Annotated in this window: 53 protein-coding genes and 1 pseudogene (2 of these 54 only partly in view); 26 read left to right on the top strand and 28 right to left on the bottom strand. The window is 68.7% G+C overall.

Annotated elements, in window-relative coordinates:
• Positions 1-78, top strand: the 3' end of a protein-coding gene (locus SBI80_RS24015) for an FAD-binding oxidoreductase (RefSeq protein ID WP_318977349.1). The gene continues 1,281 nt to the left of window position 1, outside the view; 78 of the gene's 1,359 nt are visible here — the last part of the coding sequence; its start codon lies off the left edge, out of view; it ends in the stop codon at positions 76-78.
• On the opposite strand, the gene SBI80_RS24010 is transcribed toward SBI80_RS24015, so the two are convergent.
• On the bottom strand, positions 79-1,968 hold the full coding sequence (locus SBI80_RS24010) for a DHA2 family efflux MFS transporter permease subunit (protein WP_318977397.1): 1,890 nt from the start codon (positions 1,966-1,968) through the stop codon (positions 79-81).
• A gap of 204 nt (positions 1,969-2,172) precedes the next feature.
• Positions 2,173-3,456 (bottom strand): multidrug effflux MFS transporter, encoded by a 1,284-nt coding sequence (locus SBI80_RS24005; RefSeq protein ID WP_413232798.1) that lies wholly within the window; start codon positions 3,454-3,456, stop codon positions 2,173-2,175.
• A 151-nt stretch (positions 3,457-3,607) separates the two neighbouring features.
• Between SBI80_RS24005 and SBI80_RS24000 the strand changes: the two genes are divergently transcribed.
• The 3 genes from SBI80_RS24000 (at position 3,608) to SBI80_RS23990 (ending at position 9,408) form a co-directional block, all read left to right on the top strand.
• Complete coding sequence (locus SBI80_RS24000) at positions 3,608-4,360, top strand: hypothetical protein (protein ID WP_318977348.1); 753 nt, start codon at positions 3,608-3,610, stop codon at positions 4,358-4,360.
• 161 nt (positions 4,361-4,521) lie between these two features.
• Entirely contained in the window at positions 4,522-8,307 is a 3,786-nt protein-coding gene (locus SBI80_RS23995) for a multifunctional oxoglutarate decarboxylase/oxoglutarate dehydrogenase thiamine pyrophosphate-binding subunit/dihydrolipoyllysine-residue succinyltransferase subunit (RefSeq protein WP_318977347.1), read from the top strand.
• A 270-nt stretch (positions 8,308-8,577) separates the two neighbouring features.
• A complete protein-coding gene (locus tag SBI80_RS23990; RefSeq protein ID WP_318977346.1) occupies positions 8,578-9,408 on the top strand; it encodes an SDR family NAD(P)-dependent oxidoreductase in 831 nt (276 codons plus the stop codon).
• A 25-nt stretch (positions 9,409-9,433) separates the two neighbouring features.
• Here SBI80_RS23990 and SBI80_RS23985 read toward each other — a convergent pair whose 3' ends face one another.
• Positions 9,434-10,270: a glycine betaine ABC transporter substrate-binding protein gene (locus SBI80_RS23985; RefSeq protein ID WP_318977345.1), complete on the bottom strand. Its 837-nt coding sequence runs from the start codon at positions 10,268-10,270 to the stop codon at positions 9,434-9,436.
• A gap of 8 nt (positions 10,271-10,278) precedes the next feature.
• Positions 10,279-11,439 carry an NAD(P)-dependent malic enzyme gene (locus SBI80_RS23980; RefSeq protein ID WP_318977395.1) on the bottom strand — a complete coding sequence of 387 codons (1,161 nt, stop codon included), beginning with the start codon at positions 11,437-11,439 and terminating at the stop codon, positions 10,279-10,281.
• Positions 11,440-11,597: 158 nt separating this feature from the next.
• Here SBI80_RS23980 and corA point away from each other — a divergent pair, with 158 nt between their 5' ends.
• On the top strand, positions 11,598-12,701 hold the full coding sequence (corA, locus tag SBI80_RS23975; RefSeq protein WP_318977344.1) for a magnesium/cobalt transporter CorA: 1,104 nt from the start codon (positions 11,598-11,600) through the stop codon (positions 12,699-12,701).
• 84 nt (positions 12,702-12,785) lie between these two features.
• Here the strand turns inward: corA and SBI80_RS23970 are convergent, their stop codons facing one another.
• From SBI80_RS23970 to SBI80_RS23945, 6 genes are all read right to left on the bottom strand, one after another.
• The gene (locus SBI80_RS23970) at positions 12,786-13,379 is read right to left on the bottom strand and encodes a suppressor of fused domain protein (RefSeq protein WP_318977342.1); all 594 of its coding nucleotides are present in this window, start codon (positions 13,377-13,379) and stop codon (positions 12,786-12,788) included.
• On the bottom strand, positions 13,376-14,548 hold the full coding sequence (locus SBI80_RS23965) for an ABC transporter ATP-binding protein (RefSeq protein ID WP_318977341.1): 1,173 nt from the start codon (positions 14,546-14,548) through the stop codon (positions 13,376-13,378). The genes SBI80_RS23970 and SBI80_RS23965 overlap by 4 nt, the downstream gene beginning before the upstream one ends.
• A gap of 3 nt (positions 14,549-14,551) precedes the next feature.
• Complete coding sequence (locus tag SBI80_RS23960) at positions 14,552-15,391, bottom strand: carbohydrate ABC transporter permease (RefSeq protein WP_318977340.1); 840 nt, start codon at positions 15,389-15,391, stop codon at positions 14,552-14,554.
• Positions 15,392-15,452: 61 nt separating this feature from the next.
• The gene (locus SBI80_RS23955; RefSeq protein ID WP_318977339.1) at positions 15,453-16,370 is read right to left on the bottom strand and encodes a carbohydrate ABC transporter permease; all 918 of its coding nucleotides are present in this window, start codon (positions 16,368-16,370) and stop codon (positions 15,453-15,455) included.
• Entirely contained in the window at positions 16,367-17,764 is a 1,398-nt protein-coding gene (locus tag SBI80_RS23950) for an ABC transporter substrate-binding protein (RefSeq protein WP_318977338.1), read from the bottom strand. Before SBI80_RS23950 ends, SBI80_RS23955 begins: the two co-directional genes overlap by 4 nt.
• A 229-nt stretch (positions 17,765-17,993) precedes the next feature.
• Positions 17,994-18,506: a YflT domain-containing protein gene (locus SBI80_RS23945; RefSeq protein WP_318977337.1), complete on the bottom strand. Its 513-nt coding sequence runs from the start codon at positions 18,504-18,506 to the stop codon at positions 17,994-17,996.
• Between the two features lie 219 nt (positions 18,507-18,725).
• Between SBI80_RS23945 and SBI80_RS23940 the strand changes: the two genes are divergently transcribed.
• A complete protein-coding gene (locus SBI80_RS23940) occupies positions 18,726-19,016 on the top strand; it encodes a DUF4190 domain-containing protein (RefSeq protein ID WP_318977336.1) in 291 nt (96 codons plus the stop codon).
• Positions 19,013-19,615, top strand: a complete 603-nt coding sequence (locus tag SBI80_RS23935) for a DUF4190 domain-containing protein (RefSeq protein WP_318977335.1) — start codon at positions 19,013-19,015, stop codon at positions 19,613-19,615. The genes SBI80_RS23940 and SBI80_RS23935 overlap by 4 nt, the downstream gene beginning before the upstream one ends.
• Here SBI80_RS23935 and SBI80_RS23930 read toward each other — a convergent pair.
• A complete protein-coding gene (locus tag SBI80_RS23930) occupies positions 19,612-20,571 on the bottom strand; it encodes an HpcH/HpaI aldolase/citrate lyase family protein (RefSeq protein ID WP_318977394.1) in 960 nt (319 codons plus the stop codon). The genes SBI80_RS23935 and SBI80_RS23930 overlap by 4 nt on opposite strands.
• Positions 20,572-20,602: 31 nt before the next feature.
• Between SBI80_RS23930 and SBI80_RS23925 the strand changes: the two genes are divergently transcribed.
• From SBI80_RS23925 to SBI80_RS23910, 4 genes are all read left to right on the top strand, one after another.
• Entirely contained in the window at positions 20,603-21,928 is a 1,326-nt protein-coding gene (locus tag SBI80_RS23925) for a magnesium transporter MgtE N-terminal domain-containing protein (RefSeq protein ID WP_318977334.1), read from the top strand.
• Entirely contained in the window at positions 21,925-22,464 is a 540-nt protein-coding gene (locus SBI80_RS23920; RefSeq protein WP_318977333.1) for a DUF1003 domain-containing protein, read from the top strand. Before SBI80_RS23925 ends, SBI80_RS23920 begins: the two co-directional genes overlap by 4 nt.
• Positions 22,465-22,572: 108 nt before the next feature.
• Positions 22,573-23,832, top strand: a complete 1,260-nt coding sequence (locus SBI80_RS23915) for a lytic transglycosylase domain-containing protein (protein ID WP_318977332.1) — start codon at positions 22,573-22,575, stop codon at positions 23,830-23,832.
• Positions 23,833-23,857: 25 nt separating this feature from the next.
• Entirely contained in the window at positions 23,858-25,015 is a 1,158-nt protein-coding gene (locus tag SBI80_RS23910; RefSeq protein WP_318977331.1) for an Mrp/NBP35 family ATP-binding protein, read from the top strand.
• Here SBI80_RS23910 and tatB read toward each other — a convergent pair.
• The 4 genes from tatB to sigE form a co-directional block, all read right to left on the bottom strand.
• Complete coding sequence (tatB, locus tag SBI80_RS23905) at positions 25,012-25,422, bottom strand: Sec-independent protein translocase protein TatB (protein ID WP_318977330.1); 411 nt, start codon at positions 25,420-25,422, stop codon at positions 25,012-25,014. The two genes, SBI80_RS23910 and tatB, sit on opposite strands and share 4 nt — an antisense overlap.
• Positions 25,423-25,424: 2 nt before the next feature.
• Positions 25,425-26,927: a serine protease HtrA gene (htrA, locus tag SBI80_RS23900; RefSeq protein WP_318977329.1), complete on the bottom strand. Its 1,503-nt coding sequence runs from the start codon at positions 26,925-26,927 to the stop codon at positions 25,425-25,427.
• A gap of 70 nt (positions 26,928-26,997) precedes the next feature.
• Positions 26,998-27,393 (bottom strand): anti-sigma E factor RseA, encoded by a 396-nt coding sequence (gene rseA, locus SBI80_RS23895; RefSeq protein WP_318977393.1) that lies wholly within the window; start codon positions 27,391-27,393, stop codon positions 26,998-27,000.
• A 124-nt stretch (positions 27,394-27,517) separates the two neighbouring features.
• Entirely contained in the window at positions 27,518-28,288 is a 771-nt protein-coding gene (gene sigE / locus SBI80_RS23890; protein ID WP_318977328.1) for an RNA polymerase sigma factor SigE, read from the bottom strand.
• Positions 28,289-28,465: 177 nt separating this feature from the next.
• On the opposite strand from sigE, the gene SBI80_RS23885 reads away from it, so the two are divergent.
• The 6 genes from SBI80_RS23885 to SBI80_RS23860 all read left to right on the top strand — a co-directional run bounded on the left by SBI80_RS23885 (position 28,466) and on the right by SBI80_RS23860 (position 33,384).
• The gene (locus tag SBI80_RS23885; protein ID WP_318977327.1) at positions 28,466-29,146 is read left to right on the top strand and encodes an O-methyltransferase; all 681 of its coding nucleotides are present in this window, start codon (positions 28,466-28,468) and stop codon (positions 29,144-29,146) included.
• Positions 29,147-29,263: 117 nt separating this feature from the next.
• Positions 29,264-29,917 (top strand): TetR/AcrR family transcriptional regulator, encoded by a 654-nt coding sequence (locus SBI80_RS23880; RefSeq protein WP_318977326.1) that lies wholly within the window; start codon positions 29,264-29,266, stop codon positions 29,915-29,917.
• 4 nt (positions 29,918-29,921) lie between these two features.
• Positions 29,922-30,833 carry an ABC transporter ATP-binding protein gene (locus SBI80_RS23875; protein WP_318977324.1) on the top strand — a complete coding sequence of 304 codons (912 nt, stop codon included), beginning with the start codon at positions 29,922-29,924 and terminating at the stop codon, positions 30,831-30,833.
• On the top strand, positions 30,830-32,473 hold the full coding sequence (locus SBI80_RS23870) for an ABC transporter permease (protein WP_318977323.1): 1,644 nt from the start codon (positions 30,830-30,832) through the stop codon (positions 32,471-32,473). Before SBI80_RS23875 ends, SBI80_RS23870 begins: the two co-directional genes overlap by 4 nt.
• A gap of 10 nt (positions 32,474-32,483) precedes the next feature.
• Entirely contained in the window at positions 32,484-33,158 is a 675-nt protein-coding gene (locus SBI80_RS23865) for a methyltransferase family protein (protein ID WP_318977322.1), read from the top strand.
• Between the two features lie 25 nt (positions 33,159-33,183).
• Entirely contained in the window at positions 33,184-33,384 is a 201-nt protein-coding gene (locus SBI80_RS23860) for a hypothetical protein (protein WP_318977321.1), read from the top strand.
• Here the strand turns inward: SBI80_RS23860 and glgC are convergent, their stop codons facing one another.
• Positions 33,385-34,599, bottom strand: coding sequence for a glucose-1-phosphate adenylyltransferase (gene glgC / locus SBI80_RS23855; protein ID WP_318977320.1), 1,215 nt, complete (start codon positions 34,597-34,599; stop codon positions 33,385-33,387). It abuts the gene before it with no gap.
• A gap of 135 nt (positions 34,600-34,734) precedes the next feature.
• Between glgC and glgA the strand changes: the two genes are divergently transcribed.
• Positions 34,735-35,898 (top strand): glycogen synthase, encoded by a 1,164-nt coding sequence (gene glgA / locus SBI80_RS23850; protein WP_318977319.1) that lies wholly within the window; start codon positions 34,735-34,737, stop codon positions 35,896-35,898.
• 18 nt (positions 35,899-35,916) lie between these two features.
• On the opposite strand, the gene SBI80_RS23845 is transcribed toward glgA, so the two are convergent.
• The 7 genes from SBI80_RS23845 to log form a co-directional block, all read right to left on the bottom strand.
• Positions 35,917-36,084, bottom strand: coding sequence for a DUF3117 domain-containing protein (locus SBI80_RS23845; RefSeq protein WP_069392118.1), 168 nt, complete (start codon positions 36,082-36,084; stop codon positions 35,917-35,919).
• A 155-nt stretch (positions 36,085-36,239) separates the two neighbouring features.
• On the bottom strand, positions 36,240-36,842 hold the full coding sequence (locus SBI80_RS23840; RefSeq protein ID WP_318977318.1) for a DNA-3-methyladenine glycosylase I: 603 nt from the start codon (positions 36,840-36,842) through the stop codon (positions 36,240-36,242).
• Positions 36,839-37,255: a DivIVA domain-containing protein gene (locus tag SBI80_RS23835; RefSeq protein ID WP_318977317.1), complete on the bottom strand. Its 417-nt coding sequence runs from the start codon at positions 37,253-37,255 to the stop codon at positions 36,839-36,841. Before SBI80_RS23835 ends, SBI80_RS23840 begins: the two co-directional genes overlap by 4 nt.
• A 46-nt stretch (positions 37,256-37,301) precedes the next feature.
• Complete coding sequence (locus tag SBI80_RS23830; RefSeq protein ID WP_318977316.1) at positions 37,302-38,252, bottom strand: glucosyl-3-phosphoglycerate synthase; 951 nt, start codon at positions 38,250-38,252, stop codon at positions 37,302-37,304.
• Positions 38,249-39,124, bottom strand: a complete 876-nt coding sequence (folP, locus tag SBI80_RS23825; protein ID WP_318977315.1) for a dihydropteroate synthase — start codon at positions 39,122-39,124, stop codon at positions 38,249-38,251. Before folP ends, SBI80_RS23830 begins: the two co-directional genes overlap by 4 nt.
• A 71-nt stretch (positions 39,125-39,195) precedes the next feature.
• Positions 39,196-41,007: a long-chain-acyl-CoA synthetase FadD6 gene (gene fadD6 / locus SBI80_RS23820; protein ID WP_318977314.1), complete on the bottom strand. Its 1,812-nt coding sequence runs from the start codon at positions 41,005-41,007 to the stop codon at positions 39,196-39,198.
• A gap of 30 nt (positions 41,008-41,037) precedes the next feature.
• The gene (gene log / locus SBI80_RS23815) at positions 41,038-41,616 is read right to left on the bottom strand and encodes a cytokinin riboside 5'-monophosphate phosphoribohydrolase (RefSeq protein ID WP_318977313.1); all 579 of its coding nucleotides are present in this window, start codon (positions 41,614-41,616) and stop codon (positions 41,038-41,040) included.
• 111 nt (positions 41,617-41,727) lie between these two features.
• On the opposite strand from log, the pseudogene SBI80_RS23810 reads away from it, so the two are divergent.
• The 5 genes and pseudogenes from SBI80_RS23810 to SBI80_RS23790 all read left to right on the top strand — a co-directional run.
• Positions 41,728-42,954, top strand: a pseudogene (locus tag SBI80_RS23810) (AAA family ATPase); the annotation flags it as partial.
• An 81-nt stretch (positions 42,955-43,035) separates the two neighbouring features.
• Positions 43,036-45,375, top strand: coding sequence for a TPR repeat domain-containing protein (locus tag SBI80_RS23805; RefSeq protein WP_318977312.1), 2,340 nt, complete (start codon positions 43,036-43,038; stop codon positions 45,373-45,375).
• Positions 45,336-46,283 (top strand): hypothetical protein, encoded by a 948-nt coding sequence (locus tag SBI80_RS23800; RefSeq protein ID WP_318977311.1) that lies wholly within the window; start codon positions 45,336-45,338, stop codon positions 46,281-46,283. The genes SBI80_RS23805 and SBI80_RS23800 overlap by 40 nt, the downstream gene beginning before the upstream one ends.
• Positions 46,284-46,377: 94 nt before the next feature.
• Positions 46,378-46,899 carry a type VII secretion target gene (locus SBI80_RS23795; protein WP_318977310.1) on the top strand — a complete coding sequence of 174 codons (522 nt, stop codon included), beginning with the start codon at positions 46,378-46,380 and terminating at the stop codon, positions 46,897-46,899.
• Positions 46,899-47,207: a hypothetical protein gene (locus SBI80_RS23790; RefSeq protein ID WP_318977309.1), complete on the top strand. Its 309-nt coding sequence runs from the start codon at positions 46,899-46,901 to the stop codon at positions 47,205-47,207. The genes SBI80_RS23795 and SBI80_RS23790 overlap by 1 nt, the downstream gene beginning before the upstream one ends.
• On the opposite strand, the gene SBI80_RS23785 is transcribed toward SBI80_RS23790, so the two are convergent.
• Together SBI80_RS23785 and dapE are read right to left on the bottom strand one after the other, a co-directional pair.
• Positions 47,196-48,812 carry an ABC-F family ATP-binding cassette domain-containing protein gene (locus tag SBI80_RS23785; protein ID WP_318977308.1) on the bottom strand — a complete coding sequence of 539 codons (1,617 nt, stop codon included), beginning with the start codon at positions 48,810-48,812 and terminating at the stop codon, positions 47,196-47,198. The genes SBI80_RS23790 and SBI80_RS23785 overlap by 12 nt on opposite strands.
• Positions 48,813-48,971: 159 nt before the next feature.
• Positions 48,972-50,039, bottom strand: coding sequence for a succinyl-diaminopimelate desuccinylase (gene dapE / locus SBI80_RS23780; protein WP_318977307.1), 1,068 nt, complete (start codon positions 50,037-50,039; stop codon positions 48,972-48,974).
• 34 nt (positions 50,040-50,073) lie between these two features.
• Between dapE and dapD the strand changes: the two genes are divergently transcribed.
• Positions 50,074-51,018: a 2,3,4,5-tetrahydropyridine-2,6-dicarboxylate N-succinyltransferase gene (gene dapD / locus SBI80_RS23775; protein ID WP_318977306.1), complete on the top strand. Its 945-nt coding sequence runs from the start codon at positions 50,074-50,076 to the stop codon at positions 51,016-51,018.
• Positions 51,019-51,021: 3 nt separating this feature from the next.
• Here the strand turns inward: dapD and SBI80_RS23770 are convergent, their stop codons facing one another.
• Positions 51,022-52,275: a glycoside hydrolase family 27 protein gene (locus SBI80_RS23770; protein WP_318977305.1), complete on the bottom strand. Its 1,254-nt coding sequence runs from the start codon at positions 52,273-52,275 to the stop codon at positions 51,022-51,024.
• A gap of 483 nt (positions 52,276-52,758) precedes the next feature.
• On the opposite strand from SBI80_RS23770, the gene SBI80_RS23765 reads away from it, so the two are divergent.
• Positions 52,759-55,602 carry an Ig-like domain-containing protein gene (locus SBI80_RS23765; protein WP_318977304.1) on the top strand — a complete coding sequence of 948 codons (2,844 nt, stop codon included), beginning with the start codon at positions 52,759-52,761 and terminating at the stop codon, positions 55,600-55,602.
• Positions 55,603-55,608: 6 nt separating this feature from the next.
• Here the strand turns inward: SBI80_RS23765 and SBI80_RS23760 are convergent, their stop codons facing one another.
• Positions 55,609-55,953, bottom strand: coding sequence for a VOC family protein (locus tag SBI80_RS23760; RefSeq protein ID WP_318977303.1), 345 nt, complete (start codon positions 55,951-55,953; stop codon positions 55,609-55,611).
• A 1-nt stretch (position 55,954) separates the two neighbouring features.
• Positions 55,955-57,361 carry an acyl-CoA synthetase gene (locus SBI80_RS23755; protein WP_318977302.1) on the bottom strand — a complete coding sequence of 469 codons (1,407 nt, stop codon included), beginning with the start codon at positions 57,359-57,361 and terminating at the stop codon, positions 55,955-55,957.
• A 37-nt stretch (positions 57,362-57,398) separates the two neighbouring features.
• Here SBI80_RS23755 and SBI80_RS23750 point away from each other — a divergent pair, with 37 nt between their 5' ends.
• Positions 57,399-57,671, top strand: partial view of an NUDIX domain-containing protein gene (locus SBI80_RS23750; RefSeq protein WP_318977301.1) — the beginning only. Its footprint extends 285 nt past the window's final position; only the first 273 of its 558 coding nucleotides appear in the window; its start codon is at positions 57,399-57,401; its stop codon lies off the right edge, out of view.

Raw genomic sequence — 57,671 nt, 5'->3', positions numbered from 1 at the left:
GACATCGCCGCCATGCGGACGCTCAAGGCCGCGTTCGACCCGGAGGGTTACCTCAACCCCGCCGTCCTGTTCGACTGACTAGTCGCGAAACCGCATGGAGTGCTTTCCGTAGGTGCCCGCGTCCTCGGCGGGGTCCGCGGCGCGGGAATGCCTGCCGGCCCGCTGCGGCGCGGGCGGCACCCCGGCGCCGTCATCGACCTCGACCTTGGCCTGGCCGTTGAAACCGTTGTGCGCGTTGACGGGTGGTGCAGGAGCCAGCAGCTCGTCGAGCAGGCTGCGTCGGGGTTCGGCCGCGGTATCCGCCTCGCGCTGGGCCTCGGAGCCGTCGTCGAGGAGGCTGTGCCAGGTCTCGACCGGGCCGCCGTGCCAGGTGTCGGCGGGCGCGGGCAGCGGATGGTCGACCCGCACCGCGAACGGGGTGGTGACGCTGTCGTCGGGAACGACGTCGTCGGCAGCGACGACGTCACCGCGGCGCCGGGCGGCCCGGCTGGGCTCATCCCAGTCCGAGTCCTCCCACTCCACGGTGTACTCGACGTAGTCGTCGTCGTCGGGGAAGTAGTCGGGTTCGGGGGCGCTCACCGCCGCGCGGGGGGCCGGAGCACTGCCGAAGCCGCGCAGGAACAACGCGGACACCACGCCGATCAGAGCCACGAAGGCAGGCAGCAGCAGCGACTGCGACAGCGCGAACGAGAACGGCTCGTGCAGGAACACCGGCAGCCTGGTCACGGCACCTTGGCCGGCCCCGGGATTCTCGGCCGCCGGGAGGGCCGCGTTGATCTGCGACGTCATCAGCGCGGCCATGCCAGCGCTGCCAAGCACGCCGCCGACCTGACGCGTGGTGTTGTAGACGCCGGACCCCGCACCCGCCAGCCGCGGCGGCAGATTGCGGGTGGCGGTGGCGGCCAGCGGCGACCAGATGAACGCCATCCCGACGCCCATCAGGACGAACGGCAGCAGCAGTCGCCAGATCGGCGTCGTTGGCGTCATCTCGATCGACAACCACGTCAACGCCACGGCCACGGCGGAGAAGCCGAACCCGACGATCGGCCGGGGGTGGGCACGGTCGACGAGCTTGCCGACGAACGGCGCCAGCACCCCCGTCGCGATCGCCATCGGCGCCGTCAGCAACGCCGAGCGCGTCGGCGAGAGCCCGCACACGGCTTGGGCGTAGAACATCACCGGCAGGATCATCGCCGTCACGGCGAACCCGATCACGGCGATGCCCAGGTTGGACATGCTGAAGTCGTTGTCGCGGAAGATCTCCAGCGGGATCAACGGGTCCCGGGGATTGACCGCCTGCCAGTAGACGAAGCCCGCCATCGCGGCGACGCCGGCGATCAGCACGCCCCAGATCCACGGCGCCCAGTCATGCGACTGGCCCTCCTGCAGCGCGAACACGATGAGGAACATGCCGACCCCGGAGAGTGCGACGCCGAGGACGTCGAACCCGGGTCGCTCGGTGGGCAGCGACGGCACGAACACGTAGGCCAGCACCAGCCCGACGACGCCGATTGGCACGTTGACGATGAAGATCCACTGCCATCCCAGGCCGTCGACCAGGACCCCACCGGCCAGCGGCCCGACGAGCGTGGCGACACCGGCGGTGGCACCCCAGACGCTCAGCGCCACACCGCGTCGCGCCGCGGGGAAGATCCTGGTGATCGTCGACAAGGTCTGCGGGGTCAGCAGCGCCGCCCCCACGCCCTGGACTGCGCGGGCGGCGACGAGCATCCCGATGCTGCCCGCCAGTCCGCACCACAGCGAGGCGACGGTGAACACGCCCAGCCCGACCAGGTAGAGATTGCGCGGGCCGAAGCGGTCCCCCAGCCGGCCGGCCAGCAGCAGCGGCACCGCATAGGCGAGCAGGTAGGCGCTGGTCACCCAGATGACTGCGTCGTAGTCGACGTGCAGCGCATCCATGATCGACGGGTTCGCGACCGCCACGATCGTGGCGTCGAGCAGGATCATGAAGAAACCGACCAACAGCGCCCACAGCGCGTTCCACGGGTTGTCGGTGCGCGGCCGCAGCAGGCGCGGGACCGGGTGCCCGCCGACGGTCAGCGCCACGCCTCACCGCCTGACTTCATGCGTCGCGAAACCACGCAGCCGAACCTACGGATCAGCCCAATCCGGGACAAGTCAGGTTGCCGAGCACACCGCGGACGGCGCAGCTCACGCCGCCTCGGGGACGGCGCCGGCGTCGTTGGGCACGGTCGACGGGACGCCGACCGCCAGGAGCGCGAGAAGGGCCACGACCGAACCGGTGGTCATCACCGCGGCGAGGGCCAGCTCGTCGTTGCCGAGCACCCCCACCAGCGGGGCCACCGCGGCTCCCAGGCCGAACTGCGCGGCGCCGAGCAGTGCGGCGGCGGTACCGGCGGCGTCGGGGTGGCGAGTCAGCGCCAGCGCAGGAGCGTTGGGAATGACCAAGCCCATCGCCGCCAGGACCGCCCAAACCGGGACGACGAACGCATAGATGCCGCCGACGCCGCTGGCGGCGAGCGCCACGAAGACGGCGCCCGAGAAGACCGAGGCCACCAGCGCCCAAACGGTGATGGTCTGCGGCGTGAACCGGCGAAGCAGCACGACGTTGAACTGCGTCGCACCGATGAGCGCGATGGCACCCGCGCCGAAGACCAGGGCGAACGACTGTTGGTCGAGGCCGTACCGGCCCTGCAGGACGAAGGACGCGCCCGCGACGTAGGCGAACAGGCCCGACATGCCCAGCGCGGCCACCAGCACCAGGATCACGAATCGCTTGTCGCGCAGCAGCTCGCCGTAGGTGCCGAGAATGCCGCCCACCCGCAGCGGGCGCCGGTGCGAGGTCGGCAACGTCTCGGGCAGCGCGAGCGCAGCCAGCAACAGCAGCAGTCCGGCGAGCACCACCAGCACCGCGAACACCCAGTGCCAGGAGAAGCGCAGCAGTACCGCCGCACCCAGCGACGGCGCGACGACCGGAGCCACGCCGAGCACCAGCATCAGGCGCGACATCACCGTCGCCGCCACCGAATCGGCGAAGAGGTCGCCGACGATCGCGATCGCCACCACCATCGCCGCGGCCGCACCCATGCCCTGCAGGCCACGGGCGATGCCGAGCACCACGATGTTGGGTGCGACCAGGCACAGCAGCGAGGCCAGCATGTGCAACACGATCCCCGCCATGAGCGGCCGGCGCCGGCCCAGCGAATCCGACAGCGGACCGACGATCAGCTGGCCGAGGGCCAGGCCAGCGAGCGTGCCGGTCAGCGTCAGCTGCACCACCGACGACGACACCGTGTAGTCCTGCGCGATCCGCGGCAGGGACGGCAGATACATGTCGATGGTCAAGGGGCCGAGCGCCACGAGCAACCCCAGCACCACGACCATCCGGGTCTGGCTGGGCACCTTCGGCGCGCCTGGCACCGACCGTCCCGTGCGTGCAGCGTTGTCGAGGTCCACGTGTCCTGATGCTGCCATGACTGTGTCCAGCAAGCCTTACGAGCGATTTCTTCCCGCAGCGAACGGTGAGCGGAATCACGATCGGGCACTGGGAGGTGTCGCCGCTCGTTGGACGGGCATCACGACGGGATAGCCTTGAACTGCCCGTCCGTCCATGGAGGCCATGAACATGAGTGCTCGTTCCAGTGCCAAGAGCCAACTGCCCGCAACCGGCAGGGAGCGAGCCGACGACCCCAGCATGGCGGCGCGGGCCCTCTCGCAGATCATCGAGCGCGGCGCCCGCGTCCAGGCTCCCGCCGTGCGGGCCTATGTCGAGCGCCTCCGCGAGGCCAGCCCGAATGCCGCTCCCGCCGAGATCGTCGACAGGCTGGAGAAGCACTACCTGGCTGCGGTGATGGCCAGCGGGGCGGCAGTGGGTTCGGCCGCCGCGTTCCCCGGCATCGGCACGCTCGTCGCCATGTCCGCCGTCGCCGGAGAGACCGTGGTGTTCCTGGAGGCGACGGCCGTATTCGTCCTCGCCGTCGCCGAGGTGCACGCCATCCCGGCCAAGGACCGCGAGCGCCGTCAGGCCCTGGTGCTGGCCGTCCTGGTCGGCGACGACGGCAAGCGCGCCGTCGCCGATCTCATCGGCCCGGGCCGCACCAGCGGCGCCTGGCTCGCCGACGGCGCGGCGTCCCTGCCGCTGCCTGCGGTGTCCCAGCTCAATGGCCGACTGCTCAAATTCTTCGTCAAGAAGTACGCACTAAAGCGCGGAGCCATCGCGTTCGGCAAGATGCTCCCGGTCGGCATCGGCGCCGCCATCGGCGGTGTCGGCAACCGGGCGATGGGCAAGAAGATCGTCTCGAACGCGCGCGGCGCATTCGGGGCACCACCAGCGCGGTGGCCGGCGACCCTGCACGTGCTGCCCGCGCTGGAGAAGTAGAACCACGATCGTGGTCGCGCCGCCGCAGCCGCCGGTGCGCCGCACGAGTGGCGTTGGGCGCTACGGGCCGTCGCGAAAGCGCTAGCCTTTATGCGGCAAAGAGGAGCGAGCGGCAGACGGCGCGCCCGCGGAGTTAGAAGGAATCGAGGCGAGTAGCTGCCGTGAGCAGTTCACCTTCACCATTCGGACAGAACGAGTGGCTAGTCGAAGAGATGTACCGCAAGTTCCGAGAGGACCCCTCCTCGGTCGACCCGAGCTGGCACGAGTTCCTCGTCGACTACTCCCCCGAACCCACCAACGAAACCGCGACCACCACCCCCGCCAAGGCCCCCAACCCGGCCCCCAGCACCAACGGCAACGGTTCCGCGCCGAAGGCGGCGGCCGCTCCCGCGAAGACCGAACCAAACACGGCGGCACCGGCCAAGAGCGAACGGGCCAAGCCCGCCCCGGCCACGCCCGCGGCGGCCAAGGTCGCAGCCAAGACCGAGCCAGCCAAGGACGGAGCGGCCGCATCCGAGCCGGCCAAGCCCAAGGCGGCCGCGGCGAACGCGCCCTCGGACGCCGACGAGACCGCCGTGCTGCGCGGTGCGTCGGCCGCCGTGGTGAAGAACATGAACGCCTCGCTGGACGTGCCGACCGCGACCAGCGTGCGCGCCATCCCGGCCAAGCTGATGATCGACAACCGGGTCGTCATCAACAACCACCTCAAGCGCACCCGCGGCGGCAAGATCAGCTTCACCCACCTGCTCGGCTACGCGATCGTCCAAGCCATCAAGAGCTTCCCGAACATGAATCGGCACTTCGCCGAGATCGACGGCAAGCCAAACGTGGTCACGCCGGCGCATACGAATCTCGGGCTGGCCATCGACCTGCAGGGCAAGGACGGCAAGCGCCAGCTGGTCGTCGCAGCCATCAAGCGTTGCGAGACCATGCGTTTCGGGCAGTTCATCGCGGCCTACGAGGACATCGTCCGGCGGGCCCGCGACGGCAAGCTCACCGCCGAGGACTTCTCCGGAGTCACGATCTCGCTGACCAACCCGGGCACGATCGGTACCGTGCACTCGGTGCCGCGCCTGATGAGCGGCCAGGGCACGATCGTCGGCGCCGGCGCGATGGAGTACCCCGCCGAATTCCAGGGCGCCAGCGAGGAGCGGATCGCCGAGATCGGCATCGGCAAGCTGATCACGCTGACCTCCACCTATGACCACCGCATCATCCAGGGCGCGGAATCCGGTGACTTCCTGCGCACCATTCACCAGCTGCTGCTGTCCGACGACTTCTTCGACGAGATCTTCCGTGAGCTCGGCATTCCCTACGAGCCGGTGCGGTGGCGCATCGACAACCCGGACCCGATCGCCGACAAGAATGCCCGCGTGATCGAACTCATTGCGGCATACCGCAATCGGGGTCACCTGATGGCCGACATCGACCCGCTGCGCCTCGACAAGACCCGCTTTCGCAGCCACCCCGATCTCGACGTCTTGACCCACGGCCTGACGCTGTGGGACCTGGACCGGGTCTTCAAGGTCGACGGCTTCGCCGGCAAGGAATACAAGAAGCTGCGCGATGTGCTTTCGGTGCTGCGCGACGCCTACTGCCGCCACGTGGGCGTGGAGTACACCCACATCCTCGAACCCGAGCAGCAGCGTTGGATCCAGGAGCGCGTCGAGGTCAAGCACGACAAGCCCACCGTCGCCGAGCAGAAGTACATCCTCAGCAAGCTCAACGCCGCCGAGGCATTCGAGACGTTCCTGCAGACCAAATACGTTGGGCAGAAGCGTTTCTCGCTGGAGGGCGCGGAGACCGTCATCCCGATGATGGACGCGGTGCTGGACCAGGCCGCCGCACACGAGCTCGACGAGGTCGTCATTGGCATGCCGCACCGCGGCCGGCTCAACGTGCTCGCCAACATCGTCGGAAAGCCGGCGTCACAGATCTTCTCGGAGTTCGAAGGCAACCTCAACCCCAGCCAGGCGCACGGTTCCGGTGACGTCAAGTACCACCTCGGCGCCTCCGGCAACTACCTGCAGATGTTCGGCGACAACGACATCGACGTTTCGCTGGTGGCCAATCCCAGCCACCTCGAGGCCGTCGACCCCGTCCTCGAGGGCCTGGTGCGCGCCAAGCAGGATCTCGTCGACAAGGGAGACGGCCCAGACGGTTTCACCGTCGTGCCGCTGATGTTGCACGGCGACGCCGCCTTCGCGGGCCAGGGCGTCGTGGCCGAGACGTTGAACCTGGCGCTGCTGCGGGGCTACCGCACGGGCGGCACCATCCACATCATCGTCAACAACCAGATCGGCTTCACCACCTCGCCGCAGGACTCCAGATCCTCGGAGTACTGCACCGACGTCGCAAAGATGGTGGGCGCGCCCATCTTCCACGTCAACGGGGACGACCCCGAAGCTGCCTCTTGGGTGGCGCGGCTGGCCGTCGACTTCCGGCAGAAGTTCAAGAAGGACGTCATCATCGACATGCTGTGCTACCGCCGACGCGGGCACAACGAGGGTGACGACCCGTCGATGACGCAGCCGGGCATGTACGACGTCATCGACACCAAGCGCGGCGTTCGCAAGACATACACCGAAGCACTCATCGGCCGTGGCGACATCTCCATCAAGGAGGCCGAGGACGCCCTGCGCGACTACCAGGGCCAACTCGAGCGCGTGTTCAACGAGGTCCGCGACCTCGAGAAGCACGAGATCGAGCCCAGCGAGTCAGTCGAGTCCGACCAGCAGTTGCCGGCCAAACTCAGTACGGCAGTCGACAAGTCACTCCTCGCCCGAATCGGCGACGCGCACTTGGCGGTGCCGGAGGGCTTCACGGTGCACCCCCGCGTCAAGCCGGTGCTGGAGAAGCGCCGCGAGATGGCCTACGAGGGCAAGGTGGACTGGGCGTTCGGCGAACTGCTGGCGCTCGGCACGCTGGTCGCCGAGGGCAAGCTGGTGCGGCTGTCCGGCCAGGACACCCGCCGCGGCACATTCACCCAGCGGCACTCGGTCATCATCGACCGCAAGACCGGCCAGGAGTTCACACCGCTGCAGCTGCTGACGCTCAAGGAGGACGGCACCCCGACCGGCGGCAAGTTCATGGTCTACGACTCCGCACTGTCCGAGTACGCGGCGGTGGGCTTCGAGTACGGCTACTCGGTCGGCAACCCCGACGCAATGGTGTTGTGGGAGGCTCAGTTCGGCGACTTCGTCAACGGCGCCCAGTCGATCATCGACGAGTTCATCAGCTCCGGTGAGGCCAAGTGGGGCCAGCTCTCCGACGTGGTGCTGCTGCTTCCGCACGGCCACGAGGGCCAGGGCCCCGACCACACGTCGGGTCGCATCGAGCGATTCCTGCAGGTGTGCGCCGAGGGCTCGATGACCGTCGCGATGCCGTCGACCCCGGCGAACTACTTCCACCTGTTGCGCCGCCACGGCATGGACGGGATCCACCGCCCGCTGATCGTCTTCACCCCGAAGTCGATGCTGCGCAACAAGGCTGCCGTCAGCGACATCCGGGACTTCACCGAGCAGAAGTTCCGCTCGATCCTCGAGGAGCCCACCTACGCCGACGGCGTCGGGGACCGCTCGAAGGTGAAGCGAATCCTGTTGACCAGCGGCAAGATCTACTACGACCTGGCGGCCCGCAAGGCCAAGGAGGGTCGCGACGACATCGCGATCGTGCGCGTCGAGCAGCTCTACCCGCTGCCCAACAAGCGGCTGCGCCGGACGTTGGACGAATACCCCAACGCCGATCAGTTCTTCTGGGTCCAGGAGGAGCCGGCCAACCAGGGCGCCTGGCCGACGTTCGGTCTGGCGATGCCAGAACAGCTGCCGGACAAGCTGACCGGCATCAAGCGGATCTCCCGGCGCGCCATGTCGGCGCCGTCGTCGGGTTCGTCGAAGGTGCACGCGGTCGAGCAGCAGGAGATCATCGACGAGGCCTTCGCGAAGTAGCCCCGTCGAACCCGCCGCGAACGTGCGTGTCTGCACCTCGACACGCCGTTCGCGGTGACGGACATCGCGCGTTCGCGAGCCCTCTACGAGGGACGTGCTGGGCGTCACCGCTTCGACTCGGCATCGCGATCCTGTCCTTCGGCGATCCCGACGGCGTGCACCTGGAACTGAGCGCGCCGATCTAGGTCGGCCAACCCCCCGAATCCGGGACCCGCGGTATCGGCTAGCCTGTCGGTCAACTCAACACGCGTCGAACAACAGGAGTACGCCATGCAGGGCTTCGCCGGGAAAGTCGCCGTCGTCACCGGGGCCGGGTCGGGCATCGGGCAGGCCTTGGCCCTCGAACTGGCACGCTCCGGTGCCAAGGTCGCCATCAGCGACGTCGACATGGACGGGCTGGCCATCACCGAGGCGCGCCTCAAGGCCCTCGGCGCACAGGTCAAGGCCGACCGCCTCGACGTCACCGAGCGCGAGGCCTTCGAGCTGTACGCCGATGCCGTCAAGGCGCACTTCGGCAAGGTCAACCAGATCTACAACAACGCCGGCATCGCCTACACCGGTGACGTCGAGGTCAGCTCCTACAAGGACATCGAACGCGTGATGGACGTCGACTTCTGGGGCGTCGTCAACGGCACCAAGGCCTTCCTGCCGCACCTCATCGAATCCGGGGACGGGCACGTCGTCAACGTCTCGAGCCTGTTTGGCATCTTCTCGGTGCCCGGCCAGGCCGCCTACAACGCCGCCAAGTTCGCCGTTCGCGGCTTCACCGAGGCGCTGCGCCAGGAGATGATCGCCGGCAAGCGGCCCGTCAAGGTGACCACGGTGCACCCTGGCGGAATCAAGACCGCGATCGCTCGCAACGCCACCGCCGCCGAGGGCATCGACCCGCAGGAGCTGGCCAAGGTCTTCGACAAGAAGCTCGCCTACACCTCCCCGGAAAAGGCGGCGCAGATCATCCTCGACGCGGTGCGCAAGAACAAGGCCCGCGTGCTCGTCGGCGCCGACGCCAAGGTGCTCGACGTCCTCGTCCGGATCACCGGCTCGGGCTACCAGCGCCTGTTCTCCTCGGCGATCTCACGCGCCCTGCCCAACGTGCACTGACGCTGCGCGAAGCGCTCGGGCCTGGTCAATGACCCAGGGGGTGGGCCGTCAGCCACTCGTCGGCGACCGCGCCGGGATCGGCACCCTTGGCGACCTTGCCCAGCATGTCGGCCAGCGACCCGGTGTCCAGTTCACCGGCGATCTCGTTGAGCGCCAATACCTGACGTTCACCGAGCACGTTGCGCCGATACAGCGGCACCACGTTCTCGGCGCGGATCGCCGAGGTCCGATCGCTGAGCACGACCACGCCGTCGGGCGTCTCCGGAAGCGCCGTCGACGTCCATGCCGCGTCGATCCGGCCCGACCGCAGCGCACCGACCAACGCGGCGGCGTTCGGGAACTCCACGGGTGCGGACAGCCGGCAGGTGCCGACGCTGGCCGGGGTGTGCCCACCGGCCACCGCGCCAACCCGGATCCCCTGGCAGTGCTGGATCAGCGCCGTCACGTCGCGCTTGCCCCACTTCTGCGCCGTCGCGTCGGTGACCGCCAACGCGGGCTTGTCTCCCGCGGACTGGGCGTAATCACCCGCGGCGATGCCCTCCGGCAGCGCCGAGATCATCGACCGGTACACCTGCTCGCCGGCGCGGGCCGTCGCGTCGGGGTCGAACCGCATCAGCAGCTGACCGGTGAACCCGGGGGCCACCTGCACCGCGCCACCGTCCAGCTCCGCGACCGGATCCGGTCCCTGCTCGACGTGGGCCGCGCTGCCGTAGGACCGCAGCGCGGCCGCGTAGACGTTGGCCAGCAGCGCCGACTCCGCACCGGGCCCGGCGCCCACCGCCATCGACGCCGGCGGGGGTGCCGCCCCGCAGCCCGCCAGCACGAGGACGGCGAGCAGCACCAGGAACCGCTGGGGCACCATGGCGCCGCTCAGAGCGTCGATGCTGCCGCCACCGCAGCCGCCACGGCGGGGGCGACCCGCGGGTCCAGTGCGCTTGGCACGATGTGGTCGACGGCCAGATCGTCACCGACGACGGAGAAGATCGCCTCGGCGGCGGCGACCTTCATCTTCTCGGTGATGCGACGGGCATGGGCGTCGAGCGCACCCCGGAAGACGCCGGGGAACGCCAGCACGTTGTTGATCTGGTTGGGGAAGTCACTGCGCCCGGTGGCCACGACCGCCGCGTACTTGCGGGCGGCGTCCGGGTGGATCTCCGGATCGGGGTTGGACAGCGCGAACACGATCCCGCCGGGCGCCATCGTCGCGATGATCTCCTCGGGCACCAAGCCCGCCGAGAGACCCAGGAACATGTCGGCGCCGTCGAGCGCCTCGGCGATGCCACCGGTGCGGCCGCCCGGGTTGGTCTTGCTCGCCAGCTCTGCCTTGAACGGGTTGAGGTCACTGCGGCCGCCGTGCACGATGCCCTTGCTGTCGAGCACCGTGACGTCGCGAATGCCGGCCGCCAGCAAGATGTTCGCGCAGGCGACGCCGGCCGCGCCTGCGCCGGAGACGACGACCCGCAGCGTGTGCATGTCACGGTCGAGGACCGTGGCGGCGCCCTGCAGCGCGGCGAGCACCACGATCGCGGTGCCGTGCTGATCGTCGTGCATGACGGGGCAGTCGAGGGCCTCGATGACGCGGCGCTCGATCTCGAAGCACCGCGGCGCCGAGATGTCCTCCAGATTCACCGCGCCGAACGTCGGGCGCAGCCGCACGATCGTCTCGACGATCTCGTCGGGATCCTTGGTGTCGAGCACGATCGGGATGGAGTCCAGCCCGCCAAAGGTCTTGAACAGCGCGCTCTTGCCCTCCATCACCGGCAGCGACGCCGCGGGGCCGATGTCGCCGAGCCCGAGGACGGCGGTGCCGTCGCTGATCACCGCGACGAGGCGGTTGGCCCACGTGTACCGCGCCGCCAGGGTGTGATCGCCGGCGATGGCGCGACTGACCTGCGCGACGCCGGGGGTGTAGGCGATCGACAGGGCGCGCTGGGTGTCCAGGGGCGCCTTCAGCGCCACCGACAGCTTGCCCCCCTCGTGCGCATCGAAGATGTCGGCGTCATCGACGACGACCTGCGGGGTGTGCGCGATTCCGTTGGACACCCAGACACGGTACTGCAACCGGACGGCGCGTCTGGGCGGGTTGGCCGGTTGCCGAAGGGGGTTCTGCCAGGGTTCGGGCGTACCATCCCTACCGGTCGTTTTCGGGGCTCAACGAGGCTGCTCCGCCCATCGAGGGGAGGTCGTCCGTGCCGTCTTTCCGCGCGCTGCAGCCGTCCATGCTGCGTACGGCGAATCGCCGCGTACCCGAGGCCGACGCCCACGCGATCCACGTTCCGGTGGCCCGGGCGATGGTCGACTGCGGCGTCTATGCCGACGGCAAACGCCTGCCCGGGAAGTACACCCATGGCGCCGCGCTGGCCAAGGTCCGCAGCCTGCAACTCGACGGGGTCTCGGCCTTCGTCTGGGTGGGTTTGCACGAGCCCGACGAGCATCAGATGCAAGCCGTGGCCGACGTCTTCGGGCTGCACGAACTGGCCACCGAAGACGCCGTGCATGCGCATCAGCGGCCCAAGCTCGAGCGCTACGACAACACACTGTTCCTGGTGCTCAAGACCATCATGTACGTCGAGCACGAGTCGGTGGCCAAGGTCCGCGAGATCGTCGAGACCGGCGAGATCATGGTCTTCGTTGGGCCGGACTTCGTCGTCACGGTCCGCCACGGTGAGCACGGCGGGCTGGCCGGGGTGCGCAAGCGAATGGACAGCGCACCCGCAAACTGCGCGCTGGGGCCGTACGCCGTGCTGCACGCCATCGCCGACCACGTGGTCGACCACTACCTCGAGGTCACCGACCTGGTCGAGACCGACATCGACGCCATGGAGGAGAACGTCTTCTCCCCCAACAGCGAGACCGACATCGAACACATCTACCTGCTCAAGCGGGAGGTCGTGGAGATGCGCCGGGCGGTCGGCCCGCTGAACCTGGCCCTGCAGCGGCTGGGCAGCGACCACAACGACCTCATCTCCAAGGAGGTCCGGCGCTACATTCGCGACGTCGTCGACCACAACACCCAGGCGTCGGACCGGATCGCCAGCTACGACGAGGTGCTCAGCTCACTGGTGCAGGCGGCCCTCGGCAAGGTCACCATGCAGCAGAACATGGACATGCGCAAGATCTCGGCCTGGGTGGCGATCGCCGCGGTACCGACCGCGCTGGCAGGCATCTACGGCATGAACTTCGAGCACCTGCCGGAACTGGCCTGGACCTACGGCTACCCGATGGTGCTGCTGGTGATGGCGACGGTGTGCTCGGCGCTGTACTTCACCTTCCGCCGCAACCACTGGCTCTAATACCCTCCGCGCCGAGTGTGCACCTTCGTCACGCTGCCGGCCAGAAAGGCGTGGCGAGACTCCACGTTTGGCGGGACGGGGTGGTCAGCTCGGTGAGCTGGCGGGCCGCCGCGGATCCCGGACGTCGACGCCATCGGTTCGCCACGCCTCGCGCATCGCCTCGGCGCCCTTCAACCGCACCCAGGCGGCCTCCGTCGGGGTGATCGGCGTTGCCGTCAGAACGGTCACCGGATCGCTGGGCTCCGGCAGCACGACGTCGTCGATGTCGCTGGGCCCCAACAACATCGCGGTGAACGGGGCGCCCTGCCACAGCGGCGTCTCGAGGTCGACCAACGCGTCGGGCACCAGGACCAGCCCCTCGACGGCGGGCGAAGCGGCCACCACCGCGATCGACCGCACCAAACCGGTCGGCGTGGCCCCGCGCAGCGACACCACGACCTCGGCCCGCGGACCCCGCACCGAATCGACCATCATCGCCGTGGGATCCAGCATCGGATGGCGCGCACACCCCAGCGATACGTAGTGGCGCACGTCGTCGGAATCGGGTCCGAAGCGCAGCACGTCGATCGATTCCGCGCCGAGGAAGGTCACGCTGGCCACCGAAGGCTCACCTGGCACACCGATTCGGTCGAAGTACCCGACCAGCTCGGTGCGAACCTCGGCTAGTACGTCGGTCACTCCGCGGGCGGGATCGAGAGGTTGATGCCGGTGTCCGCGTCGAAGAGCGTGAGGCGCGAGGCGTCGAACGCCAACTCCGCCGTCTGGCCGGCGACGGCCTTGGATTCGGCGGGAACCCTTGCCGTGAACTGGTTTTCACTGGAACCGGATTCGACGGTCAACTCCGCCAGCTGCGCGGCCCGAGCTCCCTCACCCTCGGTGTGGAAGTGAAGGTACTTGTCCGAGCCAAGCGACTCGACCAGGTCGACGGTCACCTCGAACGTCAGCGCCCTGATGCGTGCGTAGGTGTCGATGAGCGACGCGTCGTCGATGTGCTCGGGGCGGATGCCGGCGATCACGTTGGTGGGCTTGGGATGCCGGCCCAGCACCTCCTGCACCTCGTTGGTCAACATGACCTCGCCGAAGGGCAGTCGCACCCCGACGTCGGTCAGCGTCGCCGGGAAGAAGTTCATCGCCGGCGAGCCGATGAAGCCCGCGACGAACAGGTTGGCCGGACGGTGGTAGAGCTCGTCGGGCGTTCCGATCTGCTGCGCGACGCCACCCAGCATCACCACGACCCGATCGCCCAGCGTCATGGCTTCGGTCTGGTCATGCGTGACGTAGACGGTGGTGGTGCCCAGCCGGTCCTGCAGGCGGGCGATCTCGGCACGCATCTGCACCCGCAGCTTCGCGTCGAGGTTGGACAGCGGCTCGTCCATCAGGAAGGCCTTGGGATTGCGGACGATCGCGCGCCCCATGGCGACCCGCTGACGCTGACCTCCGGAGAGCTGACCGGGCTTGCGGTCCAACAGCTCGGTCAGGTCGAGTGCCTTGGCCGTCTCCTCGACCTTGGCGGCGATGTCGGGCTTGCTCATCTTCGCCAGGGTGAGGGGGAACGCGATGTTCTGCCGGACCGTCATGTGGGGGTAGAGCGCATACGACTGGAACACCATCGCGATGTCACGGTCCTTGGCGGCCTTCTCGTTGACCCGCTCACCGCCGATGCGCAACTCCCCGGAGCTGATTTCCTCGAGCCCGGCGATCATGTTCAGCGTCGTCGACTTACCGCACCCCGACGGCCCGACCAGGATGATGAACTCGCCGTCGGCGATTGTCATCGACAGGTCCTTCACGGCCGCTGCGCCACCGGCGTACGTCTTGGTCACGTGGTCCAGCACGATCTCGGCCATGAACTATCCCTTCACCGCACCGGACGTCAGACCGGCGACGATCCGTCGTTGGAAGACTAGTACGAAGATGACGATCGGCACCGTGATGACCATGGCACCGGCGGCGATCGATCCCGTCGGCTCCTCGAATTGCGAACTGCCCGTGAAGTTTGCGATCGCCACGGGCGCCGTGATCGCGCGCTGCGTCGCCGTCAGCGACAGCGCGAGCAGTAGGTCGTTCCAGGCGAAGATGAACACCAGGATTGCGGCGGTGACGATTCCGGGCGCCGCCAGCGGCGCGATCACCTTGCGGAACGCCTGCCCCGGCGTCGCACCGTCCATCCGCGCGGCCTTCTCCAGATCCCAGGGGATCTCCTTGAAGAACGCCGACATCGTGTAGATCGCCAGCGGTAGCGCGAACGTGATGTACGGGATGATCAGGCCCGGCCAGGTATCGAACAGGCCGATCCGGCGCTCGATGTTGAAGATCGGCGTCACCAGCGAGATCTGCGGGAACATCGCGATCAGCAGGGCGACGCCGACCAGGGCGCGCTTGCCGGGGAACGCGAGCCGCGCGATCGCGTAGGCGGCCATGCCACCGATCACCACGGCGATCACCGTGGTGATCAGGCCGATGCCGATCGAGTTGACCAGCGCCGAGCTGAAGATGTTGCCCGCGAAGATGGCCTTGTAGTTGTCGAACGTGACCTGCGACGGAATCAGCTTGCCGTCCTTGACCGTTGACGTCGGCTTGAGCGACAGCGACAGAATCCACAGCACCGGGATCAGGGCGTAGAGCACCACCAGCACGTTGACCACGGCCCAGCCGGTCGCCCGCGCCGGACTCGCCCGCTGCTCGCTCATGCTCGCCCTCTGCTCTTCGCGCAAGCGCTCATGCGCGTCGTACTGCTCTTCGCGCAAGCGCTCATCGCCGACCCCCGTCGTCCGCGCCGGGAGCCGACGCGCCGAAGATCTTGATGTAGACGAACGCGATCACCGCCACCGTCAGGAAGATCAATACGCTGATCGCCGAACCCAATCCGAGGTTGAACGCCTTGAACAAATTGTCGTAACCCAGGATCGAGACCGAACCGGTGTCGTTGGCGCCCCCGGTCAGCACGTAGATGTTGTCGAAGATGCGGAAGGCGTCCAGCGTACGGAACAGCAGGGCCACCAGGATCGCCGGCTTGATGAGCGGCAGGATCACCTTGGTCAACCGCTGCCAGGCGCCGGCGCCGTCGACCTCGGCGGCGTCGAGCAGATCCTGCGGCACCAGCGCCAGCCCCGCCAGCAGCAGCAGCGCCATGAACGGCGTCGTCTTCCAGACCTCGGCGAGCACCACCACGGCAAGCGACGGGAACTGCTCGGTCAGCGGCGCCGTGCCCTCCGGCAGGAGGTTGGCCAGATAGCCGGTACCCGGTGTCCAGGCGTAGTACCAGCTGTAGGAGGCGGCGACGGTGACGATGCCGTACGGGATCAGGACCGCGGTACGCACCACGCCCTTGCCGAAGATGGTGCGGTGCATGACGAGTGCCAGCGCCATGCCGAGGACGAATTCGATGGCGACCGAGACGATGGTGATGCCCAGCGTCACGACGAACGCCGCCCACCAGTACCGGTCGGTCAGGATGGTCGCGTAGTTGTCGAACCAGACGAACTTGGTGTCGTCCGGCGCGGCCAGGTTGTAGCGCTGCAGGCTGAGCCAGACGGCGTAGACGATCGGATAGGCCGTCACGGCCAGCATCAGCAGCACCGCGGGGCTGATCAGCCAGAATGCCAGGCGGCGCTCGGATTTGGTGTCGTCGGTGGCGCCGTCGACGCGGGCCCGAGCTGGTGCGGTCACGGGATGAGGCCCTTGCCGTCGATGGCCTTCTGCACCTGGTCGGCGAGTTCGTCGGCGGTGCGGTCCGGATCGATCGCGTTGATGGGGGCCAACGTCGCCGAGATGCGGGTGGAGACGGCCTGGTACACCGGCGTCGCGGGCCGCACGGCCGCGTTGGTGAGCTGGTCGCGAATGATCGCGTACTGCGGGTACTTCTTCTGGAACGCGGGGTCGTCGTAGAGCGACGCGCGGACGGCGGGCAGGCCACCCTCGACCGAGGTGTAGCGCTGGTTCTCCGCGTTGCGCAGGCAGCGGATCGCCTCGAACGCCTCGGCCTTGCGCTGGGTGTTCTTTCCGACCGCGAGGTTGAGGCCACCGAGGGTGACCTTGGCCGGCTCGCCGGGCAGGACGCCGGGATAGTTGGCGAAGCCGAAGACCGCCTTGCTTGCCTCGTATGCCGTGTCGAACTGCTCGTCGTTCGGTGAGAACGTGCCCGCGTCGTTGATCGAGCCCTTGAGCTCCGGACGCTCGTTGAGCGGTAGGAACCCGACGCCACCCTTGACGGCGTTCTCCAGCATCGACGGCAGCACGAACGGCCAGTTGACCTCGAGCGCGGCGTTGCCCTGCTCGAGCGCCAGGCGCGCCGTGCCCTCGTCGGTCTGGGTGATCGACGGATCCGCACCGGGAGCAGTGGCGACGGCCTTGATGATCTGCAGCGCCTTGACGGTGGCGGCCCGATGTTCTGGCGTGTCGGTCAGCGTGACGGTCTTGCCGTCATCGGAGAGCACCTGTCCGCCCGCACTTTCCAGCAGGGTGTTGAACCACACGACCAGACCCTCGTACTGCTTGGCTTGCAGAGCAATCCAACTCGGCTTGCCCTCGTCGTGCAGCCGGGTCGCCTCGGCGACCATGCCGTCCCACGTGGTTGGCGGTTCGCTCATCAAATCTGCTCGATACCAGAGCAATTGGGTATTGGTGGTGACGGGCGCGGCGTAGAGCTTGCCCTGCCACTCCGCGGTCTTCAACGGACCGGGCAGGGTGTCCTCGCGCGCGTCGGCTTCGGCCTGGCCGGCCGGGTCGTCGGACAGCGGCAGCGCCCAGCCCGCCTCGGCGAACTCGGCGGTCCACACCACGTCGAGGGCCATCACGTCGAGCGTCTTGTCGTTGCCGGTGAGCCGTCGCGCCAACTGCAGCCGTTGATCGTCGGCGGCCTTCGGCAGCGTGACCTGCTTGATGGTGAAGCGCCCACCCAGCTCCTCGTTGCACCGCTTGGCCACCGCGGTGAACGTCGCCATCTCACTGGCGGGGGTATAGAAGTTGATGGTGTCTGCGCCACCCTGGGCTCCACACGCCGACACCATGGACGCCGTCGTCAGCCCAGCCAGCGCGATCGCGCACAGCCGTCTAACGCGCACCACAGCCTCCTGTCCGCGTTCGATGTCGCCGCGGGGGCGGCTCCGGGCGAGAACCTCCCGCGCGCAAACCGTAGAGCGATCCGAGCGTGATATGCAACACCTCTGCACCCGCGCGTCGAAATCGTGATGCGGCAGCAACCTTGGCGGCGTATGCCTCGCGGAGGTACGCAAACCCCCGGCGCGGGCCGGAATGTCGCCGACGGGCCGCCCGATGCGAGCCCGTCTCCCGTCAGATCGTCAAGCGCGCCAGGATGTCCCGGCCCTTCTCCGCGCTCTGCGGATCGCACAGCACGTCGTAGCGTCCGGCAACCAGTTGCATCGTGGAGCTGAAATCTCTTGTGCCCCGAGCCATCGCGTATTGCAGACCCGAGGTGATTAGCCCGAAGAACACGCCGGCGATCACACCGGCGATCAGCGCACCCCACGGGCTGGGGCCGAAGAAGCCGAGCACCAGCCCGATGAAGATGCCGAGCCATGCACCCGTCAGCGCACCGCCGCCGAGCACCCGGGGCCAGGTCAGCCGGCCCGTGACCCGCTCGACCTGCATCAGGTCGACCCCGACGATCGTCACCTGCTCGACGGGGAATTCCTGGTCCGACAGATGGTCGACGGCCCGTTGCGCCTCGGCGTAGGTGGGATAGGAGCCGATCGGCCATCCCTTCGGCGGCGTCGGCAGGGCGGCGAAGCCACCGCGTCCGGGATTCTGTCCCGCCCGTCCCTGATTCTGAAGTGGGTTGCTCATCTTCGTGTTCCCTATCGTCTGAACGTGGTGGCCGAGGACGGTGCGGGTCGGCTCGTGCGTCGGCTGAGCCCGCTTCACCGTCGTCTCATCATTGTCAACGTTCGACGTGCACGATGGGTGCCCTCTGACCGACTCGGCACGGATCGGGAGGTGGCCAGAACGATCCGGCTGCTCAGTGCTGGCAACCATGGCCGCGGCTCGGGCGCTAGGTTGGACGGCATGACACCGCCCGACGGGACGGCCGGAACGGCCTCCGCGACCGAGGCCGTCACGCCGCCCGCGCCGGCGCGACGCACCAACCGGTTGGCGATCGCGTCGTTGGTGGCGTCGGTGCTGACCGTCTTCGGCGTTGGGTCGATCATCGGGATCGGACTCGGCGTCTATGCCCTGAATCAGATCGCCTTCACCGGCGAGAGGGGCCGTGTTCTGGCGATCGGCGGCATCGTCGTCGGCGCCCTCACCCTGCTACTGGCCATGATCGGAATCGTGATGGGACTGAGCACGCTATGACCACCGGCCCCGACGAGTCGGCCCGCGGCCGCGAGTACCCCCCGCTCGAGGACGTTCCGAGCTCGACCAATCCGCCAGAGGCGGTGGACTATCCGGATGCACCGGCGCCGCCATACGCACCGGAGCACCAGCAGCCCGGCTATCCACCGCCGGCCTACCCTCCCCCGGTCTACCCACAGGCTCCGTACCCGCAGCCATATCAGGGTGCACCCGGGTACGGCTACGGCGACCCCACGTACGGACCCGCCTCCTACGGCGCCCCGTCCCATGGCGTCCCGCCCTACGGCACCGCGCCCTACGACCCGTATGCCTACGGCGGTTACCCCCCGCCCCGGCCGCCAGGCACCAACGGCAAGGCGATCGCGTCCCTCGTCACGTCGCTGGCCGGGCTGACGTTCTGCGGGTTGCCGTCGATCGTCGGTCTCGTCCTCGGCATCATCGCGATGCGCGAGTGCAAGCGCACGGGCCAGGAAGGTCACGGCATGGCGTTGGCGGGCGTGATCATCGGCGCCTTGGCGACGCTGTTCTTCGTGGTGGTCGTCATCGTCTACGCCATCGGCATCACGGCCGCCCTCAACGACCCGACGACGTTCAGCTAGTCGTTCGGCAGCGCGAACCGCTGACCCGTGCGGGGCAAACCCGCGGCCCGGCCCTTGGCCGCCACGACCAGCGCCATCTTGCGGCTCGCCTCGTCGATCATCTCGTCGCCGAGCATCACCGCTCCCCTGGCGCCACCGTCGCGCGACGTGTGCCAGTCATAGGCCTCCAGGATCAGCTCGGCATGGTCGTAGTCGGCCTGACGGGGGCTGAAGATCTCGTTGCCCGCCTCGATCTGATCGGGATGCAGCACCCACTTGCCGTCGAACCCGAGCGCCGCCGCCCGTCCGGCGACCCGGCGGAACGCCTCGGTGTCGCGCACCTTGAGGAACGGCCCGTCGATGGCGTTGATCCCGGCGGCGCGGGCGGCGACGAGAATCGTCATGAAGACGTGGTGGTAGGCATCGCCGACGTCGTAGCCCTCCGGCTGCTCGCCCACCACCAGCGTGCGCATGTTCAGGCTCGCCATCATGTCGGCGGGGCCGAGGACCAGCGCCTGGACCCGTGGACCCGCGGCGATCGCGTGGACGTTCGTCAGGCCCGCGGCGTTCTCGATCTGCGCCTCGATGCCGATCCGTCCCACCGGCAGTCCGTGGATGATCTCCAACTGGGTCAGCAGCAGATCCAGCGCCTGCACGTGAGCGACCTCGGTCACCTTGGGCAGCAACACGACGTCCAGGCGCGCCCCCGCGGCCGCCACCACCTCGATGACGTCGGCGTGCGTCCACGGCGTCGTCCAGTCGTTGACGCGCACGCCCAGCAACTGTCCGGACCAGCCGTCCTCGGCAAGACCATGGGCCACTTGAGTACGGGCCTTCGCCTTGGCATCTGGCGCGACGGAGTCCTCCAGATCCAGGAACACCTGATCGGCGGCCAATCCCTTGGCCTTCTGAATCATCTTCGTGCTGCTGCCAGGAACCGACAGGCAGGTTCTACGGGGGCGATACCGGTTGTCCACGTCCACGGCATCACTCTCTACTCTTTGTGTCATGGCGGCGGTCAACAGGGTCTATGCGGCCCGACTATCGGGGATGTTGGTGCTCGGCCCCGATGGGGAGTCGATCGGCCGCGTCCGCGATGTGGTGATCAGCATCGGCATCGGCCGTCAACAACCCCGCGTGCTGGGGCTCGTCGTTGAATTGCTGACCCGCCGAAGGATTTTCGTTGGAATGCTGCGTGTGACGGCGATCGAGCCGAGCGCCGTGACGCTCAACACGGCCAACGTGTCGTTGCGCCGGTTCGCCCAGCGTCCCGGTGAGGTGCTGGTGTTCGGCCAGGTGCTCGACAGCCGCGTCCGCGTGCAGGATCCCGAGCTCACGGAGCTCTCCGGCGTCGACCTCGTCGTCGTCGACCTCGCCATCGAACAGATCCGCACCAGGGACTGGGTGGTGACCAGGGTGGCGGTGCGCAGCCAACGCCGGCTGGGCCGTCGTACGGCGGTGCACATCGTGGACTGGCAGAACGTGACGGGTCTGACGCAGTCGGCAATGTCGTTGCCGGGCCAGGGTGTCGCCCACCTCTTGGCACAGTTCGAGGGACAGCGCCCGATCGTCGTCGCCGACGCCATCCGCGACCTTCCCGCCAAGCGCCGCCACGAGGTCGTCAACGCCCTCGACGACGAACGCCTGGCCGACGTCCTGCAGGAGTTGCCCGAGAGCGAGCAGGCCGACCTGCTGGAACGACTCGACGCCGAACGCGCCGCCGACGTGCTCGAGGCGATGGATCCCGACGACGCCGCCGACCTGCTCGGCGAGCTCGGCGCCTCGGCGGCCGAGGCGTTGCTAGCCCGGATGGACCCCGAGGACTCCGAGCCGGTCCGACGGTTGCTCAAGCACTCGCCGGACACCGCGGGCGGCCTGATGACTCCCGAGCCGGTCATCGTCGGCCCAGGCACCACCGTGGCCGAGGCCCTGGCGCGGGTACGCGACCCCGAGCTGACGCCGGCTCTGGCGTCGTTGGTGTTCGTCGTGCGCCCTCCGACCGCGACACCGACGGGGCGTTACCTGGGTTGCGTGCACCTGCAGCGGCTGCTGCGGGAACCGCCGGCCGCCCTGGTCAGCGGCATCCTCGACTCCGGTCTGCCCAACCTGGACCCCGAGACCTCGCTCGCATCGGTGACCCGCTACTTCGCGGCCTACAACCTGGTCTGCGGCCCCGTGGTGGACGACGAGAACCACCTGCTCGGCGCCGTCACCGTCGACGACGTCCTCGACCACCTGCTGCCCCATGACTGGCGCGCCCGGCCCGACGACCCCGACCTGCCCCACCCCGGTGACCTGGCCGGAGCAACCGCCACGCCCGGCGGTCCGTCGTGAGCGATCTGTCGTCGCGTCAGCGGCTGGAAACCCCCCGTACGTCGCGGCGCCGGTTCGCTCCGCGCGTCGACATCGAGGCCGTCGGCAAGTTCAGCGAATCGATCGCCCGGTTCCTGGGCACCGGCCGCTATCTGGCCATCCAGACCTTCCTCGTGATCGTGTGGATCGGCTTCAATCTCGCGGCCGTGAGCCTTCGCTTCGACCCGTATCCGTTCATCCTGCTGAACCTGGCGTTCTCCACCCAGGCGGCCTACGCCGCACCACTGATCCTGCTGGCGCAGAACCGCCAGGAGAACCGCGACCGGGTGGCGCTCGAGGAAGACCGGCGCCGGGCCGAGCAGACCAAGGCCGACACCGAGTACCTCGCCCGCGAGCTGGCGGCGCTACGCATCGCCGTCGGCGAGGTCGTCACGCGTGACTACCTGCGCCGCGAACTCGAGGAAGTACGCGAGTTGCTCGACGAACTGAAGGCCGCGAAGAAACCCAAGAAGTCGGCGGCGGCGAAGGCCCCTCGAGAATGGGATGAGTCCGTCTAGGGCAATGCCGCAACACCCGCCCCACTAGTCGGTATGGTGACCTGGTTCACTACGTCGGCGAATGTTTGCCGACGCCAAGCTCGGTCATCGCGGATCTAGGACGGTTGAGTGCACATGGCGGGACGGTCCGGTGGGGCCAAGGCCTACTTGGCAGTGCGACGCCAGGCGCGCCGGATCACGGGTACTCCCGCGTTCGGAGTCGCCGTCATCGCCCCCCTGATCCTGCTGCTGGCCGTCGGCGCCTCAGCCCCGTCGCCAAGGCACGCCGTCGCCGATGACGGGATCACTCCGCTGGCAGCCGTCGCGCGCACCGGTGACGCAGCGGGTGTCGTGGTCGTCGCGGCACCGCGCCCACCGACACCGTTCCGCTTCGCGATCGCCAACCTGTCGGCGCCCCCGCCGCCGAGTGTGGTGAGCGCCCCCGGCGGCATGCGCATCCCCGCGGTCGCGCTGAGCGCCTACCGCAACGCCGAGCGGATGATGGCCTCGGCCTATCCGGGCTGCGGTGTCAGCTGGAACCTGCTCGCCGGCATCGGGCGCATCGAGTCCGGGCATGCCGACGGCGGCGCCACAGACGCCAAGGGCACGTCCCTGCGTGGCGTATACGGCCCCGCACTCGATGGCACGCTCGCCGGCAACGAGGTCATCGTCTCCAACGTCCAGGCCGGCCGCGTCACCTACGCCCGCGCGCTCGGGCCGATGCAGTTCCTCCCCGGCACGTGGGCACGGTATGCCTCCGACGGCAACGGTGACGGCAAGGCCGACGTCCAGAACGTCTACGACGCGTCGCTGGGCGCCGCCAGGTACCTGTGCAGCGGCAACCTCAACCTCCGCGACCGGTCTCAGGTGTTGACGGCGATCCTGCGCTACAACAACTCGATGGCCTACGCGCAGAACGTCCTCGGCTGGGCCGCCGCCTACGCCACGGGCGTGGCACCCGTCGACCTGCCGCCCATCGGCGTCGCACCCCCGATCGGCGATGCGCATCTCGACTCCAATCCCGAGGGTCTCGGACCCGGTATCGGCCTGCCCGCCAACGATCCCCTGGCATCGCTGGCCCTGACCGACGTCAGCGGCGCCAACCAACTCGGCGTGCCCCCAGGCCCCGGTGCCGGCGTTCCCCCCGCGCCCCAGCAGAACTGCCAGGTGTTCTGCCTGACCCCGCAGGCTCCCGCACCGCAGCAGAACTGCCAGGTGTTCTGCCTGACCCCGCAGGCCGCCCGGGTTCCCGAGGCGCCGCCGGCCCCCGCGTTCCCGCCGCCGCTGCTGCCGCCGCCGGCCCCGTTGCCCTTCGGAGCACCGCCAGCGGATCCGCCGGCGCCCGCCCCGGTGGCGCCGGCCGGCCCGGTGCCCGGTCCAGTCGGCTGACCGGCTGCGCATACACTCGCGGGTGATGTCATCGCACCCGGCCCACGACGCCGACGGCCTCGAGAAGGCCGTTCGCTCGGCGCTGTCCAAGGTCGTCGATCCCGAACTCCGCAAACCGATCACCGAGGTCGGCATGGTCAAGGACGTCACGGTCGACCCGGCGAGCGGTGGCGTGCACGTCGAGATCTACCTGACCACCGAGGCGTGCCCCAAGAAGACCGAGATCTCCGATCGCGTGAAGCAGGCCGTCGTCGACGTGCCCGGCACCGGCGAAGTCAATGTCACCCTCGACGTGATGAACGACGAGCAGCGCGCCGAGTTGCGCAAGCAACTGCGGGGCGACTCCCGCGAGCCGGTCATCCCCTTCGCGCTGCCCGGATCGCTGACCCGCGTCTACGCGGTGGCCTCGGGCAAGGGTGGCGTCGGAAAGTCGAGTGTGACGGTCAATCTCGCTGCGGCGCTGGCCGCCCGCGGCCTGTCGGTTGGCGTGCTGGACGCCGACATCTACGGACACTCGGTGCCGCGCATGATGGGCACCACCGACCGTCCCACGCAGGTCGACTCGATGATCCTGCCGCCGGTAGCGCACGACGTGAAGGTCATCTCGATCGCGATGTTCACCCAGGGCAACACCCCCGTGGTGTGGCGTGGGCCGATGCTGCACCGCGCGCTGCAGCAGTTCCTGGCCGACGTCTACTGGGGCGACCTCGACGTGCTGCTGCTCGATCTTCCGCCCGGCACGGGTGACATCGCGATCTCGGTGTCGCAGCTGATTCCCGGCGCCGAAATCCTGGTGGTGACCACCCCCCAGCTGGCGGCGGCCGAGGTCGCCGAGAGGGCCGGCGCCATCGCGCTGCAGACCCGTCAGCGCATCGTGGGCGTGGTGGAGAACATGTCCGGGTTGACCCTGCCCGACGGAACCGTGATGAACCTGTTCGGCGAGGGCGGCGGCAAGAAGGTGGCCGAGAGCTTGACCCGGTCGGTCGGCGCCGAAGTACCGCTGCTGGGTCAGGTCCCGATCGACCAGGCGCTGGTCGACGCCGGCGACTCAGGCGTGCCGCTGGTGCTCAGTGCCCCCGATTCCGCCGCGGGCAAGGAGCTGCGCTCGATCGCCGACGCGCTGACGCAGCGCAAGCGCAGCCTGGCGGGGATGTCGCTGGGCGTGAACCCGGTCGGCCGCTAGGTCGCGTCGCTGTCGAACGGCGTGACCCCGGGCGTGCGGGGTTCGGCCGGCGGCGGTGCTGGCGTCGGCGGCTGCGGTTGCGGCCCGCCCGATGACACGGGCTTGTCGGGTGTGTCGAAGTTCCCGGTGAGGAACGAGTCGTCACCGTCGAGAAGGTGCTTGGTCAGCGCGGCCCGCGGGGTCATGCCGCGCAGCTTCTGCAACTCGCTCAGCGGCTGACGCAGGTCTTCGAACTCTGGGCCCAGATCCTCGCGCAGCTGGCTGGTGGCCCCGCTGAGGTACTCCCGCACCTGCTTCATGGTGCTGGTGGTCCAGCGGATGGCGCCGGGCAGCCGCTCCGGGCCGAGGATCACCAGACCGGCCACGACGAGCACCAGCATCTCGCCCCAGCCGACGTTGCCGAACATCGCTACGCGGCGGGGTTGTCGGAGCCGGGGTTCACGGTCAGCGTGACGGGTCGCCCATCGCGGATCACCTGGATGGGCGCGTCCTGACCGATCTTGAGTTGTCGCACGGCGACCACCATCTCGTCGGCGTCGGCGACCTTGCGGTCACCCACCTTGACGACGACGTCGTTCTCCTTTATGCCGGCCCGGTCGGCGGGACCGCCGGCGATGACGTTCTTGACCAGCGCACCGGAGGCGGTGTCGTTGCTCACCGACACGGCGTTGAGGCCCAGTGTCGGGTGCGACATCTTGCCGTCCTTGATCAACCCCTCGACGACTTCCTTCACCTCGTTCACGGGAATCGCGAAGCCCAGGCCGCTGGCGCTGTCGGACAACGACTTTCCGGCGGTGTTGATGCCGATGACCTCGGAGTTCATGTTGATCAGCGGTCCACCGGAGTTGCCGTGGTTGATGGAGGCGTCGGTCTGCACGCCGTCGATCACCGTGTCGGTGTCGGAGCCGTCACCGGAGAGCGGGACGGGCCGGTGCAGCGCGCTGATGATGCCGTGGGTGACGGTGCTGCGCAGGCCAAGCGGGGCACCCGCGGCGATGACCTCCTCGCCGACCCGGAGCTTCTCCGAGTCGCCGAACCGGGCAACAACCAGCTTGTCGACGTTGTCGACCTTCAGCACGGCGAGGTCGGTCTTGGGGTCGCGCCCGACGAGGTTGGCGGGCACCTCGTGGCCGTCGTTGAATACCACCGAGATCTGGAAGTCGGCGGGGCTCTTGGCGGCGTCGGAGATGACGTGGTTGTTGGTGACGATGTAGCCGCGGCCGTCGACCACGACGCCCGAACCCTGGGACCCCTCGCCCTTGCTCAGCGCCTCGATGGTGACGACGGAGTCGGCGACGTTGGAGGCGACCTGGGCGAATCGGCTGGTGGGTTCCTGCTCGTTGGCCGAGCCAGTCTGCAGCGTCACCTTCGAGGTGGTGAACGCCGGGACGATCTCGGCGGTCTTGTTGCCGATCACGCCGCCGATGGCGCCGATCACCAGCGCGACGATGACGATGGCGCCCAGCGCGGCCCACGACACCCGGCCGCCGAACAGCACGTCGCGGATGCCCAGCTTGCCCATCGGTACGGCGTTGGCGGCGACGGGCGCCGGCTTCGGCTGGGCCGGCACGCCCAGCGACGGGGTGGCATACGGATCGCGCCACGGGTCGGCCGGCTCGTCGGGAAGTTCGCGGTCCTGCTCGGCTTGCAGGGCTCCGGCGTCGGCAGGGTGGCGTTGAAGGCTGTCGGAAGCACCGTCGGGCCGGCCGAACGCGTCGGCCAGCACGGGGTCGGGGGCCTGGTCCTTGGGCGTGTACTCACCCTGGTCTCGATGCTTGTCGGCGCTGAGGAAGGAGCCGTTGAACCCGGGGGGCCTACCGAACGCGCGGGTCTGCGCCGGGTCGACCGGCGGACGCGAGACGGGTTTCGGCTCCATCCGGGGACGGTTGCCGCTCTGGTCCTGGTTGGTCACCCGTGTTCACTCTCCGTCAGAGCGCGCATCAGTACCGACGCACGCCGTTGCCATTGGCCAAACGTCCACCCTACCGGCGTTTACGGCGAGCACGCTGTGTGCCCGCGGCAAACTGCGGAGCCACGTCTTCCACCGGAGATTCCGGGGGCGCATGGTGCGGGATCTGCGATAACGCGCCGAGCAAGGAAGTCGGCACGACGATCGGACGGGAATCGCGCAACGCTGCGCGCGCCTGCCCCTGGGCGTCGACCTCCGACGCACACTGGGGGCACAGCGACATGTGGTGGGCGGCGCGCAAATGCGCACTCATCCTCAGCTCCCCGTCGACGAAGGCCGCGACGGCCTCGGTCGACAGGTGTTCGGTGGAACCGAACCGGCGCGGACCGACCGGTTCGTCGCTCTGCGATGCGAACTGAGTGGGGAGCCAAGAGAACGCACGTCGGAACACGTGTCCCGGGTCGGCCATCGACCAGCTCCTCTCCAGCCCGATCAGGCCAAGGCTCATTCAGTCCAGTTGATCACACGACAGCACTTCCACACCGAATGTAGCGCGGCTCGCCGTTTCGGACATCCACCAGAGGCCACGAGGCTCACCAGGTCTTGGCAGCGTCCTCGGCGAACACGTCGGGATGCTTGGCGAGGTAGTCCCGCAGCGCCTGCCTGCCGCGGTGGATGCGGCTGCGGACGGTGCCCAGCTTGACGCCGAGCGTGGCGCCGATCTCCTCGTAGGACAGGCCTTCGATGTCACACAGGACCACGGCGGCGCGGAACTCCGGCGGCAGCGAATCCAGCGCCGCCTGCAGGTCGGGCCCCAGCCGCGAGTCGTGGTAGATCTGCTCGGGGTTCGGCTCGTCGGCCGGCACTCGGTCGTAGTCCTCGGGCAGCGCCTCCATGCGGATGCGGCTGCGCCGGCGGACCATGTCCAGGAACAGGTTGGTCGTGATGCGGTGCAGCCAGCCCTCGAAGGTGCCGGGCTGGTAGTTCTGCACCGAGCGGAAGACTCGGATGAAGGTCTCCTGCGTCAGGTCCTCCGCGTCGTGCTGGTTGCCGGACAGCCGGTAGGCCAGGCGGTACACGCGGTCGGCGTGCTGACGGACCAGTTCGTCCCAGGACGGCATCGTGGCCTTGTCACCGGTGGCGTCGAACACGGCCGTGCCCGACATCTCCTCGGCCGGCTCCACCCAGTCACCATCGCCGGACTGCTCGAAGTGCGACATGAACACGGGGGACGTGCTAGCGGTGGTCGTCGGATCCTCCAGATCGATCGAACGAGTGCCGCCGCGGGACGCCGGCGCCACAGTGGCGGAAACTGCCACGTCGCCATGGATATTCCCGGGTGCCGAGCTTCCGCCGTTTTCCATGCGCCAACGCTCTCCTGCCGCGGTGAGGTCCGCATATGAGCAAACTGAGCTTTTCCTGAGAATGTGGGTTTCCCGTCGCGCGAACTGCGAAAACCCCGTCAGCACGGTGGGAATCCAGCATATGGGCGCGGGCGTGTCGGGGTGTGAGCAGCCGAGCGTTCGCTCTACGCTTCCGGCATGGCCCCCAGCGACGACTCCGCAGGCCCGACCGGCAGTTCGTCGGCGCGGCCGAGCCGGGCCGAGGCGATCGTCGCCCACGCCGAGAATTCCATCTCCGAGGACTCGCTAACGGCGGCCGCCCGCGAGCGAGCCGACGATAGCGGCGCAGGCGCCGTCACCCCCGCGGTGGGCGCCTTGCTCAGCGTGCTGGCCAAGATCGCCGGCGCCAAGGCCGTGGTCGAAGTGGGGACCGGAGTCGGGGTGAGCGGCCTGTGGCTGCTCTCGGGCATGCGCGACGACGGCGTCCTGACCACCATCGACGTCGAACCCGAACACCAGCGACTTGCCAAGCAGGCCTTTGCCGAGGCGGGCATTGGGCCGTCGCGGACCCGGCTGATCAGCGGGCGGGCCCAGGACGTGCTCACCCGGCTCGCCGACGAGTCCTACGACCTGGTCTTCATCGACGCCGATCCGGCCGATCAGCCGCAGTTCGTCGCCGAGGGGGTGCGATTGCTGCGCTCCGGCGGGGCGATCGTGATCCACCGGGCGGCGCTTGGCGGCCGGGCCGGCGATGCCAGCGCCAGCGACCGCGAGGTCACCGCCGTCCGCGAGGCGGCGCGCCTCATCGCCGAGGACGAGCGCCTGACGCCCGTGCTGGTGCCGCTGGGTGACGGCCTGCTCGCCGCGGCCCGCGACTGATCCTTCTCCGCAGGGCGGGGACCTCTGCCACGCCGATCGGCACCTTGTCGTGACGAAAGTCCACATTCGCAGCTAACCCATTGACAAGTCGCTGAACGTACGTTTAGCGTGCTAAACATGCGTTCAGTCGACGATCTGACCGCGGTCGCCCGCATCCGCGACGCCGCCATCGAGCAGTTCGGCGCGCACGGCTTCGACGTCGGCCTGCGCGTGATCGCCAAGGCCGCCGGTGTCAGCGCGGCCCTGGTTATCCACCACTTCGGCTCCAAGGACGGCCTGCGACAGGCGTGCGACCAGTTCGTCGCCGAGTCCGTCCGGGCCGCCAAGAGCGACTCGCTGCAATCGTCGGACCCTGCCTCCTGGTTCGCCCAGCTGGCGGAGATCGAATCCTTCGCCCCGTCGATGGCGTACTTGGTGCGCAGCATGCAAACCGGTGGCGACCTAGCGAAGTCGTTGTGGCGCACCATGATCGGCAACGCCGAGCAATACATCGAAGACGGCGTGCGGGCCGGCACCATCAAGCCGAGCCCGAACCCCGAGGCCCGGGCCAGGTTCCTGGCCATCACCGGCGGCGGCGGCTTCCTTCTCTACCTGCAGATGCACGACACCCCCACCGACGTCAAGGCCGTCCTGCACGACTACGCCCAGGAGATGTTGCTGCCGGCGCTGGAGGTCTACACCCACGGCCTGATGACCGATTCGACGATGTACGACGCCTTCGCCGCGCAGGTGGCCGCCGGCAAGCCCATCGTCACCACCACGGAGGAGTGAGGACATGACCGAACGGATCATCGAAATTCGGGACCTGGTCAAGAACTTCGGCTCGACCCGCGCCCTCGACGGCCTCGACCTCGAGGTGTCCGAGGGTGAGGTGCACGGCTTCCTGGGCCCCAACGGCGCGGGCAAGTCCACCACCATCCGCGTGCTGCTCGGGTTGGCGCGCGCCGACGCCGGCACCGTCCGGCTGCTCGGCTGCGACCCGTGGACCGACGCCGTCGCCCTGCACCGCCAGATCGCCTACGTGCCAGGCGACGTCACACTCTGGCCGTCGCTGACCGGCGGTGAGACGATCGACCTGCTCGCACGGATGCGCGGCGGCATCGACGAACGTCTGCGCGCCGAGCTGATCGAACGCTTCGACCTCGACCCCTCGAAGAAGGCCCGCACCTACTCGAAGGGCAACCGTCAGAAGGTCTCCCTGATCTCGGCGTTCGCGTCCAACGCCGGACTGCTGCTGCTCGACGAGCCCAGCAGCGGACTGGATCCCTTGATGGAGAACGTCTTTCAACAGTGTGTTGGCGAGGCTCGAGACCGAGGTACGACGGTGCTACTGTCCAGCCACATCCTCGCCGAGACCGAAGCGCTGTGCCAGCGCGTCACCATCATTCGCGCGGGCAAGACCGTGGAAAGCGGCACGCTGGAGTCGATGCGGCACCTTTCCGCCACGTCGATCACGGCCGAGATGATCGGCGACCCGGGCGACATCAGCGGGATCCCCGGCGTCGAGGACGTCCACGTCGACGGCAGCACCCTGCACGCCCGGGTGGGCGGCGACGGTCTCGGGCAGGTCATCAAGATCCTCGGTGACGCCGGGGTTCGGAGTCTGGTCAGCCAGCCGCCGACGCTTGAGGACCTGTTCCTGCGGCATTACGGCATGGGAGAACCGGCCGAGCGGGTGCTGGCATGACCGTCCTGGACCGGCCGCATCACCCGGCGCACCAAGCGCCCGCCCGCGGCTCCAACCTCTCGGGAACGGTTGGGCTGCTTCGCCTCTACCTTCGGCGTGACCGCATCGTCGCGCCCCTGTGGATCCTGCTGCTGTCGATCCCGCTTGGCGCGGTGTACGTCGGCAGCATCGCGGCCGTCTACCCCACCGCGGCGGACCGGTCGTCGTTCGCCGCCACGATCATGGCCAGCCCCGCCCAGCGGGCACTCTATGGCGTGGTCTACGGCGACAGCCTCGGCGCCACCGGCATCTGGAAGGCCGGGATGTTCCACGTGCTGATCGCCGTGGCCGTGATCCTGACCGTCGTCCGGCACACCCGGGCCGACGAGGAGGCGGGGCGCACCGAGCTACTGGATTCGACCGCCGTCGGACGCTACGCCAGCTTGACCGCGGCGCTGTTGCTCGCCGCATCGGCATCGATCCTCACCGGATTCCTCGGCACCGCCAGCCTGCTGCCACTCGACGTACCGGCCTCGGGATCGCTGGCGTTCGGCCTCGCGTTGGCGTGCACCGGGCTGGTGTTCACTGCCGTCGCCGCGGTCACCGCGCAGCTGTCGCCGAGCGCCCGGTTTGCTCGCGGCACCGCATTCGGCGTGCTGGCAACGGCTTTCACGCTTCGTGCCGTTGGTGACGCCGACTCGCGGGCCCAGTTCCTGTCCTGGCTCTCCCCTCTGGGATGGTCGCTGCAGGTGCGGCCCTACGCCGGTGACCGGTTCTGGATCCTGGCCCTGCACGTGACGGCGGCGGTCGTGTTGGTGACCGTGGCGTATTCACTGCTGGCCCGCCGCGACGTCGGCGCCGGCATGGTCGCCGAGCGCCCCGGGGCGTCCCGGGCGGGGCGGGGTCTGCGGGGTGTGCTGACGCTGACGTGGCGGTTGGATCGCGGTTCGGTCGTGCTGTGGACGGTCGGACTGGTCCTCTACGGCCTGCTCATCGGCAGCGTGGTCCACGGCATCGGCGGTGAGATCGGGGACAGTCGAGCGGCCAGGGACATGGTCGCGCGCCTGGGCGGCACCGACCAGATGGAACAGGCCTTCGTCGCGGTTGCCTTCGGAATGCTGGGCATCGTGGCCTCGGCCTTCGCCATCTCGTTGGCCGCCAGGGCCCAGCAGGAGGAGTCGAGCCAGCGAGCCGAGGCGGTGCTGGCCGGCGCTGTCAGCCGGACCCGTTGGCTAGCAGGCCATCTGACGATCGCCATCCTCGGACCGGCGGTGGCTCTCGTACTGGCAGGTGTGGTGGCGGGAACGGTCTACGGCGCTGCCGCCGGGGACGTCGCGGGCACGCTGCCCGCGGTGGTGGGGACCGCGGCGGTGCAACTTCCCGCCGTCTGGCTGCTCGGGTCGATCACGGTGGCACTGTTCGGCCTGCTGCCCCGGTTCACCCCGGTGGCGTGGGGCGTACTGGTCGCGTTCATCGCGGTGTATCTGCTTGGCTCGCTGTCGAACACACCGCACTGGGTTCTCGACCTGGAACCGTTCGCCCACGTGCCGCGGGTCGGCGCCGGCGCCTTCGACGCCGCTCCCCTGCTCTGGTTGCTCGCCATCGACGTCGCATTGATCACGTTGGGATTCAGCGCCTTTCGCCGCCGCGACCTGCACTGAGGAGGCATCGATGAAGCTCGCCGGACGAATGCTCGGGTCGTTCCTGTTCAGCGTGGGGTTCTTCGGAGTCGCTCTGTTCCTGCCGGCCGGGACGGTCGACTACTGGCAGGCCTGGACCTTCATCGCGATCTTCGTGACGACCACCCTCGGGCCGAGCCTCTACCTGGCGGTCGCACGTCCCGCGGCATTCGAGCGCCGCCTCAAGGCGGGGCCGACCGCCGAAACCCGGCCGATCCAACGCATCGTCGTCACCGCCACCGTGTTGTCGGTGGTGGCGATGCTCGTCGTCAGCGCGCTCGACCACCGCTTCGGCTGGTCGTCGGTGCCGGTGCCCGTGGCCGTCGCCGGCGACGTCCTGGTGGCCGTGGGTCTGCTGGCCGCGCAGTTCGTCGTGATCCAGAACGGGTACGCCGCGGCCACCATCACCGTCGAGGCCGAGCAGCCCCTGGTCTCCACCGGGCTGTACGGGGTGGTGCGCCACCCGATGTATCTGGGGGCACTGATCATGATGCTGGGGACGCCGCCGGCCCTCGATTCGTTCTGGGGCCTGGCGGTCCTGCCCGCGGGCCTGCTCGCGCTCGGGGTGCGCATCGTCGACGAGGAGGAGATGCTGACCGAGGAACTGCCCGGTTACGACGAGTACGCGAGACGGGTGCGTTACCGGCTGGTGCCCGGCGTCTGGTGAATCGGTCGCGCCTCATACTGATCACGTGAGTGACGGGCAGAAATTCGGCGGAGCGAGCGACAAGACGTGCGTCGGGAGCGGCAAGCCGTGGACGGTCGACATCGCGGGCAAGCCGATCTGCCCGCGGTGCCGACGCGCACTGGCGACCATCGCAGGCAAGGGAAGGACGGTCGCGAACACCCCGAAGGTGCCCGCGCACGACCGGCCCGGCCGACGGCAGCGCTGACTAGATCCAGATGCCCTTGCCGACGGCCACCACGCCCCCGGCGCTGATCGCGAACCGCTCACGGTCGCGCTCCAGATCCACCCCGACGTGCTCGCCAGGACCGACGACGACGTTCTTGTCCAGGATGGCGTGGCGCACCACCGCACCGCGGCCGATGCGCGCGCCGGGCATGATCACGCTGCCCTCGACGATCGCACCCTCCTCGATGACGACGTTGGACGACAGCACCGAATTGCGCACCGAGGCCGCCGAGATGATGCTGCCGGCGCCGACGACCGACTCCTGCGCGGAGCCCCCGTTGACGAACTTCGCGGGCGCCAGGTTCTCCGGTTCACCCCGGATCGGCCAGCGACGGTTGTAGAGGTTGAAGACGGGGTGGACCGACACCAGGTCCATGTGCGCGTCGTAGAAGGCATCGAGCGTTCCGACGTCGCGCCAGTAGCCGTGGTCGCGCTCGGTCGAGCCAGGCACCTCGTTGTCGTTGAAGTCGTAGACGGCGGCCATCCCGTCGCGCACCAGACGCGGAATGATGTCGCCGCCCATGTCGTGGTCGGAGTGATCGTCCTCGGCGTCGGCCTTGATGGCATCGACGAGCACCTTCGTCGAGAAGATGTAGTTGCCCATCGATGCAAAGGTCTGCTCGGGGTCGTCCGGCGTGCCCGGCGGATCGGCGGGCTTCTCGACGAACTCGCGGATCATCCCGGATTCGTCGGCGTCGATGCAGCCGAAGGCCGTCGCCTCGGCGCGCGGCACGCGGATGCCGGCCACCGTCGCACCAGCCCCACTCTCGATGTGGAACTGCAACATCTGCTCGGGATCCATGCGGTAGATGTGATCGGCACCGAACACGACGACGTAGTCGGGATCCTCGTCGTAGATGAGGTTGAGTGACTGCAGGATCGCATCGCCCGAGCCGGTGTACCAGCGCGGGCCGAGGCGCTGCTGAGCCGGGACCGGGGTGATGTACTCACCGGCAAGCCCCGAAAGACGCCAGTTCTGGGAGATGTGCCTGTCCAGCGAATGCGATTTGTATTGCGTCAGAACACAAATCTTCAGATAGCGGGCGTTCACCAGATTCGACAGCACGAAGTCGATCAGCCGGTAGGCCCCGCCGAAGGGTACCGCGGGTTTGGCGCGGTCCGCGGTCAACGGGTACAGCCGCTTGCCCTCACCGCCAGCTAGGACGATGCCCAACACTTGTGGCAGTTCCCTCATGGGTCAAACCTATCGGCAGGCAGGGGTCGCGGCTAGGCATTGGCACTATTGGGGCAGTTCATGTCGGGCTGTCGGTCAAGACATTTGGCTGCGAGTCACCCCCCGTCGCCGCGGCGGTGAACTACCGTCCTACCCATGCGAGTGGCGATGATGACGCGGGAGTACCCACCGGAGGTCTATGGCGGGGCGGGCGTCCACGTCACCGAACTCGTCGCGCAGCTGAAGACCATGTGCGAGGTGGACGTGCACTGCATGGGCGCGCCCCGGCCCGGTGAGCCCGACGTGTACGTGGCCCAGCCCGATCCGGCACTGCAGGGCGCCAACCCGGCGCTCGTCACGCTCGCGGCCGACCTGGTGATGGTCAACGCCGCCGCAGGGGCGACCGTCGCGCATTCACACACCTGGTACGCCGGAATGGCGGGGCACCTCGCCGCGATGCTGTACGGGATCCCGCACGTCCTGACGGCGCACTCCCTGGAACCGATGCGTCCGTGGAAGGCCGAGCAACTCGGCGGCGGCTACCGGGTGTCGTCGTGGGTGGAGCGCACGGCGGTCGAGGCCGCCGATGCGGTGATCGCCGTCAGCTCCGGCATGCGCGAGGACGTCCTGGCCACCTACCCCGCGCTGGACCCCAACCGCGTGCACGTGGTGCGCAACGGGATCGACACCGAGAAGTGGTACCCGACCGAGCCGGGCGCGACGCTGGCCCGCATCGGCGTCGACCCGACCAAACCCATCGTGGCGTTCGTCGGCAGGATCACCCGCCAGAAGGGTGTCGCGCACCTGGTCGCGGCCGCTCACCGGTTCGCCCCCGACGTGCAGTTGGTGTTGTGTGCGGGCGCCCCGGACACCCCCGAGATCGCCGCGGAGGTGGGTGGCGCGGTCGAGGAGCTGGCGCGCTCGCGCAGCGGCGTCTTCTGGGTGCAGGAGATGCTGCCGGGTGATCAGATCAGGGAGATACTCTCGGCGGCAGTCGTTTTCGTGTGTCCGTCGGTGTACGAGCCGCTAGGCATCGTGAACCTGGAGGCGATGGCCTGTGCGACGGCCGTGGTCGCCTCCGACGTCGGAGGCATCCCCGAGGTCGTCGCCGACGGCGAGACCGGGACGCTGGTGCACTACGACCCCGCCGATACGACGGGTTTCGAGACCCGGCTGGCCGACGCCGTGAACGCCCTCGTCGCCGATCCGGACCGTGCCGCGCGCTACGGCCACACGGGACGCCAGCGCTGCATCGACGAGTTCTCCTGGGCGCGCATCGCCGAGCAGACCCTGGAGATCTACCGCAAGGTCTGCAGCTAGCCGATGCCGGCTCGGCCGCTAGGCCGTGACGTTCTTCAGCTCGTCACCGAGGGCGGCCGCCTCGTCTGGGGTGAGTTCGACGACGAGGCGCCCACCGCCTTCCAGTGGTACTCGCATCACGATGCCCCGCCCCTCCTTGGTTGCTTCGAGAGGACCGTCGCCGGTCCGGGGCTTCATCGCCGCCATCGAGTGCTCCCTTCCGCCATGCTCCGGCCCGCCGCGGAAGGCCCGGGCGGAACGGGTCGGGGCCGAGCCTGCCTACGCGGCGACAACACTCGGCGCTGAACTGATCTCCGGACCATTGTTCCCTATCCCGGCCCTTCGATGTGCAAAGACCCGGCTTAGACGCCCGCGAACGGGGTCGGAACCCAGCAGGAGGCGAGGTGGTCGTCGACCATTCCGGTCGCCTGCATCAGCGCATACGCAGTCGTGGGACCGACGAACTTGAACCCGCGGCGCTTGAGCGCGGATGCCATCGCCTTGGACTCCGGCGTGACCGCGGGCACCTCGGCCATCGAGGTCGGCCGGGGCCGCTGCTCCGGCGCGAAGGACCACAGCAACTCCCCGAGATCGACGTCGAGATCGGCGGCGGCACGCGCGTTGGCGATCGTCGCCTCGATCTTGGCGCGGTTGCGCACGATGCCCGCATCCGCCATCAACCGCTCGACGTCACGGTCGTCGAAGCGCGCGATCGTCTCGGTATCGAAGTGCGCGAACGCTCGTCGGAAGTTCTCCCGCTTGCGCAGGATGATGAGCCAGGACAGCCCACTCTGGAACGCCTCGAGCGTCATTCGTTCGAACAGCTCGCGCGCACCACGCAGGGGCCGTCCCCACTCGGTGTCGTGGTACTCGCGGTAGAGCACCGAGTCGTCGGTGGCCCAGCGTTCCCCGCGGAAGTCGGCCCACCCGCACCGGGTGCGACCGTCGTCGGTCGCGGCCGTCACCGTGGTTCGCGGGCGTCCGCGGGCACCGCCTGCGCATCGACCGGCCGATCGGGATCGTCCTGGGAGTCGGGGACCTCACCGGAGTCGGGGACGTCGTCGGAGTCCGGAACGAAGTCGTCAACCCCGTAGGCGGCGCGCAGGGCGGCCACCTCACCCCGAAGCTGATCGAGCTCCTGACCCAACCGGTCGAGCACCCAGTCCACCTCGCCGACCTTGTAGCCACGCAGCGTCTGGGTGAACTTGAGCGCCTCGACGTCCGCGCCGGTCACCCCGGACGCGGGCAGCACGGTGGCGGTGGTGGCGCGCGGCAGCGGAGGCAACCGCTCGCCACGGCCGAACAGCACGCTGCCGACGCCGAACAGCACGATGGCCACCAGAATCAGCACGACCAGGTACAGCAGGATCAACGTCACGACGTCGATACTGCCGCAAACCTACGACGGGACGCGTGCCGGGACGTCAGCGCGGTCGCAGCGTCGTCATGGGCGGCCGATCCGCCAGGGACACCGTCGAGGTGCGGGCCGTGTAGTCCTCGCCGTCGGCGAAGAACTGGGTCAGCCCAACGCCGGAGTCCGGCACCCCGCAGCGGGACAGCAGCGTGGCGATCACCTGGCGGCTCATCGCCGCCAGCTCGGTCAGCGGCCGGTTGCGATGGGTACGCACGCCGAGGTTGACCTGCGCGATGGCGTCCAGGCCGAGCCGGTCGTAGGTATCGATCAACAGCCCGATCTCGACGCCGTAGGCCGGCGCGAACGGCAGCGCCGTCAACAGCTCACGGGTGCCCGCGTACTCACCGCCCAGCGGCTGCAGCAGGCACGTCAGCTCGGGTCGCAGCGCCGCCAGCAGCGGGCGCGCCACCAGCTCGGTGACCCGGCCGCCGCCGTTGGCATCCTCGCTGCCGCTGACCTTCAGCGGGCGGCGGTAGAAGCCCTTGACCAGGTGCACGCCATCGGTGGTCAGCAGTGGCCCGAGCAGCTTGGGAACGAACATCGGATCGGGGTCGATGAGGTCGGAGTCGACGAAGACCACCAGGTCACCGGTCGTCGCGGCGAGCGAGCGCCAGAGGACCTCACCCTTGCCCGGCTGCGGCTCGACCTCGGGCAGCGCGGCCTCCCGGCTGACCACCCTCGCCCCCGCGGCGACGGCCCGGATCTCGGTGTCGTCGGTGGACCCGGAATCCAGCACCACGATCTCGTCGACGAGGCCTCCGAGCAGCGGCGTGATGGTGTCGACCACCGAGGCGACGGTCTCCTCCTCGTTGAGCGCGGGCAGGACGACCGAGACCGTCCGACCGGCCTTGGCTGCCTCGAGCTCGGCGATCGTCCACTGTGGTCGGCGCCACGTGTGATCGGTCAGCCAACGGTGTTCCGCGATGGCCTCTGCGGCGTCGAGTTCAGGTGTCAAGCTCATGCCAGTCCCCTTACGGTCCGCGTCGGTGGACGCACGCCCTGGATCGACGCGACCATTTCCAGGACGCGTCGCGTGGACCCCACCTCGTGGACTCGGAACATGGCAGCACCCGCCTGCGCGGCGAGTGCGGTCGCGGCCAGAGTTCCCTCGAGGCGTTCGGTCAAGCCCACACCCAGAGTCTCCCCGACGAAATCCTTGTTGCTCAGGGCCATCAAGACGGGCCATCCAGTGTTTACAAGCTCTTTTACGTGGCGCAACAAAGTAAGACCATGATGAGTGTTCTTACCGAAATCGTGGGTTGGATCGATGATCACGGCGTCCCTGGCGACCCCCGCGGCGACCGCCCGTTCGGCTGCCGAGGTCACTTCGGCGATGACGTCGTCCACCACGCCCCGCTCGGTCAATCCGTAGTTCACCCGGAACGGCCGGGTGCGTGGCACCGCCCCGCCGGTGTGCGAGCAGACCAGTCCCGCCCCGAACTCCGCCGCGACGTCGGGCAGACCCGGATCCGACCCGCCCCAGGTGTCGTTGATGATGTCGGCCCCGGCTGCGCAGGCCTGTTTGGCCACCGCGGCCCGCCAGGTGTCCACGCTGATCAACTGGTCGGGATAGGCACCGCGCAGCCACTCGATGAACGGCACGACGCGGGCGATCTCCTCGTCGGCGTCGACCACGTCGCCCGGACCGGCCTTGACCCCTCCCACGTCGACCACGTCGGCGCCCTCGGCGATCACGCGGTGGGCGGCGGCCTTCGCCGCCTCGTCGTCGAAGGTGGCGCCGCGGTCGTAGAACGAATCGGGCGTCCGGTTGACGATTGCCATGATCATGGCGCGGTCGCCCGCAATGGGACGGCCCAGGAACGTGCCCGGCATGCCACCAGGCTACGGGCGTACGAGTTCGGCGTGATCAGTCGCGCCGTGCGCAACCCAGCACGCCGAAATCGCTACGAGGCGGGGCGCTTGCCGTCGACGACCTCGGCGGGGTACTCGTCGTAGAACGGCACGTAGCCCTCGTCGCGGCCGGCGAGCACGAAGATCGGGTCCTCGATCTCCCCGGCGTCCTCGTCACCCTCGCCGGTGTTGCCGCCGTACCCCTCCTTGCGGAGGTCGACCTTCTGACTCTTGAACGTCGAGGTGTGCGCCAACTCCGTGACGATCCGGACGAACAGCGGCACCGCGTACCCCGGCAGGTGCTCGAAGGCGGCCTTGGCCAGCGACTTGCCGTCGAACTCCTTGCCGTCCCTGAGCTGGATCGCCGCCATGCCAGCCTTGCCGCCGGCGCCCTCGACCTCGACGCCGAACACGGTGGCTTCCTCGACCTGCGGGTCGGTGGAGATGGCGGCCTCGACCTCCGTGGTGGCGACGTTCTCGCCCTTCCAGCGGAAGGTGTCGCCCAGGCGATCGGTGAACGCCGCGTGGCCGAAACCCTGCGACCGCATCAGGTCGCCGGTGTTGAACCAGACGTCGCCGTCCTTGAAGGCGTCGCGCACCAGCTTCTTCTCGGTGGCGTCCTCGTCGGTGTATCCGTCGAACGGCTGGAAGTTGCTGACCTTGGACAGCAGCAGTCCCGGTTCGCCGGTCTTGACCTTGCGCACCCGGCCCTGCTCGTCGCGCAGGGGGCCGCCGGTCTCATCGTCGTACTCGACGAAGGCGATCGGCGAGGGGCAGATGCCCGTCGTCTTGTCGAGGTTGAAGACGTTCAGGAAGGCCGTGTTGCCCTCGCTGGCGGCGTAGAACTCGCAGACCCGCGGGATGCCGAATCGCTTGGTGAATTGCTCCCAGATCGCCGGGCGCAACCCGTTGCCGGCGATGACGCGGACGCGGTGCTCGTGGTCGGTCGGCTTCTCCGGCTGGTTGAGCAGGTACGCGCAGATCTCACCGATGTAGACGAAGGCCGTCGCGTCGTAGCGGATCACCTCGTCCCAGAACTTCGACGCCGAGAACGACTTGCCGAGCGCGAAGGTCGACCCGGAGTTCAGCACCGAGGACAGCGCGACCGTCAGCGCGTTGTTGTGGTAGAGCGGCAGGCAGCAGTACAGGGTGTCGTCGCTGGTCAGTCGCATCCCGAGACCGCCGAAACCGGCGAGCGCGCGCAGCCACCGATAGTGGGTCATGACGCTGGCCTTCGGCATGCCCGTGGTGCCGGAGGTGAAGATGTAGAAGGCCTTGTCCTTGGCCAGCACCGCCCCGGTGGTCGCGGGATTGGTGGTGGGCGCCGTGCCCGACGCCTGGACGAGTTCGTCGAGCGTCATCAGCCCGGTGGTCTCGGCGCCGCTCTCGGTGATCGGCTCGATGAAGTCGGTCTCGGCGACCACGGCCTTGGCGTCGAGCAAACCGATGCTGTGGGCGAGCACCTTGCCACGCTGGTGGTAGTTCAGCATCGCGGACACCGCCCCGCACTTGACGATGGCGAGCATCAGCAGCACCGGCTGTTCGGAGTTGCGCAGCATCACGCCGACGACGTCGCCGTGCCCGACCCCGCGGGCGGCCAGGACTGCCGCGTAGCGGTTGACCGTCTCGTTGGCCTCGCGATAGGTGAGCTGCTCGTCGCCGAACCTGAGGAACGTCTTGTCGGCGTAGCGCGCGGCCCGCTCCTGAAACACCTTGCCGATGGACGTCTTCGCCGTCGGGCGGGCCAGGAATCCGGTGACCACGCCGCGGGTGATGACGGGGGCGTCCTTCAGCAATCCCGGCAATCGGGTGGCGATGTCCAAGAGGCCGACGTGGGTGCGGGTCCCCGAATTCTCGTCGCTCACGAACCAAACCCTATCTGCGTGGGTTTGCCATCACGCGTGCGGTGCGCACGCCTGCAACGCTGCGTCGACATCGGCGACCACGATCAACCGGTCCAGCGCACCGGTACCCACGTAACCGGTGTCCACGAGCCCGCGCAACCACGTCAGTAGACCGTCGTAATGACCGAACGGGTCGAGCATGACGAGCGGCTTGGAGTGCATGCCCAAATAGCCTGCAGTCCATGCCTCGAAGAATTCCTCGAGGGTGCCGATGCCGCCGGGGAGCACCAGGAACGCGTCGGCCCGGTCCTCCATGATCTGCTTGCGTTCGCGCATCGTGTCGGTCACGACCAACTCGTCGGCGTCGACGTCGGCGACCTCGCGGTGCACCAGCGCCTTGGGGATGACGCCGATCGTGCGGCCGTCATGGGCGCGCGCAGCGCTGGCCACCGCCCCCATCGCGGAGACGTTTCCGCCGCCGGACACCAGCGTCCAGCCGCGGTCGGCGATGGCCTCCCCGACTTCGGTTGCCAGCTCCAACAACTCGCGATGGGTTGGGCTGGACGCGCAGTAGACGCAGACCGCCCACGGGCCGCGCGATTCGGGCACTACGGCACTGTCTGCAGACACCGGAGCAACGTACCCGGCGCCGTAAGCGTCCGAGAGTCGGCCGGTTCCCCCGACTCACGCGTGCCGCCCTCATCCGCCCCCTACACTGCGGCGATGCCGGATGGAATCACCGCCGCCGAGGAGGCCTTGAGCCGGGGTGACCTCGCCGACGCCGAGCGGCTGGGACGGGCAGCGCTGCAGCACGAAGGGTCCTTGGCGGCCAGGTTGACGCTGGCGCAGGCGCTGGCCTGGCAGGGGCGCGGACGCGAGGCCGACGCCGTGCTGTCCGAGGTCGACGAGACGACGTTGGGCGAAGCCGACTTGATGGCGTGGGCGCTGCCGCGGGCGGCCAATCAGTTCTGGATGTTGGACCAGCCAGAGCGGGCCACCGCGTTCTTGCGTGCCGTCCGCGGCAGGGTGGCCTCGCCAAATGCCGGGGCGACGCTGGACGCATTACTCGGCACGTTCGCCATGAACGCGGGCAGCCCCGACCGCGCGATGCGAATCGCCCGCGAGGTGCTGGGTTCGGCGGACGCCGACCGCCAAGCCATCGGGTGGGCGGCGGCCGCCGCGGCCCTGAGCAGCGCCCGGATGGGTAGCTTCGCCCACGTCGACGGGTTCGCGGCCCGGGCGATCGCCGCCGGCCATCCCGGGCTGCTGCGCTTCACTAGTGCCTTAGGCCAGACCACGACACTGGTGCTGTCGGGCGAACTCGATCGCGCGCAGGAGCTGGCCCAGGCGCTCGTCGACGCCGCTCCCCCGGCGCAGCCGGGCCACGCGATCGGGCAGCTGCTGGTCGCCGACGTGTTGCTGCTGCGGGGTGCGACGGGTGCGGCCGTCGAGTTGCTGGAGTCCGCCGCGACGGTACTGGCGCCGACGGGGTATTCGTGGGGTCCGCTGGCGTGGATGGCGTTGGCGCAGGCGCTGGGCCAGGCGGGTCGGATCGCCGACGCGGGGAGGGCGTTGGCCAAGGCCGAGTCGCGACACGGGCTGAAGTCGATGCTGTTCGCCCCCGAGCTCTGCCTGGCGCGGGCGTGGACGGCAGCCGCGCGCGGTGATGCCACCGGCGCGGTCGCCGCGGCGCGAGAGGCGGCGCGCGCCGCGATGCGCGGTGGTCAAAAGGCCGTGGCCCTGCGGGCGCTACTGGACGCCGTGCGCTTCGGGGACGCCCGCGCCGGCGACGCCATGGCCCGCCTCGAGGTGCACTGCACCGTCGGCTCGCTGGCGCTGTCCTATGCCAGGGCGTTCACCGCGGGTGACGCCGACGCACTGGCCGCGGCCGCGGATGCGTTCGACGACCTCGGCATGCGCGGTGTCGCCGCCGATGCCGCGCGCCAGGCCGAAGCGGCGCGCGGCTGACGGATCGAATTGCCGCGATGAGAGGTAGCTGAGCGGCCTTAGAGTGGAGGCACTCGAACGATCGAAGGGACTCTGGTGGGCGTGCTGGATGCGTTCCTGTCGACGTGGTCCACGGCCCGCGAGACGTTCGGCCAGGGTGTGCCGCACACGGGTGAGCGGTTCGACCAGAGCGGCACCTTGCGGCAACTCCAAACGACAGTGGAGTCGGCCGCCCCGAGATCGCGGTGGACGGGCACCGCAGCGGCCGCCTACGACGCGGCCAACCAAGATCACGGCAAGGTGTTCGCTCGGCTGGCCGCCCTCGACCAACGCCTGGCAGCACAGGTCGATGCGTCCGCCCAGGTGGTCACCTCCGGCCGGCAGGATCTCGACGCAGTGCGCAAGTGGGTGCTCGACGCCGCCAACTCGGTACCGGCCGGCAAGAACCGCGAGCAGCTGTTGATGCCCATCGTGGCCAAGGGACTTGGCCAGCTCAGCCAGATCGTCACCAAGTCCAACGGCGACCTCGCGGCGATCGGGGGGCAGATCCGCACCCTTGGTGGGGAGTACCAGGCGTTGGGCGACCAGAAGTTCGCCAAGGAGGGCACGGGTGGCGAAGCGCGCGGCGCCAAGGGCGACGACGAGAAGAAGCAATCTCCGAACGAGCAGGGGGCGGCAGACTCGAAGGCTCTTCAGAACGGCACGCTCACCGCCGAGCAGCGAGAACGCTTGACCAACAACACCACGCTCACGCCTGAGCAGCAGCGCGCCTTGGACCAAGGAAACCTCACTCTTCCGCCCGAGCGTATGTCCTACCTCCAGGGCTTCTCACGCGAGTTCGGCGACAAGACCCCCGAGGAGATCAAGGCGATCATGGACAAGTCCGGAGGCGACGGCGGCAAGGTCGCCGACGCGTTCCAGTTGGCGTCGAATCCCAACATTCACACGGGCCTTCCGGAGACGGAGCCTCCCTCGATCGACCATCCCTCGAGCGGCGGCAAGTATGCGCTTCCCGACGGCATTCAGAAGGTTCTCGATGGTCCGGCGATGACACAACCCATGTCGAGCGGCGTGTTCCAGGATGGTCGTTGGATCGTCCCACCTGAACCGACGGGTCCCCTGCAGCCGACGCAGGGTTTGAACGACCTTGCCAACATCGTCCAGCAAGGCGATCGAAGTCTGCAGCACGGTACTGCTCTCGATGCCGGACTAATGACGAAAAGCCAAGAGATGCTTGATATCTCGAACAAGCACAGCCAGCTAGGACCGACCGACGACGCCCCTCGTTGGTATCACGACAACGTCGACCCGACGCTCCAGAACATGCTCAACGCGGTCAACAAGGACGACATGGTCATTCACGACGCCGTGACGGGGCCCGGTAGCGAGCACTTCTTGAACGACCTGACCAACCACCAATGGCAGGACGACGGACTCGCGGCGGGCGGACTGTTCGATTGGGTCGCGGACGACGCAGCCAACGACCCGACCGGTCGAGCCGCCCAAACCGCCCACGCTCTGGCCGAATACACCAGTAGCCATCACTCCGATCTACTCAACCTGGAGAGCACCAGAGGCTACGGGGCGGAGGGGCAATCGCTCGGCCAGGTCAATCCCGAGCTGACCCGAGACTGGGCCCGCGCCTTCTCGCCATACTTCGACGACATGGTGGGCAACAACACCGGTGGCAACGACGGTCTGTTCGCTCCGCTGGATCCAGCTGACGGTTCCAAGACCGAGCCCACCAACACCCGACATCTGATGAGCGTATTGATGTCGGACCACCCACCGATGGATCAGCCGCCCGGATCGGGTGCGCCGAAGACGGCAAGCGAAATCTTGTTCGATAGCACCCAACGACACGTCCACCAGGCCTTCGAGAACGCCGCGCTCTCGGCGATGCCCGGCGGTCCCGTGAACGACGACTTCGCCATGCAATCCGCGGGCCGCCTTCAAGCGGCGCTCAACCTCGGAAGCTACGACGAGGCAGCGTCCCGACTACACAACACGTTTCAAGCACAACACGAATCGTGGAAGCTGCAGGGCAAGCTCTACGACCTTGGAGCGGGATTCGTCGACCAGTACGGCGCTCCCGGTGCCGCAGCCAGCGACATCGCGGCGTTCAGCAAGGATTTCGTCATCGGACCGGAGCCGGTCGAGGGACGCCCGCCCAATGTCACCATCCCCGGCACCTTCCCGACCGAACGTTTCATGGCAGAGGTACTGGCGCACAACGGTGCTGGTGACATGTCGATACTCGACGGGATCTACGAGAACGGGCGATTCACGGCGCCACCTGACCAAAGCGGAAGCACCGAGTACGGCTCATACCACAATGCCATCGCGAACTATCTCGACTCCATCGGACAACCGGGCGCCATCGGCGGGCTCATGCAGACGTATTGGAACACCTATACGTCCTCCATCGTCGGCGCGACTTAAGCTCGATGACCATGAGGAGAACGCTGGCGATCGTCGTCGCCGCAGTCCTGGTCAGCGCCTGTGGCCATTCGACTCCGCAGCCGACTGGCTCGCCCACGACACAGTCGCAAGGACGCCAATTCGCGAATTGGCCTGCGACGCTGGATGGTTTTAGCTTTCACTGGACTGCGGAGCCGGGCATTGACCTCTTGGCCGGTCCCGGCGTCCTGCTACGCGCCTATCTGGAGTCCTATCAAGTCGCCGAGTACACCTTCGACATCAAGGACGTCTATCCGGGCTTTCTGCGTGCTACGCCACCCAATGCCGATAGGAACGTCGCCGGCACACTCATTCAACACATCGGCGTACGCCCGCTGGGTTACTACAACACCAAGACCCCGCAAGACGCTCGGCCGCACTACGGTTTCCTTGCGCTCCATGTGCTCGAAGTCAATCCACTCGACGGTGGGTACGACGCCCTCGTGTGCACCGCGGAATATGCCAGCTTCATCGAGAGCGCCGTGCGTCCCGGCAAGTACATCTCGTTGGGAACGGACGACAAGACGGGCCAACCGCTCAACCCTGGGCCAACGAGCGGGGTCTTCGTGTATCGAATCCAATTCACTCAACACGATCCACGCGTCGGGCTCACCCCACCACAACCGCCGACGGCGCCGCAAGAAGGACCAGCACCGGCACCGAGCGACGACGTGTTCGGTGACTGGTTCGTCACCGCCGAGAGCACCGGATCGTGGGGGCCCATCGGCCAGCCAGAGAAGCCTCTCTTTCCCACACCGGAGCTCCAACAGCGGTGCGCGAACGCCATGCCGCAGAACGAAGCTGAACGGACCGCGATGATGACCGGATACAAGGACGCGCCGCCCGCACCCGGTAACCCCGAGCCCGGATGGCCTCAGCCGAGCAAGTAGCTCGCGCACGATCCGCCGTTGCACAAATTGCCGCTGATCACCGCACGATTCCGCCAATAGAATCGAGGGAGTTCGACGACAGGAAGGGGTCAGCATGGGAGGCCAGTTCTCGCTCGATGGTGCAGGCCTGACGCCGCTGTCCACGATTCACTCTCAGGTCGCCGACGGGCTGTCCGAGCTGACCGCCGTCGACGGTGTCCGCACTGCTGACGTCGCAAAGTCGTTCGGCAACATCGCCTTCGCGGTCAACTCAGCGCTCGACGGTGTCACGCAGAGTCGGGCCGGCACCCTTTCGGCCACGAAGGATTCCAGCGACACCATCGCCGAGTTGCTCAACCGGGCTCATCAGATGTACGAGCACGGTGACCAGCAGGGCGCCGAGAAGCTCCGGGCCGCCGCCGAGGCGATGGCGGGCGCGCCGGGGGGCGCCCCGGGATCCACCGGTGCGACGACGGCCACCAGTGCCGGCACCTCCGCGACACCTGGCGGCGGCGGCGCCGAGATGGCGGGTCAGATGGCCGGCCAGGTCGGCCAGCAGCTCGGCCAGTTCGCCCAGGGCATGGCCCAGTCGGCGCAGGGACTCGCCCAGGGCTCAGCCAACTCCCGCAGCAGGTGATGCAGGGCGTTCAGGGCATCGTCGACTCGGCGGGCAAGGGCGGCGGTGCCGATGCGGGCAAGGCCGCCAAGGACGAGGTCGCCGAGCGCGATGCCACCGACGGCAAGGAGCGCGACGACCGCGAGCGCGAGCGGCAGGAGGCCGAGAAACGCGCCGAAGACGAAAGCGCCCAACGCCACCCGGCTCCCACCCATCCCGATCAGGCACAGCCGGGACGCGCCACCGACGGCGGCCGGGCACCCGTTGCGCCACCGGCACCGGAACGCCCCCAGCCCGCCCAGACCCGCCCGCAGCAGTCAGCCGTCTAACACGCCACCGTCCAGGCGCAGCCTGCGGTCGATCCCGATCGTCTCCAGGAAGCGTTCGTCGTGGCTCACCACCACGAATGCACCCCGGTAGGCGTTCAGCGCGGATTCCAACTGCCCGACGCTCACCAGATCCAGGTTGTTGGTCGGCTCGTCGAGCAGCAGCAGCTGGGGTGCCGGCTCGGCGTGCAGGATGCAGACCAGGGTTGCCCGCAGCCGCTCGCCCCCCGACAGTGCCGCGACGGGCAGGTCGAGCTGATCGCCGCGAAAGAGGAAGCGGGCCAACAGATGCCTGTGACGGGTGTGTCCGAGGCTTGGCGCGAACGCCGCGAGGTTCTGCGTCACGCTGCGCTGTGGATCGAGCAAGTCGAGCCGCTGGGACAAGTAGGCGATGCGCCCGTCGGCGCGGTGCACCTCGCCGTGGGACTGCAGCAGGTCACCGCTTAGGATCCGCAGCAGCGTGGACTTGCCCGCTCCGTTGGGTCCGGTCAGCGCGATGCGCTCGGGGCCGCGGACGTCCAGGTCGATTCCGTCGTGCGCGAACAACTCCCGGCCCCCGACCCGGATCCGGACTCCGCGCGCCGCGAGCACGGTGCGGCCCGCCGGCACCTCGGTGCCGGGCAGGTCCAGCGCCAGCACGTCGTCGTCACGCACCGCCCGCTCTGCCCCCTCGAGGCGGACCCGCGCCTCCTCGATGCGTTTGGCGTGCACGTCGTCGGCCCTGGCCGCCGACTCCTGAGCATCGCGCTTGAGCTTGCCCGCCACGATCTTCGGCAGCCCAGCATCCTTGACGTTTCGCGCCGCGGTGCCCGACCGTCGCGCGGCGCGTTCGCGGCCCTTCTGCATCTGCCGGCGCTCCCGCTTCAAGAGCTGTTCGGCGTTGCGCACGTCGGCCTCCGCGGCCTGCTGCGCCGCCTCGAGGCTGTTGCGGTAGTCGGTGAACGTTCCGCCGTGAAACACGACCTCCCCGCGGTGCAGCTCGGCGATGCGATCCATGCCGTCGAGGAGTTCCCGGTCGTGGCTGACCACCAGCAGGGTGCCAGCGAAGTCGGCGAGGGTGGTCCGCAGCCGCCGCCGGGCGTCGGCGTCGAGGTTGTTGGTCGGCTCGTCGAGCAGCAGCACGTCGGGGCGCCGCAGCAGCTGCGCGGCCAGTCCCAGCGAGACCACCTCGCCACCGCTGAGCGACCCGAGCGGACGGTCCATGCCGACGTGGCCGAGCCCCAGTCGGTCGAGCTGAGCCCGCAGCCGGTCCTGCACGTCCCACTCGTCGCCGATCGCGGTGAAGACGGCCTCGGAGGCATCCCCTGCCGCCAGCGCGGCCAGCGCGGCGAGGATCGCTGCGACGCCGAGGACGTCGGCGACCGTGCGGGACGCCTGGAACGGCAGGGTCTGCGGGAGGTAGCCGACCGTGCCGTCGACCGCCACCGCGCCCGCGGTGGGGGCGAGCTCCCCGGCGACGAGCTGGAGCAGCGTGCTCTTGCCCGCACCGTTCGGCGCGACCAGGCCGGTGCGGCCGGGGGGCACGGTGAACGAGAGGTCGGTGAACAACGGGACGTCGTCGGACCAGCCGAAGGACAGGTGCGAGACGACGAGTGAAACATCGGACATGACAGGTGCTTTCGTGAACACCGCGGCACGACGGCGCACGGCAGAAGGGGATGATCGAGGCATGCTCCGGTAGCGTCGAGCTACCCGGAGATGTCGTCTCCCAGCATGTCTGCCGCCCACCCTTCGTCGATTGGCCGTCCGTGGACCATGGTAGCGACGTCAGTCAAGCAAATATGCGCGAAGCGTCTCGGTGACGGCGGTGATCTGGGCGAGCTCGACGCGTTCGTCCACGCGATGTGCCATGTTCGGGTCACCGGGCCCGTAGTTGACCGCGGGGATCCCCAGTGCGGCGAACCGCGCGACGTCGGTCCACCCGAACTTGGCGCGCACCCGGCCACCGGCTGCCGAGATCAGGCCGGCTGCAGCGGGTTTCGTCAACCCCGGCAGGGCACCCGCGGCGGCGTCGGTCAGTTCGACGTCGACGTCCAGGCCGTCGAGCACGTCGTGGACGTGGGCGGCGGCCTGCTCCACGCTGCGGTCGGGGGCGAATCGGAAGTTCAGCGTCACCGATGCCGCGTCGGGAATGACGTTTCCCGCGACCCCACCGTCGATGCGGACCGCGGAGAGTCCCTCCCGGTAAGTGCAACCGTCGATGTCGACGCTGCGCGCCTGGTAGACCGAGAGCCGGTCGAGTACTGCGCCGAGCTTGTGAATGGCGTTGTCGCCCAACCATGATCGTGCCGAGTGCGCCCGGGTGCCCGTCGCGCGCACCACCATCCGGATGGTGCCCTGACAGCCGGCCTCGATGAATCCACCGGAGGGTTCGCCGAGGATCGCGACGTCGGCGCGCAGCCAGTCGGGCAGCTCGCGTTCGATGCGGCCAAGGCCGTTGGCGCTGGACTCGATCTCCTCGCAGTCGTACATCACCAGGGTGACGTCGTGGGACGGCTCGGCGAGGGTGGCGGCCAGGTGCAGGAACACCGCGTCCCCGGACTTCATGTCGGAGGTGCCGCAGCCGTAGAGCTCACCGTCGACCAGACGGCTAGGCACGTTGTCGGCCGCGGGCACGGTGTCGAGGTGGCCTGCGAGCAGCACCCGCGACGGCCGGCCCAGGTTGGTGCGCGCCAGGACGGCGTCACCGTTGCGGATCACCTCGTAACCGGGGGCCTGCGCGCGCAGGGCGGCCTCGACGTCGTCGGCAATGCGCGCCTCGTGACGCGATTCGCTGGGGATGTCGACGAGCGCGGCGGTCAGCTCGATCGGATCAGCACGCAAGTCCAGGCCCACGGTCCCCGAGGTTAGTCCAGTAGCCTTTGGCAGCGTGACTTCAGCATCAGGCGTGGGCGTCGCCACCATTACGGCCGAGGGTACGGTTCTCGACACGTGGTTCCCGGAACCCGAACTCGGCGGCACCGGGGAATCGGGCACCACCAGGCTCTCCGTGGCCGAGGTGACCGAGGAGCTGGCTGTGCTGACCGGTCGCGACGACGAGCGCGACGTCGAGACGGTCATCGTCCGCACCACTATCGCCTCCCTCCACGACAAGCCCGTCGACGCCTTCGATGCCTACCTGCGGCTGCACCTGCTCTCGCACCGGCTGATCGCACCGCACGGAGCCAACGTGGACGGCCTCTTCGGCGTGCTGGCCAACGTGGTCTGGACCAACTACGGCCCGTGTGCGGTGGAGGGCTTCGAGCTGACGCGCGCCCGGTTGCGCCGGCGTGGGCCGGTGACGGTCTTCGGCGTCGACAAGTTTCCGCGCATGGTGGACTACGTGGTTCCCGCCGGTGTGCGCATCGCCGACGCCGACCGCGTGCGACTGGGTGCGCACCTCGCGCCGGGCACCACAGTCATGCACGAGGGTTTCGTGAACTTCAACGCGGGCACGCTGGGCACCTCGATGGTCGAGGGCAGGATCTCGGCCGGCGTGGTGGTCGGTGACGGCTCGGACGTCGGCGGTGGCGCGTCGATCATGGGCACGCTGTCCGGCGGCGGCAAGGAGGTCATCTCGGTGGGCCAGCGCTGCCTGCTCGGCGCGAACTCGGGGCTCGGCATCTCCCTGGGCGACGACTGCGTTGTCGAGGCCGGCTTGTACGTCACCGGCGGCACCAAGGTGACCACCGCCGACGGCCAGACCGTGAAGGCGCGTGAGCTCTCCGGCGCCAACAACCTTCTGTTCCGCCGCAATTCGGTATCCGGCGCGGTCGAGGTGGTCTCGCGCGACGGCTCCGGCATCACGCTGAACGAGGCGCTGCACGCCAACTGACCGCTAGGGCCGACGCGTCACCCGCAGCATCGCGACCCCATGCGGTGGGACCGTCCGCTCCACGTCACCGGTGGTGGTCGTCTCGTCGTGCTGCCACAGATCGCGCACGGTGTACTTGGCGGACCCGGTCAGCCCGACCGCGTGGGCATCGGTGCGGATCGTCGCCGGACCGGCACCGGGGTTGAAGAGGGCGACCGCCACCGATCCGTCGGCCAGCGGCTTGACGATCACGCGATCGTCGGCGAGCAGCGGAAGACCCTGCAGCACCAACGGATCCTGATCGACGGCGATGACGTCGCGGTTGGTCAGGATCGTGCGCGTCGCCTCGTCCATCGACCTCAGGTCATTGCCGGCCAGCAGCGGCGCGGCAAGCATGGCCCATAGCGAGAAGTGAGCGCGCTGTTCGACGTCGGTCAGATCCGGCCGCGGTGGACCCAGTGACATCGTGGGATGGTTCCTGGCGAATTCGTTCCAGCCGATGCCGACGACCAGCATGTCGGGATCGTTGACGTGCTTCGGTCCGTCGTGCGGCGCGGCCGGTGCGGCGGCGCTGAACGCCTGGCTGACACCGGCCAGCCCCGTGTCCCAGAGGAGCTCGTCACCCCAGGCGGGCACTAGGTCCATCGCGTCGCGACTGACGTCGGCGATGTGGGACCAGTCGAATTCCGAACCGGCGTCCGGGTCGCCGGAACTGTTGGGGTTGATGCTGTAGACGATGCGACGGCCGCTGGCGCGCAACGCATCTCGCATCGCGGCGAAGTACTTGACCTGATCGGTGTGCCCCGCGTCCAGCCTGCACCAGTCGTACTTCAGGTAGTCCACGCCCCAGGATGCGAACGTACGCGCATCGGCCCCTTCGTGATTGGCGCCGCCGATCCGCGGATCCTGACCGCAGCCCTCGTTGAACGGGCTGTGATAGATGCCGAGCAATAGGCCGTGGTCGTGGGCGTACGCCGCGAGGGGGGCGATGCCGTGCGGGAAGCGGGCGGGGTCGGCCTGCAGGTTGCCGTCCGCATCGCGGGTGGGAGCGGCCCACCCGGCGTCCAGGTTGACGTAGCGGTAGCCCGCGTCGCGCATCCCCGAGGAGACCATCGCGTCGATGGTGTCTTCGACTGTTCGTTCGGTGAGCGGGATGCCGGAGTTCCATGAATTCCACCCCATTGGCGGCGTCTGCGGCGGCTGCGGCGCGTCACTGGCCGGCGGAGCACACGCCGCCAGCACGGCCGCGCAGACCACCAAGCCGGACAATCTGCGCACCGGGTCATCCTGACATCGCCGTCTGTGAGTCGGCATCGATGCGGCTGTGCGTGGCGAGCGGGAACAGCGTTGGCAAATCCTCGACCGGGACACGCGCTTCGATGCTCGGAACCCCCAAGAATGTCACCCTCGGACAATTTCTCGTTTGCGAGGGGGAACTTCGCCGAGTGCGTGCCACTACCGTAGGACGGCGAGCGAACCGCCAGCGGCGATCACGATCCCTGGGTTGCCAGATCATGGCCGGAGGCGAAATTTGGTCAAGATCAATGCATTCCCCGTGGGAAAGCTGAGTCGGCGGTGGCGGAGAGCAAAGGCAGTCCCCGGCGGGGCCTCATGCCATCACCGGACGCGCCGCGCTCGACTTTCCGCTTTGCCGTTTGCTAGCAGAAAATTTGACGATGATGTAACTTCGTCGCTGACTCCTCCCGGCGATTGAAGCGGCGACCATCCCGCAACCCCGAAGTGGGTCGAAAGGTCGTCGACATGCCTGAAGCCCCCCAGCATCGAGCCCCCCGCAACGGCGGACGTCATCGCGCGACACCCGACCGCATTCATCCGTCGGCACTGGCCTTTCGCCTCGACGCACCAGTGTCGGCGCACCCGACGCGGCCGGGCCACGCGAGGCACGTCGGTCGCGTCGGCGCGCTGGCCGTGGCACTGGGGGTGGGCGCCGCGGTAGCAACCGGCCACGGCGTCGCAATCGCGTCCGCCGACGAGGGCTCCTCGACAGCCGGATCCACCGCCGGCAGTTCGGCCGGCCCGGCAGCGGAGGCTGCACCCTCCGCTGCGGTGAGCGCCACCTCGACCGGTAGCTCCGCCACCACCTCGACCGGTAGCTCCGCCACCACCGGGTCGGGCGCAGACGCTTCGCCCTCGGCGCCCACGGTGCCCGCGATGAACACGAGCAGCAGCGGTGGTGCACACACCTCGACCTACGACGGTCACGCCGCCAACCAGCTCCCCGAGAGTCCGGCGAGCAGTTCACCGGAGCCGCCCGCTCAGCCCGCAGCGACCGCGACCGCAACCGCGACGAGATCACAGGATGATTCGCCTCCGCGACATGCACGTCCGCTGGCCGATCCCGCGTCGTCGGCACCCGCTCGCCAGGCCGCCGCCGAGCCCTCACCCGGGACGGCCCCGGCACCCGCCACCACCTCGGCGGCGCGGGCGTCGACCATCGAGGCCTCGTTCGAGCAACAGCCGACGGCCGCACCGACGACGTCGACCGTGCAGTCCGCGGCCGCCTCCGCCGCCGAGGCAGTCAGCGACGGTGCGGCCGCCGCGCTGCCGGTCGCAGCGGGCACGCTGATGACGGCAGTGCTCGTCCCGCTCGGGCTGCCCGGGCCCGGCGCGCCGCTTCAGTCGCCGTTCAGCTTGGCCCTCCTGGCCTGGACTCGCCGCGAGTCGCAACCCGGGTCGGCGAACGCCGCAGCTGCGGTGTCACCGCGGGCGGAGGCCACCGCCCCCGTGCTGACCACCGAGGCCAACGACGATCAATTCCTCACCGCACCGGACACACCCGTCCACGGCAACGTGCTCGACAACGACACGGGTCCTGCAGGTGACGCGCTAATCGTGAGTTCCTCCGGCATGCCCGGTCATGGGACGCTGACCATGCGGACCGACGGCACCTTCGACTACGTTCCCGACGCCGGCTACCTTGGATCCGACGGGTTCGGCTACACCGTGCAAGACACCACCGATGCGTCGACCGCCACGGCAAGCGTGACGATCGTCGTCGGCCGCACCTTCACCCCGCCCCTCGTCGGCCGGGACTACTACGACGCCACCCAGGACACACCCCTCGTGATCACCGCCCATTGGGGTGTGTTGTCCAACGACATCGACGTCGACGGCGACACCCTCACCGTCACCGTGGCGACCGCCCCGTCGCACGGCACCGTCGTCATGGCATCTGACGGCTCGTTCGTCTACACGCCCGCCTCGGGCTACCTTGGCACCGATGGATTCGAGTACACCGCAACGGATTCGACGAATTCCTCGACGACGACCACGGTCAGCATCACCGTCAAACCCGCACCGAACCTTCCCCCGGAGGCTGTCTACGACGGCTATCAGACCGACGCGGGCGTGGCGTTGATCGTGGATCCGTTGGCCAACGACACCGATCCCGAAGGCCGGCCACTGACCGCCGTCATCATCACTGCGCCCACGTCGGGGACGCTGACGTCCAATTCCGACGGCACGTTCACCTACACTCCCGCAACGGGATTCGTGGGCATGGACACCTTCGAATATGCGGCATCCGACGGGATGAACCAAGCCAAGGCCACCGTGAACGTCTTCGTGGTGGCGCCCAATCGCCCTCCGGTGGCTGGCGATGACGCCATCACCGTGCCATGGGGCCAACAGGTGATCGTGCCCGTGCTCGCCAACGACTCCGATCCCGACGGCGACGGGCTCTACGTCTCCGACTACGGCACACCCACCCACGGCAGCACCGGTGGCGCTCCGGGTGGCGCGATCGAATACACCCCCGACGCCGACTACGTGGGTACGGACTCGTTCACCTACACCGTCTCCGACGACTACGGCAACACCGCCACGGCGACGGTCACCGTCACCATCCTCCCCCCGAACCGCCCACCGATCGCCACCGACGATCGAGCCACGACCACGTCCGGCACCCCGGTCTCGATCGACGTCCTGGCCAACGACGTCGACCCCGACGGGGATCCGCTCGTGGCGACGGTCTACGGGCAGCCCGACTACGGGACGGCCGTCATCGATTCCGGCGGCAGGCTGATCTACACCCCGCCCGCGGGATACGTCGGGACGGACTACGTCAACTACCGCATCGTCGACCCCGACGGCCGAGAGGCCATCGCCAGCGTCACGATCGTCGTCACGGGCACCGACGATGCCGGTACCCCGTCGGAGAACACCGGCCCGTGGTTCACGGTGTCACAGGGCAAGACCCTGACGACGACCGCATCGTACGGCGTGGTGGACCAGGACTTCACCTCCCGCGGTGGTCGCGCCGGCCTCGTCGACGGACCGAGCCACGGCACGCTGCGACTGAACGGCGACGGCTCGTTCGCCTACACGCCGCAACGCGGCTTCGTGGGCACCGACACCTTCACCTACTACATCGGCACCAGCGAGTGGGCCGATGGCCCGTTCACCGCGACGATCGAGGTGACCCCCGGCGTCGACGGCGAGCCGGGAACGGAAACGGTGGGCTCCATCAACACCGGCGGCGGCCTGCCGTCCTGCCAGAGTTCCTGGCTGCCAGGGCAATACCAGCAGGACGAGGTATGGCCGCTGTGCACCTACGCCGAGGTGCGACTTCCCGGTCGCCTCTGAGTGGCGTCAGTCCCGGCCGGACAGCACGCAGAACTCGTTGCCCTCTGGATCGGCCAGCACCACCCAGGACTGGTCACCCTGGCCGATGTCGACGTGCCGGGCGCCGAGGGCCACCAGTCGGTCCACCTCGGCCTGCTGATCGTCTGGAGTGAAGTCGAAGTGGATGCGGTTCTTGACCGCCTTGCCCTCGGGCACCGCGAGGAACAGCCAGTCCGGGCCGGCGGGCGCGCGCAAGATCACGTCTCCGTCGTCGGTGGGTTCCTTCGGCCAGCCGAGCACCTCGGCCCACCACCGTGCGAGGGCATCGATGTCGGTGGCATCGATGCAGATCTCGGTGAAGCTCAGTGACACGTCAATCCCCCTGCGTCAGTTCCTTCTTCATCACCTTGCCCATGGCATTGCGGGGCAGGGCATCGACGATGCGCACCTCGCGCGGGCGCTTGTGTGTCGAGAGTTGTTCGGCCACATGGTCGATCAGGGCTCGGGGCGACGCCGATCCCACGACGTAGGCCACGATGCGCTGGCCCAGATCGGCGTCGGGCACCCCGACGACGGCGACCTCGTCCACACCGGCGTGACCCAGCAGCACCATCTCGATCTCACCGGCCCCGATGCGGAAGCCACCGGACTTGATCAGGTCCACCGACTCCCTCCCGACGATCCGGTGCATGCCTTCGGGGTCGACGACGGCCACGTCACCGGTGCGGTACCAACCATCCTCGATGAGCACCTCCGCGGTGGCGTCGGGCCGGTTCGAATAGCCCGAGAAGATCGTCGGTCCCCGAACCTCGAGGCGCCCAATGGTTTCGCCGTCGTGCGCGACGAGCGCACCCTCGTCGTCGGTCAGCCGGGTCTGCATGCCGTCGAGCGGCAAGCCCACCCAACCCGGCCTCCGCTCACCGTCGACCCTGGTGCTGATCGTGATCAGCGACTCGGTGCTGCCGTAGCGTTCGACGGGGGCGTGCCCGGTCAGCCGGGTCAGCTCGTCGAACACCGGCACGGGCAGCGCCGCACTACCGGACACCAGCAGCCGCGCCGAGGACAGCGCCAGCGCCGCGTCGAGGTCGCCGGCGACACGCGACCAGACCGTCGGCACCCCGAAGTACAGCGAACCAGCCGCCGCGGCGTACCCCGCGGGCGTCGGTTTTCCGGTGTGCACGAACCGATTTCCGATCCGGAGCGACCCGAGCAGCCCGAGGATGAGGCCGTGGACGTGGAATAGCGGAAGGCCGTGGACCAGGGTGTCATCCGGGGTCCACGCCCACGCCGCGGCGAGCGCGTCGATGTCGGCGGCGATCGCGCGGCGGCTGATCGGCACCCCCTTGGGCGGGCCCGTCGTGCCAGAGGTGTACATCACCATGGCCGTGGCATCCGGTGGTGGCTCGGCATGGCGATGCCAGGACCTCGCGTACAGCCGCACCGGAACGTGCGGCAAGCCCTCGGTCTCGGCGGGCAATTCGCCCAGCCACGCGCTGACCCCCGAATCGGTGAGGATGTGGCGGCGCTCGGCGGCGCCGACGTCGGCGGGCACCGGAACGACGGGCACACCCGCGATCAGACACCCGGTGATGGCGAGCACGGTGGTCGCGGTCGGAGTGGCGAGCACGGCGACCCGGCCCGCCCCGGCGACGCGCTCGGCGACCGAGGTCGCCGCCCCGACGAGATCGCTGCGGCTGAGCGTGGCGCCGTCGATGCGCACCGCGTCGGCGAGGTCGCGTCCGGCGGCGACGGCGGACGGGTCGAGCGAAGCCAGCAGCACGTCAGCGAGGCTACCGCGACACCCCGATACTGGACGGGTGGATCCCATCGAATGCATCGACTCCAGGGTCGTCTACCGCAATGCCTGGCTCACCGTCCGCGAGGACGACATCCGGCGCGAGGACGGCAGCCCGGGCATCTACGGCGTCGTCGACAAACCGACCTACGCCCTGGTAATCGCCTTCGATGGCGCGCGATATCACCTGGTCGAGCAGTTCCGCTACCCGATCGGGTTGCGCCGATGGGAGTTTCCCCAGGGCACCGCACCCGGCACGCTCGACGGCGCCGAGCCGTTGCCGGCCGAGCTCGCC

This window comes from Mycolicibacterium sichuanense (genome assembly GCF_033741125.1).
Classification (GTDB): domain Bacteria; phylum Actinomycetota; class Actinomycetes; order Mycobacteriales; family Mycobacteriaceae; genus Mycobacterium.
Note: the sequence above shows the minus strand (reverse complement) of the source record. Positions and strands in the feature narration are given on the sequence as shown.

Coding starts and splice junctions, on each gene's coding strand:
- SBI80_RS24010 (WP_318977397.1), bottom strand. CDS start 1,968: ATGATCCTGCTCGACGCCACGATCGTGGCGGTCGCGAACCCGTCGATC.
- SBI80_RS24005 (WP_413232798.1), bottom strand. CDS start 3,456: ATGGCAGCATCAGGACACGTGGACCTCGACAACGCTGCACGCACGGGA.
- SBI80_RS24000 (WP_318977348.1), top strand. CDS start 3,608: ATGAGTGCTCGTTCCAGTGCCAAGAGCCAACTGCCCGCAACCGGCAGG.
- SBI80_RS23990 (WP_318977346.1), top strand. CDS start 8,578: ATGCAGGGCTTCGCCGGGAAAGTCGCCGTCGTCACCGGGGCCGGGTCG.
- SBI80_RS23985 (WP_318977345.1), bottom strand. CDS start 10,270: ATGGTGCCCCAGCGGTTCCTGGTGCTGCTCGCCGTCCTCGTGCTGGCG.
- SBI80_RS23965 (WP_318977341.1), bottom strand. CDS start 14,548: ATGGCCGAGATCGTGCTGGACCACGTGACCAAGACGTACGCCGGTGGC.
- SBI80_RS23960 (WP_318977340.1), bottom strand. CDS start 15,391: ATGAGCGAGCAGCGGGCGAGTCCGGCGCGGGCGACCGGCTGGGCCGTG.
- SBI80_RS23945 (WP_318977337.1), bottom strand. CDS start 18,506: ATGAGCAACCCACTTCAGAATCAGGGACGGGCGGGACAGAATCCCGGA.
- SBI80_RS23940 (WP_318977336.1), top strand. CDS start 18,726: ATGACACCGCCCGACGGGACGGCCGGAACGGCCTCCGCGACCGAGGCC.
- SBI80_RS23935 (WP_318977335.1), top strand. CDS start 19,013: ATGACCACCGGCCCCGACGAGTCGGCCCGCGGCCGCGAGTACCCCCCG.
- SBI80_RS23925 (WP_318977334.1), top strand. CDS start 20,603: ATGGCGGCGGTCAACAGGGTCTATGCGGCCCGACTATCGGGGATGTTG.
- SBI80_RS23910 (WP_318977331.1), top strand. CDS start 23,858: ATGTCATCGCACCCGGCCCACGACGCCGACGGCCTCGAGAAGGCCGTT.
- tatB (WP_318977330.1), bottom strand. CDS start 25,422: ATGTTCGGCAACGTCGGCTGGGGCGAGATGCTGGTGCTCGTCGTGGCC.
- rseA (WP_318977393.1), bottom strand. CDS start 27,393: ATGGCCGACCCGGGACACGTGTTCCGACGTGCGTTCTCTTGGCTCCCC.
- sigE (WP_318977328.1), bottom strand. CDS start 28,288: ATGGAAAACGGCGGAAGCTCGGCACCCGGGAATATCCATGGCGACGTG.
- SBI80_RS23885 (WP_318977327.1), top strand. CDS start 28,466: ATGGCCCCCAGCGACGACTCCGCAGGCCCGACCGGCAGTTCGTCGGCG.
- SBI80_RS23880 (WP_318977326.1), top strand. CDS start 29,264: ATGCGTTCAGTCGACGATCTGACCGCGGTCGCCCGCATCCGCGACGCC.
- SBI80_RS23875 (WP_318977324.1), top strand. CDS start 29,922: ATGACCGAACGGATCATCGAAATTCGGGACCTGGTCAAGAACTTCGGC.
- SBI80_RS23870 (WP_318977323.1), top strand. CDS start 30,830: ATGACCGTCCTGGACCGGCCGCATCACCCGGCGCACCAAGCGCCCGCC.
- SBI80_RS23865 (WP_318977322.1), top strand. CDS start 32,484: ATGAAGCTCGCCGGACGAATGCTCGGGTCGTTCCTGTTCAGCGTGGGG.
- glgC (WP_318977320.1), bottom strand. CDS start 34,599: ATGAGGGAACTGCCACAAGTGTTGGGCATCGTCCTAGCTGGCGGTGAG.
- glgA (WP_318977319.1), top strand. CDS start 34,735: ATGCGAGTGGCGATGATGACGCGGGAGTACCCACCGGAGGTCTATGGC.
- SBI80_RS23845 (WP_069392118.1), bottom strand. CDS start 36,084: ATGGCGGCGATGAAGCCCCGGACCGGCGACGGTCCTCTCGAAGCAACC.
- SBI80_RS23830 (WP_318977316.1), bottom strand. CDS start 38,252: ATGAGCTTGACACCTGAACTCGACGCCGCAGAGGCCATCGCGGAACAC.
- folP (WP_318977315.1), bottom strand. CDS start 39,124: ATGCCGGGCACGTTCCTGGGCCGTCCCATTGCGGGCGACCGCGCCATG.
- SBI80_RS23795 (WP_318977310.1), top strand. CDS start 46,378: ATGGGAGGCCAGTTCTCGCTCGATGGTGCAGGCCTGACGCCGCTGTCC.
- SBI80_RS23790 (WP_318977309.1), top strand. CDS start 46,899: ATGCAGGGCGTTCAGGGCATCGTCGACTCGGCGGGCAAGGGCGGCGGT.
- SBI80_RS23785 (WP_318977308.1), bottom strand. CDS start 48,812: ATGTCCGATGTTTCACTCGTCGTCTCGCACCTGTCCTTCGGCTGGTCC.
- SBI80_RS23765 (WP_318977304.1), top strand. CDS start 52,759: ATGCCTGAAGCCCCCCAGCATCGAGCCCCCCGCAACGGCGGACGTCAT.